Below are 57,671 nucleotides of genomic sequence, written 5' to 3'. Positions count from 1 at the left end.
AAACATCATCTACCTTTCCTTGAGAATTACCTCTAAGGCTCCATTTTTTATCAATTCCATCTGGATAAACAACAATAAATCCTTTTTGTTCTGCTAAATTATTAAAGCGCGTAACATCACTAATTGATCGACCAGTACCAGCATCTCCATGAAATACTAAAACTAATGGCATTGGTTGGGTTGGATGATAAGATTTTGGAATGTAAAGATAGTAAGTGCGTAATCGTCCTTGATTATTTATCTGTCCATAATTATCACCACTCAATATTTTTTGTTGAGATGGATTTTTTTCATAAGCTCGGATTGCATTACAGGCTGTTACTAAGCTAATTGTCAGTAAGCAAGTAATAATTTTCTTAAAGAGTTCAGCATTTTTATATATAGTCATGTTTAATTAAAAATTCAATAATATATAGGATTACTATTTGATTTTTGAACGAAATTAGGTATTGTAGCGTGTGTTAGAACGGAGTTCGTAACGCACTATTATCACAGGTTTGATGCGTTACGCTGTCGCTAACACATCCTACGGATATTTTCTCCAAATCAAACCGGATTCCTATACTTTATAATCTTATTAATATATTATCTGAATAAATGGGTTTAAGACCCCTACCCTACGGGTTCGCAGTTGCTTTATGCTGAGAAACCCGCCACTCATTAATTCTGACTCCTGTTAGCGTTAGCGGGGCGTTTAGCCCATTCTGGCGTATCTGTTTTCTTCTTATTTCAGACTTGTGTGTACACGGTAACTTAAAAAGGGGGCTAGGGGGAATCAATAAGTACCTAATATCACAGCCAACCACTTTTCAAACAACCTCTTAGAGGCTTTTATTTTTCGGCTCCAAGGTTACACTACATCTGGACATTAAGAGATAATTACTGCCTGATGTTGTTCAATCCAATCTGTTGCCCATTGGAACCGTACCCCAGCACTACGTCCAGCAGTTTTATCTTCGGGGCGATCGCCGACATAGATTGTATTTTCGGGAGTATGTTCGTGCCGAAGCATGGCTAACTGCAACATTCCTGGTTTGGGTTTACGATAGTACCCTGACCATTTAGTTTTACTGTGGTTATGGACATTGTGACGAGTAACGCGGAAACATTTCTTGCCTTCAAAGTCAGGACAAAAATAGATTTCTCTTAATTCTGGAAATAGCTCAAGGGTATACTGCTGTTCTTTAATACACTCTTGGATAGATTTGTATCCCGCCGCAACACCACCTTGATTGGTAATACCGACAATAGGCAGTTGAAGATTCTATCAGTGGGGTAAGGGCTACTGTTGCTGCTGGAATTGGGCGGATTATCGGTTTATAACTAAAGAAGTTGTGCGATGCGTATGCCACGCTTCGCTAAAATCTTGGTTTCATTCCTCGTTGGAGTAACGCTGGCACAACTGTTACATGGCTGTGGCATTATCAACTTAAGAAGCGATGTGTAGCTTAATAAAACTACAAATCTAATTTGGGATTTTTAACTTTTAAGTATTTGAGGACTAGCCTAATGCTGCTTGGCATTGATTTAGGAACAGGCTCTGCTAAGGCATTGCTCATGGCGACAGATGGAACCGCTATCGGCGAAGCATCAAGCTCCTATCCTGTTCATGCACCCCAACCTGGATGGGCTGAGTCGGAATCAGGGGATTGGTGGTCAGCCGTTGCCTTGGCTGTTAGGAAAGCAGTGGGAAATCATGCCGATCGGGTACAGGCGATCGCACTTTCAGGGCAAATGCATGGTGTTGTCCTAACTTCAGAGTCGGGAGAGCCACTGCGTCCTGCTATCCTCTGGGCAGATAGTCGCTCTAGTGCCACACTTAACGCTTATCATTCCCTTGATGCCGCTATTTTAGAGCGATTGGGCAACCCGATTACAGCTGGAATGGCTGGCTCAACTTTGCTGTGGCTACGAGAACACGAGCCTACTATCTACGCCCAAGCACGTTGGGCATTTCAGCCAAAAGATTGGCTACGGTTCCGGCTGACTGGAGAAGTTGCAACTGAACCATCTGATGCTAGTGGTACTTTGCTTTACGATGTTGTATCGGACAACTGGGCATGGGATGTAATCTCAGCCCTGAATCTGCGTTGTGATTGGCTACCGAAAATTATCCCCTCTAGCGCGATCGCAGGCTACCTAACCGCTAGTGCTTCAGAGCATCTTGGCTTACCTATTGGCTTACCCGTTATCGCTGGTGCTGCGGATACAGCCGCCGCCGCCCTTGGTAACGGACTACTAGAGGCTGGTTTGGTTCAACTAACCATCGGCACAGGCGCTCAAATCATTACACCTCGCTCCCAACCAATTATAGATCCTCATGGTCGCACACATCTCTATCGAGCCGCCGTACCTAACCAGTGGTACACCCTTGCGGCAATGCAAAATGCGGGGTTAGCGCTTGAGTGGGTGCGAGGTATCTTCGGCTTGAGTTGGGAGCAAGTCTATACTAAAGCGTTTTCTGTTCCCCCAGGATGTGAAGGGTTGACATTTTTGCCATATCTCACGGGTGAGCGAACTCCACACCTTGACCCCTATGTACGTGGGGCTTGGGTGGGGCTTGGGCTTCATCACACACAGGCACACATGATGCGGGCGGCTTTAGAGGGAGTTGCTTTTGCCTTGCGACAAGGTTTTGAAGCACTTGAAGCAACAGGTTTTAAAGCAACAGAACTACGTTTAGCAGGCGGTGGAACGGTAGAAATGCGTTGGAAGCAATTACTGGCTGATGTATTAAAAATACCCCTCTATGCAACTACCGTTGCTGCTGCTTCCGCCCGTGGTGCTGCTCTCCTAGCGGGTATCGGAATTGGCGTATACGCAGACACTAATGACATAAATAAACTTGCAGCTACACCAACACTTGCAGCAACTCCCCAATCAGTTGATTCCGCCTTAGAAGAGGCTTGGATACGATATCAATCTCTTTATCCACGACTTAGAAAAATTTGATAAATGAATTATTGGAATTGCGATCGCTAGAATCCATAGATATTTTTTCTTAGAGTATCTACAAGTTAATTGCAAGGTTAATTAACAAGTTTGTTTTTGAGATTTTATCTCACTATCTTCTTATAAATTAAGCTCTTAAGTTGGTAATTAGTTTTGTCTATAGATATTATTTTTTGTAAAAATGGTCTGTATTCTAAAATACGACATACAATTTATTTCAGGTAACTGGGAAATTTTTTAAAGAAGTTTCTGACAATGATGGACGCAAACATAAATATACTAATGGCCCAAACAACGGTACAAGAGCGACAGCCCAAAAAATACGTTTATCTTTGATTCCTCGACGTGCCATATCATCATCAAATAATGAAGTAATTGGGAATATTAAGCACATCAGGCAAAAATCTAGACTGATGAGGTGAACAAATGGTCTATGTAAGAACTGCTGAATATAATCTTCCCAATTTCCAGCGATTACTGCATAACTCAATAAAGCAACAGTAGCAACTAGCAAACTAACTCCTGTGTTCCGTTTATCAAGACTTGAAAGCAACTTATCTTTCATGCCATAAAATTCTTGATTAGGCTTCCGAAAAATTAAATAAGGTAAAAGACAAATTACACCTGTGAAATTTGAGCCGAGAAAATAAGGCCAAGCACGAAAGTTTTGCATTCTGCCATCAGCAAACATTAAGCAAGCGTAGATCATCGGCCAAATACCCATTAAGCAAAATATTGTTGGGATAATGGCGTTCAGTTTTTCCCATTGGAGTGTTAAAAGCTTCGATCCTAAAGACCATGTATCTGGTTGATCGACTGGGGCTAGTAATATAGTGTAGGCAACAAAGCCCAGCCATATAATCCAGAGAACAGTTTTTCTTATCATAAAACTTATAAAAAGGCTCGATTTTTTATCGTACTTAATGCAATACGGTTCAGTTAAGGACTAATGGTAAAAATTTTGGTTTTTTGAGACGCGATAAATCGCCGTCTCTACAAGTGTTTTGGTCTTATCTGAATTGTATTGGTACTTAATATAGTAGGAAAATAAAACAGAATTCAATCTTAAAAGAATTATTCAAAATTACCAAATGAGCGATAATTATATTCTTTATAAATAAAAAATCTATTCAGCACTTGATGGATGCAGCAAGACCTGCCGAACCTGCGCCAATAATTAAAATATCGTAATCGTAACTCATAAATGCTGCTCTCATTGTTTCAAAATGCAAAATATTATTAATTCCTAATATTGGTAGAGATGAAGTAAGTTGACTTTTGCAATAGCAAAAGCCAACCTAGATGATAGTTATGCCTAAGTACCGTGGTGCATTTTTATCAAGCTTTATAAGAATGTGGCGATCGCTATTAATAAGGCCACCGCCAATCACGAATTTCTGGCATATCATCACCATAAGTAGTGATGTATTCTTTGTGTTCAATCAACTTGTCGTGGACAAATTGTTTAGTGTACGCTGCCGTGTATCCTAGTTTGGGAACGCGATCGATTACATCATTGACAAGATGGAAGCGATCAATGTCATTCAGCACCGCCATATCGAATGGTGTTGTGATGGTTCCTTTTTCCTTATAGCCCCGGACGTGCATATTTTCGTGATTCGTGCGGCGGTAAGTGAGGCGATGAATTAACCAAGGATAACCGTGGAAAGCGAAGATAATTGGTTTATTGGTGGTAAAGACAGAATCGAAGTCTTTGTCAGATAACCCATGTGGATGCTCAGTTTGAGGCTGGAGTACCATCAAATCTACAACATTGACGACTCGTACTTTCAAATCAGGGAAATGTTGACGCAGTAAATCAACTGCTGCCAATGTTTCTAAAGTCGGAATGTCTCCCGCACAAGCCATTACCACATCTGGTTCACTACCGCGATCGCTACTTGCCCATTCCCAAATACCAAGACCTGTGGTGCAATGTTTAATCGCCGCATCCATGTTGAGATACTGCAAAGCAGGCTGTTTCCCTGAAATAATTACGTTGACGTAATGGCGACTGCGGAGGCAATGATCTGTCACCGATAACAAGGTGTTGGCATCTGGCGGCAAGTAAACCCGAACCACTGACGCTTTTTTATTGAGAACCACATCAATAAAACCTGGGTCTTGATGTGTAAACCCGTTGTGATCTTGCCGCCACACGTGGGAAGTGAGTAGGTAGTTGAGGGAAGCAATCGGTCTGCGCCAAGGGATATTACGTGTCATATCGAGCCATTTGGCGTGTTGATTAAACATTGAATCCACAATGTGGATAAATGCTTCATAGCAGGAGAATAACCCATGTCGCCCAGTTAAAAGATACCCTTCTAACCAACCTTGGCAACTGTTCTCACTCAACATTTCCATAACGTGCCCATCGGGAGACAAATGTTCGTCCTCTGGATAACGTTCAATTGCCCAGACGCGATCGCTTACTTCCAACACCGGATCGAGGCGATTGGATACAGTTTCGTCTGGCCCCACTAACCGGAAGTTGCGGCTGTCTAAGTTGAGTTTCATTACATCCCGGACAAAATACCCCATGACGCGGGTTGCTTCGGCAAAGGTGGTTCCCGGTTTAACAATGTCTACTGCGTACTCTCGAAAATCAGGCATTTTTAAGTCGAGGAGTAACAAACCGCCGTTGGCATGGGGGTTGGCTCCCATACGGCGATCGCCTTTGGGGGCTAATTCTGCAAGTTCCGGCTTTAGTTTGCCTTTTTCATCAAAGAGTTCTTCTGGCTTGTAACTCCTCATCCACGATTCCAGTAACTCAAGATGTTCCGGTTTGCTGATATTGGCGATGGGGACTTGGTGCGATCGCCAAAAGCCCTCTACTTTTTTGCCATCTACTTCTTTTGGCCCTGTCCAACCTTTTGGCGATCGTAAAATAATCATGGGATATTCAGGTGTGTGAGTAAACCCGTTAGTTCGAGCCTCTTCCTGGATATCTTTGATTTCACGAATCACTGTATCAAGAGTAGCTGCCATCAACTGGTGCATGGTTTCAGGATCATCCCCCTCTACAAAGTAGGGCTTGTAACCGTAACCAACAAACAAGCTCTCTAGTTTGTGACGAGGTATGCGTGCCAATATGGTAGGATTAGCAATTTTATAGCCATTCAAGTGCAAAATTGGCAAAACTGCACCATCATGCACTGGATTGAAAAACTTGTTAGAGTGCCAAGCTGTTGCTGCGGGGCCAGTTTCCGCTTCGCCGTCACCTACCACGCAGGCAGCAATCAAATCGGGGTTATCCAATGCTGCCCCATAAGCATGAAGAAGGGAATAACCAAGTTCACCTCCTTCATGAATTGAACCGGGAGTATCAGGTGTGCAATGACTACCAATTCCCCCAGGGAAAGAAAACTGTCGGAACAGTTTTTTCATCCCCTCTTCATCCTGGGAAACACTGGAGTAAATCTCACTATAACTGCCTTCTAAATAAGTATTAGCAACCAACGCCGGGCCTCCGTGTCCTGGGCCTAAAACATTGATCATATTCAAGTTTTGTGCCTTGATGACTCGGTTGAGATGGACGTAGATAAAGTTTAGCCCTGGCGAAGTTCCCCAATGTCCTAACAGCCGGGGTTTAATATGTTCTAGCTTTAATGGTTCACGCAGCAAGGGATTATCTAATAGATAGATTTGCCCAACGGCAAGGTAATTTGCTGCACGCCAGTAAGCGTCTATTTTCCGCAGTTCTTCCGGTGAAAGAGTTGTTGGGGTGAGAGTTGCTTCTACCATACAAAATAGATTGTAAATTACTTAGGTGAAATTCTTAGCCAGACGTAACGCTCTTAACAGTACACATCTTTTTTCGGCGCTTTTGGAAAGTACTTACACCAAAAATTGCAGGTTTTGTCTTTCAGTATGCGTGAAACAAAAAAGACTTATCCACAAAGTTTAATCACTTGGATATCACCTGGCTATGTTTCACTTAAACCCTAACTATTTCTATTTAATTCGCTCTCTATCTAAAGCAACGGATTCATATTAAGTGTGTATGTCATTAGCCGTACAGAACCGTACTATGGGTTAGGATGAAACGCTCTAAGCTTTAACTCACTTTTTATTGTTTGGAAATCACTAGGCTCTGTTGCCTTTATGATAATTTCATGATTGTCATGCCTTGGGGGAGCGTCTTTGGCTCCTTAATTCTGAATTTTAGATTTTTCCTCAACTCGTATCAAGAATTACATCATTTATTTACTAAGACTAATTCTGATATCTGCCATCAACTATTCCCTAGTTAGAGGCAAATATTTAGCAAGATTAAGTAAACTTAAAAAAGTTTATTTAAAAGCTCCTCGCCTCTAATTACCTCAGACATTAGGGGCTTTCTCTCTGTTTCAGAAAAGACGATAGACTTAATAACTTTACTATTTGGATGGAATCAGATCAAAACAGAGATTTGGCTAATTTTTTACTTAAAACAAGTGTAAAAATTATATAATTTTTTCCTTTTTCTTGCCTTTACGTTTTTTCTACGAGACTCTGCACTTTCACTTAGTGTCTCGCAGAGAAGGCGGTTTGTTTCCTTATCTATATTTTTCACTATTCATTTAGGATTGCTATAGTATTGTTTGCAAATAATTAACATTCAAGGACTTGTTCTATGAAACACCTACATTAAATTGGCTTCAAAATCAGATTCCAGCAGAAATACTTAATGAGTTTGCTCGTCGTTGGCGCAATCAGTAAACCTAAAGTGTTTAACCGCGTAAATGCTCTGACTGCTTTTGCAGATATCGCCCCCAGCATCATGGCTTGGTGCTGGATGTTGAGATGTGTTTTCACTGAGTACCAAAACGCATACGGACAAATGACTTTTTAGTTAAAACTGGGTGTAGGAAAAAAACAGAAGAATTTAAATTAAATTCCGGATCGGACGAGTGTATGCAAGTCTATTGTCTAAAAATAGAGCCGTAAAGTATTATGATTAACCAGATTAAACTTTTGCAATCCTGCTGGCATATTTCTCCTCCGTGGGGTCAAGCCATGCCTCCTTTAGCAGTTGAGATGCTAGAAAAAGTTTTCCTGTCAAACTCCGATTTACCAGGCTACTGCTGCGGTGTTCATTGGGAAGGGCAAGAGTGGATTTATGCAATTTTTTGCCTGGGTGAAATGCTTTACTTGCCTTCTAAAGAATTTCATCGAACAAATACATTCAAAAATACTACTGTTCGAGCTTCAGTTTTTCAATTAGGGGACATAGTTGAAGTTGATTTTAGCGAAGAACCGACACGTCGTATTATTCAAGGGATTTTTAGCCTCAAAAGCAATTGGCTTTACGCTGTGGAGTGGTGTCCCCCAATGCTGGGAGAAACGGCATTGAATCAAAGCCGACTCATCTGGCTTGCTGATGTTGATTTAGTAAAAGCGCGGGTATGAGCATTGTCATGGGAGCATAACAATAGCAAAGTTAATTGCTCCCAAGCGATCGCTAGCTCAAACCTACTTATTGTCTAATTTTATACCAATTAAATAAAAAGTTTTTTATTTACATCAACTCAACTATTGATACTCGTTTGTAACTATAGGAATCATATTTGATTTCTAAAAAATCTAAGTATTTGTAGGGTGTGTTAGGCGTAAGCCGTAACGCACCAAAGCCTTAAGAATAGTGCGTTACGCTGTCGCTAACGCAACGCCAGCGACGCTCCTGCGTCGCTACCGCTACGAAGTAGCTCAAGTCGGGAAACCCGCCCATACGACTGGCTCCTCTACGTATCTTTTCAAAAATCAAATAGTAGTCCTATATAAATTCCAGCTTCACGTTTATCACAAAATGAACACTTTCTATTTAAATTATCACCAAAGTTGTCCACTAATAACTGCTGCGATGACTTCTTGCTGTCCTGGATGCAAGCGTTCATAACCGAAATATAAAGCTGTTCATGAGCGATCGCCCACTATGGATGAAAGAAACCATTCTGTTTTCTTAGGAGAGGGATATACAATTAAAACTAACACCCTTGCAAGAGTGTTAGTTTTAATAGTGCTGAATAAGCTATAAAGTTAAACTCTAACGTAGTGAGCAGGAACCCAACGGCGGCCATATCTTGTTCTTTCCCAATGTCCGGGAATTAGCCTTCTGTGAACAACACGACGGGCAAACACGTTATGTCTTTGAACACCAGGTCTAACAATGATCTCTGCTGCTGATGCCTGTGATGGCAAGGAACCAATTATAAGTGGTAAAGCAAGTAAAGTGCCAACCAAGATACGCTTCATGATTTAATCTCCTATGGATTACTTTTGGTTTACTTGACTACATACAACATTCCTAAATAATTCAGATTCTTCCCTTTCCCTACACAGATAATATTTTGAAATATCTTTGTTATAGGATTTTCCCCATTAAGGAAATTGACTCTAAAATTAGAGGAAGTCTTTTTTGTCTCACGACTTAATTAAGATTGATGTATAACATTGAGTTTAAAACACTAAATAGAAACACAGATGGTAAGAAAGTCCTAATTTAGGTGTGACTAAAGTCATACTTACGTGATGGGGAATTTCTGAAAAAAGTATGTAAAAAATCAATACCTGAGCATTTATAGCAAGGGACTGGGTGAAAAGTCTTTTTGTGTCTAAATGTTTTAACCACCAAGGCTTATGCTATAGCTTATTTTTCCAGATTCCAGCCCAACGCTAGTGCTACGTCAGCAGCTAATTCTAAAGGATTAAATGGTTTAGCGATCGCACTAATCATTCCCATCTGGTTATAGCGATGGCGATCGGAAGCCTGGATTTTGGCAGTTAAGAAAATTACCGGAATGGCTTTAGTTACCGGATTGGCTTGTAATCTTTCAAAGGTAGCGATACCATCCATCTCTGGCATCATGACATCCAGTAAAATTGCATCTGGTTGATAAGTCTCAGCTTTAGTTATGCCCTCTCGGCCAGAACTCGCTGTCTCAACTTTCCAGCCTGCGACTGTTTCCAAACAAATCTTGGCAACTTCTTGAATATACTGCTCGTTATCAACCACTAGAATTCGCTTTGTTGTCATCACCGCTATCCTCTGCTTGGTTGTAAGTAACTCGCTGAAGTAACTCTATCACCCGTTGTTCAAATTCCTGATTAGTAACACGTCCTTTAGCTAAAAACTCTGTATCTTGACTTAATTGGCTATTTATAATTGGCCCGTAATTACTATGAATCATGGGAATATTTGAAGAATCTTCTAAATCAGGATGTGGAGAAATATTAAACAACGGCAGAGTAACGTAAAAAGTGCTACCTTCGCCCAATGTACTTTCAACCCAAATGCGTCCGCCGTGTTGCTGCATAATGCTCTTACAAATTGCCAAACCTAAACCAGTACCATCATGGTTGCGTGAATCTGAAGAGTCAACTTGTTGAAAGCGCTCAAAGATACTCTCAAGTTTGTCAGTTGGAATGCCACGTCCGGTATCTTTGACTGTCAACAAAACTTCATCACCTTGTTGTTGCACCCCCAACCAAACTGTAGATCCGGCAGACGAAAATTTAATGGCGTTACTTAATAGATTAGTCAAGGTTTGAACAATGCGATCGCAATCTGCCAAAATTTGACCCGACAGGGCAGAAATCGATAGGGTTACTCCAGCTTTGTCAGCTAGAGGCTGCATGACATTGACTGCTTGAGTAATTAGATCAACGATATTGCAGATTTCTGATTCCATCTTCCCCTTACCCGACTCGATCCGCTCAATGTCTAAAATGTCGTTAATTAAGCGTACCAAGCGTTCGCTGCTATCGGTGGCAATTTGTAGCAGACGTTTTCCCTGATCTGAGTCTGGCTGTAGCAAGCCACTGGCTAGCATTCCTAGAGAACCGTAAATCGAAGTTAAAGGTGTGCGGAGTTCATGGCTAACAACAGAGACAAACTCATCTTTCATCCGTTCAATTTGCTTTCGTTCAGTGATATCTCGTAAAATAACCGTATAGAATGTTTCGTCTCCTAGATCAATTTTAGAAATGGAAGCCTCTGCTGGAAACTCAGTACCATCCTTACGGCGACCATAGATTTCCCGGCGTTCTCCCATCCGGCGGGCAACGTTGGGAGATTGTCCAAAATCAACTACATGTTGACGATGCCTGTGGAAAAAGCGCTGCGGTAAAAGTAAATCAAGACTCTGACCAATCACTTCCTGGGCAGAGTAGCCGAAAATTTTCTCTGCTCCTTGATTAAACAAAGTGATACTTTGGAATCCGTTAATGGAAATAATTGCATCATCAGCAATATCTAAAATCCGGGCAAATCGGGCTTGAGAAAATCGTAGTTCTTCTTGTGTGCGCTGACGTTCATCGAGTTGTGACTGCAATTGTTTATTTACGCTAACTAATTCGGCGGTGCGCTCTGCTACTCTCATTTCTAGTTCGTTAATGGCTTGGTAAGAGGAGGATGAGGGTAAATCTCCTCCTGCTTCTCTGTTCCCCTGTGTCACACGCTGCCGCAATTTAATTCGTTCTAAGCGATTGACGATTCGAGTTACTAGTTCTGGCCCAACAATCGGCTTGCTTACAAAGTCATCAGCACCAACGCTAAACACCTGATTTACCATCTCAGCATCGCTATGGACGGTGAGGAATAAGATGGGTAAATCACTCCAGCGCGAACTATCGCGTACTCCCTGGCAAAGTTCTATCCCATTGGTATAAGGTAATTCCACATCTAAAATCAGCACATCTGGGGTAACCGCTTCTAAAGTCTCCCAGAACTGCCGGGGATCTTGAAGAGCGATCGCTTTGAGTCCCCAAGGGCTAAGTAAAGTTTGTAACAATGGCTGAATTTGCGGATCGTCATCCACAATTAATATTTTAGTTTCTGCATGGAGGTGATTTTGCAGAGTTTTTGTCACTGTTTCTACTGACGGGGTTGGTGATGCAGATATTGCCTTTGTGTTGTTTCCCTCTATTTCCCGACGCAATAACTGTACCCAATTTTGGAGGTTGTGGATTTCAGATTTACTCAAGGTTTTACCAGAACTTAGCAGCAGTTCGATATTACGGGCCAATTTTGAGCCAAGAGGTAAGCCAAAAGTCCCTAAAGATCCTGCCAATGTATGGGACTCTTTGGCTGCAAGGGAGAGCAATTGAGGATTTAAACTATTTTGATTTAAAGTTGCGATCGCTTGCTCTAAAAACCTCATCTGTTCCTGTACCCGTCCTTGAAATCGCTGCCAAATTTCTGCAACTGCGACTAGTGATTGCTGCTGTGATTTGAGATTTGGGACTGGAGATTTTGCCCGTTCTAATTCTCCCTGCTCCTCTTCTAATGGTTTCAGACGATAGCCGATACCATAAACTGTTTCGACCAAATCACTGGGCGCTCCTACAGCTTTAAGTTTGTGTCGTAACCCTTTGATATGAGTGCGAACAGCTTCTTCTTGTGGAGTATCTTCATAAGACCAAAGATGTTCTAAAATCATGCCACAGCTAAACACGCGGCGACTATTTCGCAAGAATAGTTCTAACAGAGCAAACTCTTTTGGGGTAAGAGGGAGCGAATTTCCTGCATAAATCGCTTCACAGCTACTAGGATCTAGCCGCAACTTTCCACTTTCCAACACAGGTTGCGAGGTTACGCCTGGGCGACGCAACAGCGCTCTCACACGAGCAACCAACTCTTCTTGATCAAAGGGTTTAACTAAATAATCATCTGCGCCTGCATCTAATCCGATCGCTTTTTCATGACTACTATCGCGTCCAGTCAATAACAATATCGGCATTTGCAAACCACTAGACCGGATTTTACGGCAAAGACTAATGCCATCCAGCTTGGGCAAAACTATATCCAGGAGAATTAAATCATAATCGTAAGCTTGAATCAAATTCCAGGCAGCATCGCCATCAGTAGCAACTTCAACCGCATAGTTTTGGTTAGTCAAAACGGCAGTGAGTGTGTATGCATTTAACTCGTCATCTTCTACAACTAAAATTTTCATGTTAAAAGTTTTCCAAGTTAAAATGGATACAACAGATAACAAACAATAAAACAGGAGTCAGAATACAGAATTCAGAATTCAGAATACTCTACCCATAAAGGGATAGAGTTTTAAGATGAGAATATTTTAATTCTTTTCGCTTGACTTCAGGCGAAAGCGCAGCCCGGTTTTAACCAATATTCGTTACCCACTCGTACAGAATTCATAACTGTTAGCGATTAGGTAAGGTTTAGCCCATTCTGACTCCTGAGTTCTGAATTATTCTTATAAATTTAAATTACAAGGCTTTTCAAGTAATTAAACCATACCATTCTCTAACTATTTCGAGTCATAAAACTTTCAATACGCTACAACAGAAAAAACCCTCTGCGAAACCTGTGAAAAAACGAGTAACACTCACCTTTCCGAGACGCGCTGTGCAAATGCCAGTCACTTACGTACTGGCCAAAGAGTTCAACGTCGCGGCAAATATTATCCGCGCCCAAGTTGCCCCAAATCAAATTGGCAAGCTGGTAGTAGAACTAGCGGGAGATATCGATCAATTAGATGCCGCTATAGAATGGATGCGATCGCGCCATGTTAATGTTTCTTATACTTTAGGCGAAATTGCGATCGATGAAGATGTGTGTGTCCATTGTGGCTTGTGTACTGGGGTGTGCCCTACCGAAGCCCTGACTCTCAACCCAGATACGTATAAGCTGACATTCACGCGATCGCGCTGCATTGTCTGCGAACAGTGTATCCCCACTTGTCCTGTACAAGCAATCTCCACCAACCTTTAACCATCCAAATTTAATCTCTATCTCAGTTTAAACACATCTGCTATGACAGTACTATCACCCACCAGCCTAGTTTGGGCTGGAGAGTCATAAACTACCAACAGCGAAGGTATACCAGCTACATCCTGAAATAGCGTCATTCCTTCAGCGTGTTCTTCCCGATTTCCATAAGGAATATCTTGCACAAAATCTGGATTACTAAAGACATTCTCTCGCAAGTTAACGCCATTTATCCAACGGTACACTTGCACAGGCCCATCTAAATCCATTGTTGGGCCAGCTAAAATCAACAAATCTTTTCCATCTGTATACAAATCCCGAATTCCTAAACCATTCAACCAGACAAAATGCTTTTTATATAACTCCTTTGCTTCCCCAATTTGCCGTAGTTTCAAAATTCCAGGGCTAGAATCTTCTAACTCAATTTCCAGCACTATAGCCCAACCCCGCAATACAGGGCCACGCAAACCTAAAAAAATCCGGTTTTGATAAACACCTATTCCTTCAATATCAAAGCCATTATCTTTTCCCGGAATTGATGCCTTGATAAACAAACCTAAATGAGGATCGTTTGCCAAAGCTGTCATCAGCAAATTACCCTGTTCCGTTACCTCTAATTTAGCGGCATTCAACTGCACATCTAGTTTTTGAGGATTTGGGCAAGATGAGTATAAATTACCATCGATTAAAGGAATCCGTCCTAAAATGTAACGATTAGGTTCTGATTCAATTTTTGTCAGCCTTTTAAAATTTTGGGCATCAGTTTTATCAGGTTTAGGTTTTTTGCGTTTGTAGCTATGAGAACCAACAAACCATAAATAATTATCAGTGTAAGCAAGTCCTTCTATATCAATTTCTTGGTCTTCTGATACAGGCAAACTGGTAAATTCTGCTACCCGAAATTGTTGATGTTCTGCAAATTTATCACTATCAACTAAAGACAGACGCTCAATAGTTGAAGTTTCATCTGACCCCAACCATAAATACTTCTGATGTGTTAGCAGTACTGCTGATAAGTCTTTTCTATGTTCTTTAAAATTCTCTACAAAAGTTAAGTAAACTTGATTAAATAAATCTGATGCTGGCATTTTAAATCATCTTGATAATTGTAATAATATTAATTATGTAGGGCTACTATTTGATTTTTGAAAAGATAAGTAGGGGAGCCAGTCGCGTGGGCGGGTTTCCCGACTTGAGCGGTAGTGACGCAGGAGCGTCGCTGGCGTTGCGTTAGCGACAGCGTAACGCGCCAAAGCCTTAAGAGTAGCGTGTTACGCCTACTTAGATTTTTTAGAAATCAAATATGATTTCTATACTATCCTAAATGGCTAAGTAAAGATATTTTTCAATTATCTAAGTACATATATTTGATTCAAGTATATGATAGATGCAATATCTATCAATAGTTATAAAAAAAAATTTACAACTTCCATAAGGTAAAAATATAACAATTTGATGAGATGCAAACTTTTAACTAATGTTACTATGCAATAACTTTATAAGGTATGTCATTAAGATTGATTATGAAATTAGCTACACAACCCACAGTAAAAACTTTAGGGGACTACGCCTACCAAGCGATTCAAAAACACGTTAAGAAAACTTGGAAGTGGGAAAAATCAGTCAAGAAAGATGAAGATCCAGAAGCGCTACATCAAATGCGAGTGGGAATGCGTCGCTTACGGACGGCTGTAACTAGGTTTGAACTAGCATTAGATGTGCCGAAACCAATCAGCGATAAAAATATTGGTAAAATAGCTCGTCGTCTTGGTAATCTGCGAGATTTAGATGTACTCAAAGAAAGTTTGGAAAACAATTATCAACCAAAGTTACCCTGCAAAGAACAGGAATCTCTCAGAACAGCTTTCACAGCTTTAGCTAAACAACGTGAAGATGTACTATCGAGTGTGCAGAAAACGTTGAAAGATGAATCTTACAAGTCTCTTAAAGATTCATTGGATAAGTGGTTAGATAAACCAATTTATAAGCCTTTGGCATCTATTACTATTCAGAGAGTTCTCCCAGATTTACTATTACCAGAAGTAAGTAATTTTTTGCTACATCCAGGTTGGCTAATTGGCACTCAAGTTGTGGAATCAGAAATAAAAGTTAAGCATAACTGGGAACCAAAAAAAATTGAACAGCAATTGACAAAAGAAGGGGAAATTCTTCATAGTTTGCGAAAAGAAGCTAAACGTATCCGTTACCAAATGGAATTATTTACTGACTTATATGGTGAGTCTTACGCATCTTATATGACAGAAGTGAAAAATATCCAAGAAATTTTGGGTACGATGCAAGATAGTGCGGTATTAACCGATTGGCTGACAAATGTATTCAAATCAGAAATTAAGACTGAGTTACCTACTCTTGCTACTTTATTAACAGAAAATCGTTACCAGTCGTGGCAGCAGTGGCAACCTTTGCAAGAACGGTATCTGAAATCGGAAACTAGACATAGCTTTCATTTAACAATGTTGCATCCGCTTTCAGGAGTTATAAATTAAAGCTTCTTGTTGATTGGACATACTTTTCGGACATCCTCTGAGACTTACGCAAAAAATAACTAAAATCAAAACCATTATTCTCAGGTAGGGGCAATTCATGAATTGCCCTTACACTCTTTAATTACGAATTAAAAAGTGCTTTAATTTGCAACTGGCTGCTGACTGGGTATTGTTTCTACACCGACTTCTGGTAGAGGTGGACGCACACACAAATAAATCAATGGCCCAAATAGCGGTATCAACGCGATTAGCCAGAATATCTGTGGATTTTTCCAACCGCGACGCGCCATATCATCCCCTAGCAAAGCTGGAAATAAAAGGCCAAGTAGAGAAAAATCTAAACTCATTACATTGATAAAGCGGTTTGTTTGCCACTGTTGCACAAAACTGCCCCAATTTCCTCCTTTTAAGCCGTAGGCAACTAAAATAACTGTGGTTACAGTCAACGCAATCCCAGTCACACGAGAATCTAGCAGCTTGAGTAAGATATTCTTTTTACCGACAACCTGATTATTTGGTTCTCTAAGGGCTAGGTAGGGTAACAAGGCAAACATTCCGACTCCAAAAGAGGCTGTAGCAAATAGCCAAGCAGGTATTTTTTGTCCTCTGCCATCAATAAACACCACTGCACTGTAGATGAGAGGCCAGACACCCATGAGGTTAAATAGTGCTATGACTAACGGGTTAATACCTTGCCACTGTCCAGTAGAAAGGTTTTTAATTAACTCGAATGTACCGGGTTGCTCAGGAGGAGCGAGGAAAAAAGCATAGATAGTGAATCCTAACCACAGGAAGCCAAAGGCGATTTTTCTAACCATGAAAGATTTAAGTAGGATTAATTATTGATTTTGCCACTACAAATTGCCTATCTGCCTGCGATCGCATTATTCACTCATTTAGACTTGTAGCAGCTTATCTCTAAACCTTACCTTAAGGATTGAAATAACTGAAGGCTTCTGAGAGGTAATCAGCAGCAGATGCCACAACTGCGATCGCGCTTTCATAATCTAGGCGCGTTGGGCCCAAAACTCCCACACTTCCTACTGGTATTGAACCTCGGCGATAGTTGGAAGAAATTAAAGTACAGGTGCGGATCGGTTCTAATGGATTTTCTGCGCCAATGCGAACGGTTACTTTTGACTTACCCACATCCTCAAGCTCTGGTTCTTCAAATATTAATCGCCATAGTTGGTCTTGTTCTTCTTCCAACAGGTGGATAATCGTTTGTACCTGCTGTAACTGAGAAAATTCCGGCTGGCGCAAAACTTCTGACACACCCCGAACCATAATTTGGGTTGCTGTCGGTGCATGAGTGCGACGAGTCAATTCGGCAACTGAATTTTTCAGAAATTCCCCGTAGCGTTGGAACTCCTGATCTAGTTCGCTCCAGTTGAGGTTGGCTAATTCCAGCAGACTTCGCCCCCGCAAGTGGGTATTCAAAAAGTTAGAAACAATTTGCAACTCGCGATCGATTACCTCCGAATCCCGTTGTGTTTCCTCTGGTATTGGTGACAAATCCATCAACTTGGAATGTGTCTCGTAACCATCGGTAACAACAATTAACATGATCCGCCCAGCTTCAATTTGCACTAATTGCAGATGTCGCAATAGCGCTGTTGTCGTTTGCGGCATCGTAATCAAGCTAATACAACCACTCAAGGTTGCTAAAATTTGTGCGGCTCCTTGCAGTAGCGTTTCCAAACTCCAATCTTCCCACTGGAGACGCTTTTGCAATGCCATCTCTACTTCTCGTCCTATTTCCGTACCACTTTGGGGAAGCAAGCTACGAGCGTCTGTCTGCGACACGCTGCGCGAACGCAGAGAAGGTGTAATTAGCTGGTCAACATAAATGCGATAACCTGAATCTGAAGGCACTCGTCCGGCAGAGGCGTGCGGTTGGTAAAGTAATCCAGACTTTTCTAAAACGCCCATTACATTGCGAATTGTGGCTGAACTTACGCCTAGATCGTACTCCTCGACCAAAGCCTTTGAACCAACAGGCTCTGCCGTAGCAATGTAGTGACGTACTGTTGCCCAAAGTATATGCTGTTGTCGATTTGTTAACTGGACTTCCATAGGACATCTTTTGCTAGAGGCAAATTTTAATCAAATTCTGGAAAATTTGTAGATTTGATTGAAAACGAAGAGTATTAATAATTTATTAAGATAATAAATTATACAATTATATTGCGATCGCTAATTTTAAGGTTCATGTACACCATTTTTTAAAAGTGCGCTCTAAATAGAATCTAGGCTTTGCAGCGCAAGCTGATAGTTTGATACAACATCTTTTTCCGCCTTATTTTTGCATGATTCTACACTTATAAAAGTATTGTTGTATACGTATTTTTGCGGCTATCTTAGCTAAGATTTAGGTCGGAAAGTTCAGTAAGTTATGTAACTACTGTAGAAAGTTACAAGCTTTTCTGGCAAGTTTCTAAGTTAATTTAGTACTATTCTCACAATATCAAAAGCCAGATGGAATTAAGTTCCATCTGAGTAATGCACCTAAACGCAAGCTAATACTGGGGAATTGAATGGTCTACTAAGACAGAGTAAGCATCAATACCACCCGAAATATTTTGCACATTTGTAAAACCTTGAGCAATTAACCACTGGCACATTTGGGCAGAGCGGATACCGTGATGGCATAACACAAGGGTTTCAGCTTCAGGGTTGAAGAGGGTAGGTATTTCATGTCCCCATTCGGCAAATTGACTCAAGGGTAGGTTGACAAAGCCCTCAATGTTAGCGATCGCCAATTCTTCTGGTTCTCGCACATCGACTAGCTGTATACTTCCATCACCAGAGGAAAGACGTTGTGCGAGTTCTTGTACACTAATCTGGTTCATGGGTTGACTAAAAAAATTCCCGATAAACAGTCCTAATCTTATTTTATGGTGACAGAAAATCTCTGCCTTTGCATGAGTATCCATTCTCAACAAGGCTGATAAATTCTGCTAGGCTTTCTGCTTAAATGGCTGTAAACCGTCTTTTTTAAAGGTTTAATGTGAATAGTCAACGCTCATTTATCGGTTTTATCGTCGCAGGTGCGATCGCCTTGCTAATTGCGATCGCAGGCTTATACTGGTTTTTCGCCAAAAGTCCGGCTAACCTGATTGCTTCTACCTCCCAGCCTGGTGCAGCCATATTCGTATCAAAACTCTCCCCTGTAATGGTTTCATTGCTAGCGAATCCCGAACGGTTGCAGGCGTTGGATCGTGAAGAGGAATTATCTAAACTCAAAACCAGTTTGTTCGCCAAGAGTGGCATAGATTATAAACAAGACGTTCAACCCTGGTTAGGGAATGAAATTACATTAGCTATCAGCACCTTAGATATCGATCGAGACTCAGAAAACGGACAGCAGCCAGGGTATCTCTTAGCATTAGCAACCAAGCAACCAGAGAAAAGCCGCGAGTTTGTCGAATTGTTGTTTTCTAAACGGGCGTTATCTGGAGCAACTTTAGCTGTTGAAGAATATAAGGGCCTAAAACTGATTTCTGACAATTCTCAACCAGAGAAGGATTTACTTTCAGGTGCGGTTGTTGGTGAAGGCTTTGTGTTGTTTGCCAACAATCCGAAAGTGTTGAAAGACGCGATCAATAACGTCCAAGCGCCGGATCTGAATTTGACTAGCTCCCCCGAATACCAAAAAGCTACTAAAGAACTGCCCAAAGGGGGTTTAGCTGTAGCGTTTTTGAACCTTCCCGTTGTGGCAAAATGGCAAGGCTTAGAATTGTCAGAACAACTTTATAACAGTGAAATTATTTCTCTGGCATTGAATCCCAAAGGATTGCTAGCAGAAACCACATTTTTGACTTCATCAGAAATTCTCACTCCATCTGCACCACTATCTAAACCTGTGGGAGCATTGCAGTATGTTCCAGCATCCGCAGGTTTGGCAATTTCCGGCTCAAATTTGAGCAATTTGGCTGACAGCGATTTAGCCAAACTCTGGAGACAAGCAACAGCTACTATATATGGTTCTGGGGAAGATGTGGTTTCTCGGTTAGCCAAACCTTTGGTAGATGCTCAGAAAAACTGGGGGATAAACTTACCAGAGGATATTTTTAGCTGGGTACAGGGAGAATACGCCATAGCATTGTTACCTGAGAAAGAGCAAACAACCCCTCATTGGATTTTTGTGGTGGAAAAATCTGAGAGTGTAGAATCAGGTGTTGCTCGATTAGATGCGATCGCATCATCCAATGGACTCAGCATTAATCCCCTAACTATAGATAAGCAAAAAATCTCCGCTTGGACAGAGTTAACTACAGCTACTAAAAAAAGTGATGCTAAAGAGGGAGCATCCTTCAGCATTGAAACAAAAGTGCGAGGATTGCATACAACTTTAGGAAATTACGAAATTTTCACCTCTGACTTAGAAACGATGGATGAAATTCTCACAATCAAAGATAATTCCATAATTGATCATCCCAATTTCAAAGATAGTATTGCTACGATTCCCTTACCAAACCAAGGCTATATATATCTTGACTGGACAAAGAGCCAGAATTTGTTAGAGCGTCAAGTACCAATTCTCAAACTAGCGGAAGTTTTAGGGAAACCGTTTTTTGATAATTTGCGATCGCTCACAGTCAGCAGTTATGGAACTGACACGCGATCGCTCAAAGGTGGCGTTTTCTTCCAACTCAATAATTCCTGAAACTTTCACAAAAGCTCAAGTGCAGAAGGTAAAACTATTTTACCTTCTGCCTTTTTATATCTTGTAATATTTGCTATTTAAATCGTCCATCAAGAGTTTTCTCTCCTAAAGAAAACCCTGCGTCCAATAGAGGTAATCACATCCAAATTATAAGTTTGGGAATTGTAGCTGCTGTTTATATCAAGAAACAACCTAGCAATTAGCTGTTTGCGTTAAAAACCCTTTATTGTGGCACATTTTAATGTGGCACAACCAACTGAAAATTCACTGGAATTTTTTCATTAGAATATGTATATATCATTACTAATTTAACAGCCTGTTGGAGGGCTACCATGAAATACTGTCGCCCCCGACTTCAGTTTAGCGGCGGCTGGTTGTTGGCTATATTTACCGCCATCACAGCTACCCCTGTAATAGCAGAAACAGCGAATTTTGCTACTTTAAACTTATCAGCAAACTTTAATGCAGCACAAGGAACAGTGCAGGGGTTTACAGGTGGTTCTTATTCATTGTCTGCCATAAGTAACCGCGATCGCGATCAAAAAGCCTGTATTGGTTTTGCCGATCCTAATCCAGATCATATTATGGTTTTGGAAAAGGACTTTTCCCAGCTAACAATCCAGGTTGATAGCAACAATACCGACACAACTTTGCTCATTCAAGGCCCAGATCAAAATACAATTCGTTGCGGCGATGATACTGGCAAAAGAAAAGATGCTAGCGTTAGCGATCAGAAATGGAAAAGTGGCACTTATCGGATTTGGGTAGGTACATTCAATCCTGGAGTCAAGCGTGATTATACTTTGACAGTAGAGCAGGAGTAGAGGCAGGGGAGCAGGGGGCAGGGGGACAAGGAGAAAAATACCAATTCCCAATTCCCAATTCCCCATTCCCCATTCCCCATTCCCAATTCCCAATTTTTACGTGCAACACCTGAGAGGATAATATGGGAGAGTAGCTTGTTGTGCTTTCCGAGGGTGCTATCTCGTGCTATCTATACTGCGTGCTGACTTTCGTATCATATTTGAACGTGACCCAGCTGCCCGTAACTGGTTGGAAGTTTTATTTTGTTACCCTGGTTTGCAAGCCCTGCTATTCCATAGGCTGGCTCACTGGCTGTATACTGTTGGTCTTCCCTTTATTCCTCGCCTGATTTCTCACTTGGCTCGGTTTTTGACTGGAATCGAAATTCACCCTGGTGCAACAATTGGGCATGGTGTATTTATTGACCACGGGATGGGTGTAGTAATTGGTGAAACTGCGATCGTGGGAGATTATGCCTTAATTTATCAAGGTGTCACCCTTGGAGGTACTGGTAAAGAATGTGGCAAGCGGCATCCAACTGTGGGGGAAAATGTCGTAGTTGGGGCGGGAGCTAAGGTGCTGGGCAATATCCAAGTTGGCAATAATGTTCGTATTGGCGCTGGATCTGTTGTTCTCAGGGATGTCCCTTCTGACTGCACTGTAGTGGGTGTACCTGGGCGGATTATATATCGTTCTGGAGTCCGGGTTGCACCTCTGGAACACAATAATTTACCAGATTCCGAAGCCGAAGTGATTCGTGCTTTAGTAGACCGGATTGAGGCGCTGGAAGAACAAATACAAAATCTTCAACGCACTAACTCTTCTGAAAAAACTCCTGTATTGGTAAGTTGTGTAGCTTCTAACCAAGCTGATTTTTCACAAAAAGCTCCTGTGTGTAGCCTTAAAGATAAGACAATACAGCAGTTTCTCGATGGTGCAGGTATTTAAATCAAGTTAGGAGAGACGCGATTAATCACGTCTGTACAAGAGAGGCGATTAATCGCCTCTGTGAGGAGTGAAGAATAAAAATTATCTTTGCACGTTCAAGCTCATAACTCCTAACGGACAAAATTAAGGATTAATTTCTTCACAAGACCATTCTTGATTTTCATCGCGGCGATAAAATTTTCTATTTTGTGGTTCGCCGCGCAATTCTAAGTGGTCTACCTCCACTGGGTTGAGTAGCAGTAGGGAAAAATTAGGTAATGGCTGCACTGAGTCGGGTGCTGGTGGTGCAAAAGCTTCTGGGGTTTCAACTCTGGGTTTACCAGGATGGGGCCAAGCAAACTGTAAACGTGCAGCATCACTAAGTTCTTGCCACATTGCAATGCGCGCTGGTTGTAAATCCTGGTGAGAATCATCACTCCTGACTAGGGTCAAATCGCCATTGATGCGGAATTGTTCTCGTGTATTGGGGAAGTACCAGCAAATTTCTGCCCAAGGTTGTTGCTGTATCTGGTCGGCTTTAGCGCTACGAGTATCTGTGATGAATTTTAGCTGGTTTGTATCTTCCAGAAAGCCGCGAAAGACTAAGGTACGATTAGCGGGGCGACCATTGGGCTGCACTGTTGCTAGTTGCAAATAACGGGCATAAACAAGGCTACGGTTGCGATGGAGTGCATGAGCGATCGCACCTCGCCAAGGAGCAAGAGACATTATACAATTCTGTTGGTAATCTAAGGCCAGGTATTCCTGAACATACTACCACTTCAATACTCCTGGTTGAGTGTCGGTGATTCCAAAAAGTTCTCTAAGGCTAAGAAGCTTTAAGATTCCACTGCTGTAATATATATGTAAATTCTTAATATAAATAACATCTAATGAGTTCCTTCCCTCCTAATCGTGCTAATACCCTCAAAGCTGCTTTTCGTGTTTGTGATGTAGCTCCTCTGGTAACTATTAAAGATATTGAACGTTATTATGTTAATTTATCAAAAGTTCGCAAGACAGAGGCAATTAAAAAAATTAAAACTCGCTTAGATTTTCTTGAACCCGCAGAATTTTGCAGCCTTCTTTTTACTGGACATCGCGGATGTGGTAAAAGTACTGAATTAAGGAAGATTCAGCAAGAATGGGAATCTCAATATAAAGTTATTTATATTGAAGCAGACGCTGAACTAGATATATTAGACGCAGAATACACAGATTTATATTTGGTAATTATTAAAAAAGTTGCTGATGTTCTATACACATCAGAATTAAATTTTGATACAAAACTTTTAAATAATTTTGAGTCTTGGTTTAAAGAAATTACTCAAGAAACTGAACAAACAGTTGAAAGGTCGGTAAGTCTCGGTACTCAGGCAGAAGCAGGAATAAAGATTCCTTTTATTTCAAAGCTGTTGGGTAAAGTACAAGCTCAAATAAAAGGTGGTGACAAACAAAGAAAGACTGTTCGGCAGAATTTACAAAAAGATATTGGTCGGTTACAAGCTGATATAAATTTGTTGTTGGGTGATGCTTTTGTCAAGCTTAAATCAAAATACCCGGAATATGAAAAAGGATTTCTAATTATTTTTGATAACTTAGATAGGGTTCCTCCCAATGTAGCTAAACATTTATTTTGTGATTACTCATTTCAATTACAAAGTCTACATTGTACGATTATCTATACAGCGCCAATTTCTATAGTCTATTCTGAAAATAATTTGAGTAATTCCTTCGACACGCCCAATATTGTGCCGATGGTCAATATATATGAGTTTGAACAAGACAAAAACGAGCTAAATTATAATGATGAGGGTATAACAGCAATTACTAGTTTAATTGAACAAAGAGTTGAAATAGATGCAGTGTTTGAATCGCGTCAACTGTTAGTAGATTTAGCCAAAGCAAGCGGCGGTCACATCCGTCAATTGATGCAAATAGCATCACAAGCATTTCTGACAGCAGCAACTCGCGATCGCGATCAAGTTACTGCTGATGATATCACTTATGCGATTAAGCAAGAACAGTTTAATTTTGAGCGGAGTATCCCAACAGAATACTATTCTGCTTTGGCTGCGGTATATATTAAGAAGGATGTTTCTAAAGATGAAATCGGCCGGTTAATGCTGTTCAGTCTTTGGGTTTTTGAATACAACGGCAAAAATCGCTGGAATTATGTTAATCCAGTTGTGAGGCAAATCCATGCTTTCCAAGAAGCAGTCAAATCAGCCACAAGTAACCCCTGAGTTGAATTTAAAGAAAGAAACTTTTGTACAAATAAATCAGCAGTCATTAGCAGAACTGTTAACCTTTATTGACTTTGCTGATACTCAGTTAACGATTGGGTTTGTCGCTGTTAACTTTGCTGAAGATAGAAATACTTTAATTGAAATCCTCAAAAATCATCCTCAATGTGATGATATTCAGTTTGAAATTCTCAATTTTGCCGATCCTAATTTGCGTTTTTTAAGGGATGAGATTGTTCGGGATTTAAAAGAAGTTGATTTAGAACCAGATAAAAAATTAGTTTTAATTGCCATCGGTTTAGAAAAGTCTATTGGTCTATCTGGGGAATATCCTCCTGTACTGCAAGACTTGAACTTTGTGCGAGACGCTTTTAGTGATAGCGTTCCTCACCCTGTACTGATATTTTTACCAGATCATGCCCTAATGCGTTTGGTAAAATATGCCCCAGATTTTTGGGCATGGAGAAAAGGAGTATTTTATTTTCAAACAGTCCAGTCTACTCAAGAGTTGGCTATTGAAAAAACAATTCAGTCTGAGAGGATATTAGGAAGTTTAGATTTACTAGAAAGACAAGAGCGGATTGATTTACTTGAACGCTTGCTAATGGAACAATCAACAGATGTACGTACCCGGATTAATATTTTGAAGGAGTTAGGGGTAGCTTATAGCAGTATTGGTGAGGTACAAAAAGCAGAAGATTTTTTGCTAACAGCTTTGAAGTTGACTGAAGAAGATGAAAATTTAGTAGGAATTAAAGCTAGCGTTCTCCACTCTCTGGGAATACTTTACGCCGACAAAGGGGAAGTGGATGAAGCGATCGCACTCTACAATCAGTCTTTGGAAATAAAAAAACGCATTGGAGATGTCCAAGGCAAAGCGGCGACATTGCATTGCTTGGGAATACTTTACGCCGACAAAGGGGAAGTGGATGAAGCGATCGCACTCTACAATCAGTCTTTGGAAATAAAAGAACGCATTGGTAATGTCCAAGGCAAAGCGGCGACGTTGCACTGTCTGGGAATACTTTACGCCGACAAAGGGGAAGTGGATGAAGCGATCGCACTCTACAATCAGTCTTTAGAAATAGAAGAACGCATTGGTAATGTCCAAGGCAAAGCGGCGACATTGCACTGTCTGGGAATACTTTACGCCGACAAAGGGGAAGTGGATGAAGCGATCGCACTCTACAATCAGTCTTTGTCAATAAATGAACGCATTGGTAATGTCCAAACCAAAGCGGCGACGTTGCACCAACTGGCAGGTATCTACGCCAACAAAGGGGAAGTGGATGAAGCGATCGCACTCTACAATCAGTCTTTGGAAATAGAAGAACGCATTGGTAATGTCCAAGGGAAAGCAATTACTCTGTGGTGGTTAGGACATTTGGCAGAACAGCAGGGTGAATACACTAAAGCAATATCTTATTTGCAACCAGCTTTAGAGATTTTGCAGCGATTGAAGTCACCGGATGCTGAAAGTGTGAGTGCAAGTCTTGATAGGATAATTCGTAATTCGTAATTACTGAAAGATTTTTGTCTCACGCAGAGGCGCACAGAAGAATGCAAAAGTGTAATTTAAGTAAATGAAAACTGCTGTAATGAGTCTTTGATACTCGCCGACGAGTATTTAAACTTCATTCATGAACCTCAGAGCTTTGTTAATGAACCTCAGAGCTTCGTTAATGAACCTCAGAGCTTCGTTAATGAACCTCAGAGCTTCGTTCGTGAACCTTAGAGCTTTGTTAATGAACCTTTGAGCTTCGTTAATGAACCTTTGAACTTCGTTCGTGAACCTCAGAGCTTTGTTAATGAACCTCAAAGCTTCGTTAATGAACCTTGGAGCTTTGTTGATGAACTTTGACAGCTATTTAGGTGAGAGAATCAGGATCTACACCGAGCGATCGCAACTGTTCTAATAATAATTGGGTGCGTCGCTGTGCTTGTTGAGCTTCTTGTTTTGCTTCTTTTACCTGTTCTTCTGGTGTTAAAAGCTTTTCCCCTTGCTGGTTATACCAATACAACCACTCACGGGGAATGCCTATATAAGTTCCCCGTTCGATGCCAATTCCTAAACCGATTTCTGGCAACCAAGCAGGATGAGTATTTTCTAATATTACATAGCCACCATTGATTAATTTATATACTTCTAACCGTGGCTTGCGGCGGCGAAGTGGGTTGTAAACTACATAATATAAAATCCCTAGTTTTGCATACTCTGCTTTTTTCGTTGAGTATTCACCACGATAATTGTGCGAAACTACCTCTAACACTAATATTGGTAATTTATTCTCTTCCCAAAGCACATAACTAGGACGGAGATTTTCATCATAAAAGCGCTCTACGCCCAGACTCAAAAACCCATCTGGGACTATCGCTGGCAAACCTGGATCGTAATAAATACCCATGCGAATACCAAAAAACCAATTCATGCGTTCTGCCCAAGCCATTGCTAATACGCTTCTGAGTAAATCGGGAATTGATTTTTGTAATTGATTATCTACTGGGGTATCGTCAGAGTCAGGTAGTTCTTTTGAAGAGGGCAAACGAGTTGATGGATCGTAATTTACCATGATGGATTTACCGTTCTTCAGTTATTAGTGCATCTTTATTTTATTAATGAATCTCGATCGCAATTTCAATGAGAGAATCTGGATCTACAGCAAGCGATAGACTCTTTACTAATTTGTAATTCATATATGAAAACCTATGACTGGATTGTAGTTGGCGGTGGAATTGCGGGTGCTGCACTCGCTTATGAATTAGTCAAAACAGGTTTTGCTGTACTTTTATTGGAGCAATACCAAACACCACAGAATGCAACTCGCTATAGTTATGGTGGGCTTGCTTATTGGTCGGGGAATACGCCACTAACTCGGCAATTGTGCGAAGATGCGATCGCGCGTTACCATATCCTATCTCAAGAGTTAGACGCTGATATCCAGTTTCGGGAATTAGATTTATTACTTACTATTTCAGCCGCTAATGACCCAGAGGCAACGGCTGCATCATATAATGATTCTGCCATTCCACCCCGTTTACTCAGTGTGCAAGAAGCTTGTGAGTTGGAACCGCAGCTAAATCCAGAAGCAATATCTGGGGCTTTAACTGTTAAACACGGTCATATTCACCCAGAAAAAACAGCACTTGCTTATATCCAAGCTTTTCTGCGGGCTGGTGGTGAAATGCAGATTACCCAAGTATTGCAAGTACTCCAAGATGGTGTAAAAACCACTACTGCAACTTTCCGCAGTGCGAACGTTGTCATCTGTGCGGGTGGACTCAGCCGCCAACTACTAAAATCTGCTGGTATTCCCGTCAAGCTGTATTTTACCCACGCAGAAATTATTGAAACCCCGCCTATGGATGTGCAGTTACGCACCTTAGTTATGCCAGCGAATCAGCAACGTTTTCAACTAGAAGCTGAATCTTCTCAAGTTGATGAATTGTGGGATGAACTAGGTAATGAGTTAGTACCACCGATTTTAGATGCGGGTGCAATTCAGTTTCAAGATGGTAGTATCCGCATTGGTCAAATTAGCCGTGCGATCGCAGATCCTCACGCTAAGGTAAACTCGGAAGATAGTGAAAAGTGGTTGCGAAAAAGTGTTGGTCAAGTTTTACCAGCTTTGGGAAATTTACCAGGAACTTGGCATCATTGCTTGGTGGCATTTAGTAGCGATAAACTTCCCTTAATTGGTGGTATCGTAGCATTTGAGGGTGTTCATATTTTCTCTGGGTTTAGCAATCCCCTAGTACTTATACCACCTTTAGCAAAGCGCTATGCTAATTTTGTAACTGGCGAGAAAGATGAAATTATTACACAAATGCTAATCTAAAAACCCCGCAGTCAAAAACACAAATATTACTAGTACTGACACATTAGGCGCAGTCATACTTTACAGGTATAAAAAGGTGATATGGCCTGCACTGATTTTAGTTCAATTTTATACTTGGTTAATTGACAATAGTGCATCTTGTCTGTCTAAATAAATAATTAGAGTTCGCTTAATTTTCAGTAAAGGAACAGCAGCAATGTCTTCCATTGAGGAGAATAAAATAATTGCTCAACAGTGGTTTAAATTTATTAGCGAGCATAGAATCGAAGATATTTGCGAGATAACCGCCCCGACTTGGAAAATTCACGGTGCTTTACCAGGGCTTCCCCTTGGCCCTGAAGGGGTACGTAAACTCTTCGGTTCATTTGGGCCTATCCAGCAGAAATGGACAATTGAAGACGTAATTGCTGAAGGTGACAAAGTTGTTGTGCGCGCGACCAATACCTGCATTCAGGATAGTTTTCTTGGCATACCTGGCCGCGATCGTCAGCAGACGTTCACAGCTACTTTCATTCATTATATTGCCGACGGAAAAATAATTGAAACCTGGCGAAACGCTGACGATCTTGGACGGGTTCTTCAGCTTGGGGCACGGATTGAACCAGGAATATCCGAGTAACACTAGTGTTGTAAATATTTTAACCTGACTTAATAATTAGAACTATTTCTGTGTTAATCAGCTATCTGTTTAGCATCGACAATAGTTTTAAAAAAGCCGTTTTTAACTGTCTAGAATCTCAGACATTCATGGAAGAGAAAGGGTTTATTCCTTCATAAGGTATTGCATAGATATAAGAATATTTATAAAGTTAACAAAGCTTAATATTAAAATATTTGTTTTTTATTACAAAAATCAAACATTTTGTATAATGCGTCACTTTTTACTAGTAAACTATCGCACTATCATCACATTTTAAAGTTTAATATTGTCAACTTTCTATTAAGTTAGTTGATTGATCAAGAGGAAAATTCATAAAAAGATGAAAAGACAATTTAACAGACGCAAGTTTTTAATCTACGGTTCTGCGACTTTTGGAAGCAGCTTTTTTATCAAAGCTTGTGCGAATAATTCTCCAACTGCTACAGAGAGTCCAGCAGCGCTTTCTACTGCAACTCCGGCTGCTGCTACTGCTAGTGACACCATCAAAGTAGGTATTTTGCACTCTCTGAGTGGTACGATGTCTATTAGTGAAAAAAGTGTTGTCGATGCTGAAAAATTAGCAATTAAAGAAATTAACGCTGCTGGTGGTGTCTTAGGTAAACAAATTGAAGCAATTACTGAAGATGGCGCTTCTAACTGGGATACTTTCAGAGAAAAGGCAACTAAGCTAATCGATCAAGATAAAGTCGCTGTAGTTTTTGGTTGTTGGACTTCTGCTAGCCGCAAGAATGTTAAGCCAGTATTCGAGAGCAAAAATCACATGCTCTGGTATCCTGTGCAATATGAAGGTCAAGAGTGTTCTAAAAATATTTTCTACACCGGTGCTGCACCAAATCAACAAATCGAACCATCTGTTGATTGGTTGTTGAAAAATAAAGGTAAAGAATTCTTCTTAGTTGGCTCTGACTACGTTTTTCCTCGCACTGCTAATACAATTATTAAAGCCCAATTAGAAGCATTGGGCGGAAAAACAGTTGGTGAAGATTATTTACCTCTTGGCAATACAGAAGTTACACCTATCATTACGAAAATAAAACAGAATTTGCCCAATGGCGGCGTGATTTATAACACTCTAAACGGTGATAGTAATGTTGCTTTCTTCAAACAATTAAAAGGGGCTGGATTAACACCAGATAAATATCCCTCTATGTCTGTAAGTATTGCTGAAGAGGAAGTCAAAGCAATTGGTGTAGAGTATCTCAAAGGTCACTACGCTGCTTGGAACTATTTCCAAACAGTAGACACACCTGCTAATAAAAAGTTTGTTGCTGCTTTCAAAAAAGAGTACGGTGAAAATCGGGTAACAAATGACCCAATGGAAGCAGCATATATTGCAGTTTATTTATGGAAGCAAGCAGTACAAAAAGCTGGCACTACTGACATAGCTAAGGTAAGTGCTGCGGCTTATGGTCAAACTATAGATGCACCTGAAGGTAAAGTGACAATGGATGCCAATCATCACATATCAAAAATTGTGCGGATTGGTGAAGTTAGACAAGATGGATTGTTTGATATTGTCTATGCTACTCCTGCACCAGTTGAGCCACTTCCTTGGAATCAATTTGTAAAAGAGACTAAAGGGTTTGCTTGTGATTGGACTGACCCAGCGAAGGGTGGTAAGTACAAGAAAGTTTAAATAATTCGTAATTCGTATTAATTGCGGATTACGAACTCTCAGAAATAGTAGGGTGTGTTATGGCTTTAGCCTAACGCACCATCTTAGATAACGGTGCGTTAGGTGTTTATGTCATGTTTTTCATTACAAATAATATAGAAATGTGCGCCTAACATATCCTACGTTAATTATAAAAATAAGAAGCTGATAGATAGGGAAAAAAAGTGTTCGCAGGTTTTTTAGAAGCTGTATTTAATGGTATTAGTATTGGCGCTGTTTTATTAATTGCTGCGCTGGGACTAGCTATTATATTTGGATTAATGGGTGTCATTAATATGGCACATGGTGAATTGATGATGTTCGGCGCTTATACCACATTTGTTGTGCAAAATGTATGTAAGCAATTAGGTGGAGTATGGTTTGAAGTCTATATATTTTTAGCTTTGGTTATCGCTTTTATTTTCACGGGTGCTGTGGGATTAATTCTAGAAAGAGGTGTGATTCGTTATCTCTATGGACGACCATTAGAAACTCTCTTGGCAACTTGGGGAGTAAGTTTGATTTTTCAGCAGTTTGTTCGCAGTGTGAATTGGGTATTGATAATTGGCATAGCTATATTTTCTTTGTTATTTTTTGGAGGTTTATGGATTTTAAATTCCCGCACAGATTTGGGAAGAGTTCGTAACTGGATTGTGGCGGTGATATTTTTATTATCGTTGGGTGTAACAATAGCAACGGGCAATTTATTGAGTCAAACTTATCAGCTAGCAGTGACTCAACCTTGGTTTGGCGCTCAAAATGTGGATGTAACAGCGCCTACTTGGTTACAAGCGGGGATATCTTTAGGTGGTGTGCAATTGCCTTTTGCTAGGTTATTTATTATTGCTTTAACAATAATCTGTGTGGCGGGAATTTATTTATTTTTACAACGTTCTAGTTGGGGTTTAAGAATTCGCGCTGTGACGCAAAACCGGAGTATGAGTGCTTGTTTGGGTATCCCAACTCAAAAGGTTGATGCAATTACTTTTGCACTGGGTTCTGGTTTAGCTGGTGTGGCTGGATGTGCGATTAGTTTACTCGGTTCTGTAGGGCCAAATACCGGACAAAACTATATTATCGATACTTTTATGGTTGTTGTCGTAGGGGGTGTGGGTAATTTAGCTGGGACGATTGTGGCTGCTTTGGGTATTGGTACGGCTAATTTTTTAATCGGTTCTGGAACTTTGGCTTTGTTGTTGAGTCCTGTTAAACCTTTGGCTGATTTGTTTACTTTTTTTGCAACGACGAGTATGGCGAAGGTGATGGTATTTGCGCTGATTATTGTGTTTTTACAGTGGAAGCCTGGGGGGATTTTTCCGCAGAAGGGACGTACTGTTGATGTTTAAACGAACCGCAGAGACGCGGAGGGCGCAGAGATGAGAAAGAAGGAAGGAAGGTTAATTTTAATTGAGGTGGGGGTGGTAGTTGCGATCGCACTTTTCCTCATTGTTATTATGCCACTGTTGCTGACAGAGTTTCGTCTAAATTTGTTGGGGCGATTTTTGTCGCTGGCGATTGTGGCTTTGGGTATTGATTTGATTTGGGGGTATACTGGTTTATTGAGTCTGGGACATGGTATTTTCTTTGGTTTGGGTGGATATGCGATCGCAATGTACCTAAAACTACAAGTCCCGACTGGAGAATTACCTGATTTCATGGGGCTTTATGGGGTAACGGAACTTCCCGCTTTTTGGAAACCTTTTTATTCGTTTCCTTTGACAATAGCTAGTGTGGTATTAATTCCAGGGTTATTGGCGGGATTGTTGGGATATTTAGTTTTCCGTAATCGCCTCAAGGGAGTTTATTTTTCTATCTTGACTCAAGCCGGAACTATTGTATTTTTCAATTTCTTTAACGGTCAACAACAGTTTTTCAACGGTACGAACGGACTGATAGATTTTACAACTTTGTTTGGGGCAACGGTCAGCGATGCCAAAACGCAGTTTGTTTTCTACACGCTGACGGTAGTGTTTCTCGCAGCCACCTACGGAATTTGTCGCTGGTTGACAACTGGACGCTTTGGCAGATTGTTGATAGCGATTCGTGATGATGAGAGTCGGGTACGATTTTCTGGCTATGACCCTACAGATTTTAAGGTGTTGGTGTTTGCAGTTTCAGGTGCGATCGCAGGCATAGCAGGAGCATTTTACACCATTCAAAGCGGTTCTGTCTCACCCAGAGCAATGGATATTGCCTTTTCGATTGAAATGGTGATTTGGGTAGCTGTAGGCGGACGCGCTACTTTAATTGGCGCGATTGTGGGAACTTTGTTAGTAAATTATGCCCGCACTTTTTTAAGCGAACAATTTGCAGAAATCTGGCTATTTTTCCAAGGCGCACTATTTTTGATAGTCGTCACAGTCCTTCCTGACGGCATCGTGGGATGGTTGCGTAGTCAGAATATTTCTCTTTTCAACCGCCGTCAACAAATTGCTACATATCCCACCTTGGAAGAAGACCCTGAAGTGCAACATGAACGCGAAAATATTGGAAACTGAAAATGTAACTGTTAGTTTTGACGGTTTTAAAGCGCTAAATCAGCTTAATTTTAGTATGGATGTGGGTGAATTACGAGTAGTAATTGGCCCCAATGGTGCGGGAAAGACAACGTTTCTGGATGTGATTACCGGGAAAGTACAACCAACGATTGGGCGAGTTATGTTCAAAGGAAGAAACCTACGTTCTTTACCTGAATATAAAATTGCCCGATTGGGAATTGGGCGCAAGTTCCAAACACCTCGAATTTACTTAAACTTAACGCCCCGTGAAAATTTAGAGATTACCATTAACAAGAATAAAAATGTTTTTTCTACTCTGTTTGAACGTTATAATACTATTGAAAAGAATAATATTAAAGGATTATTAGAAACTATCGGTTTAACTCCTAAAGCAGACATCAGAGCAGCTTTACTTTCCCACGGAGAAAAGCAACGTTTAGAAATTGGGATGTTAGTAGCACAGTCTCCAGATTTATTACTTGTTGATGAACCCGTTGCGGGTTTAACAGATGAAGAAACCTATAATATCGGCGAACTGCTTTTAGCACTGGCACAAAGTCATTCCATTTTAGTAATTGAACATGATATGGAATTTGTGCGTCAAATTGCCAAGAAAGTAACAGTATTACATGAAGGTTCGGTGCTGTGCGAAGGAAATTTTGAAGAAGTGCAAAATGACTCTCGTGTGATTGAGGTTTATTTGGGAAAACAGGAAGAATGAAAAACGCAAATACTATTCGGTTAAAGCAGGAGACGCGATGAATCGCCGTCTCTACAAAAGACTAATTATTGTAGAGACGGCGATTTATCGCGTCTTTGTGATTTATAATTTTCATCAAAAAACCTTAACCGAACGGTATTGAAAACGCGATAACTTCATTAAGTTGCGCTAACCTACTTTCTATTTGCCTGCTGATTCTGGTCGCTTTGCGCTATTAAATACCTGCTCTACTGTTAGCACCCACTCAGGAATTAGCACTGATTCCATGCAAGTAGCACCTGTAAATACTTTATCCTCATACTGTCCCTCCACCCACTGGCAAATCGTAATTTGTTGCATTTGTGGGTCAACAATCCAATACTCTAATATTTCCCTAGCGGCATACTCAGTCCGCTTGTAGCGATAATCACGAACACTATTTGCTGTTCCTGGAGAAACAATTTCAATCACTAGCGCAGGTGGGGGCATATCACGAGTCAAGGTAGCACGAGTAGTACCGATAAGGGCAGCATAGGATTCTTCTGTGTGAACCATTAAGTCAGGTAAACGACATCTCGCACGTCGCCCCGCCACCTCAATTTCTGTATCCTTGTAAGCAACTAAATAAAATGGGAAATGTTTTAGTAGTTCAACGAATAAAAATCTTCCCAGATTGCTATTTTCCTGACTTTCTGGTGGCATCTCGACTAGTTCTCCATCCACCAACTCATAGTGTGTGTCTGTACCATCGTCATAGGTAAGATACTCCTCAAAGGTCAACAGTTTTTGGGTTTTCGTCGTTTGGGTCATTTGCTTTGCTAGCATCTGTATATTATGAAGTATGAGCTATATATTCCAGTTAGCCAAACAAGCAGTAATTACATAATAAAAGATATTTAGTATAATTGTATACTAAATAATTATTTTATTAAGTGTAACAATGCAATATATTCTCTTCGATACATGTATTTGGTTAAATTTAGCTCAAAAACCAGAATCACGTCCTCTTGTGAAAAGATAATGTCTATTACCATATAGAGACCTAAAAAGCATTAGAGAAAATAGAAATTGAAGATATTCCTCCAGATGAATTTGATCTTTTTGAAAGCCGTTTACGAGTGATGCGATATGCTTCATCGCTTTGCACTAGTGCAGAAGGACATATTTTCAATGACAACGAAGGGCGATGGTTTCATTCTCAGTTTGGTGGCAGTTTCTCTTGGCATTTAGTTTGTAAAAAATGTGGCGCATTGCTAGACACAGGGGAATTCTTTGATTAATTGAAATGCTTTTAACATTGCCTTGATGCTGTAAGCTTTGTGTTAATGCGTGAGGAAGGAATTATGGAGGCATTAACAACTGATAAACACTTTGAGTAAGAAGGTTTTACCCGCTTGTTAGAGTCAGCAAACTAACACTGCACTGAGCCTCTGCATGAAATTTTAATATCTAGGTAATTTATAATGCTAAAAATCTCGAACCTCAACGTTTACTACGGCGAAAGCCACATTCTTCGCAACGTAGATTTAAGTGTACCATCTGGGCAAATGGTCTGCCTAATTGGACGAAATGGTGTAGGTAAAACAACCTTACTCAAAACAATTATGGGATTACTCAAACCCCGTAGCGGTACTATTAACTTAGCTGAAGAATTAATCAACTCAAAATCTCCCGACCAAAGGGCAAAGTTAGGAATTGGTTATGTTCCCCAAGGACGAGAAATTATCCCCCGCTTGACAGTCAAAGAAAATCTGCTGCTGGGGTTGGAAGCTAGACGCAAACCAGTCAAAAAAGCAGAAATTCCAGAGGAAGTTTTTAGCTTATTCCCGGTGTTAAAAACTATGCTGGCGCGGATGGGTGGTGATTTGAGTGGGGGACAGCAGCAACAATTAGCGATCGCACGTGCTTTAATGGGAGAACCTCAATTACTCGTCTTAGATGAACCCACTGAAGGTATTCAACCCTCTATCATCTTAGAAATTGAAGCCGCAGTTCGTCGCATCGTCGAAACCACAGGTATTTCGGTTTTATTGGTAGAGCAACATTTACATTTTGTCCGTCAGGCTGATTATTACTACGCTATGCAAAAAGGTGGTATTGTCGCCTCCGGTTCCACATCTGAACTCAGCCAAGATGTGATTCAACGCTTCTTAGCTGTTTAATAAAATAGAATTCAGGAGTCAGGAGTCAGAATTCAGAATTCAATTAGAGTGTAGCTTGCTTCTCTTTAAGAGTAGAAACGTGCTTAATTTCCCCACTTTCTTGTTCTGAGTTCTGAATTCTGAATTTTGTATTGTCTATATTAATAGAATCGGAAGCAATCAAGTCTGCTGCTTCTTGTAAAAGCTCGTGCTGTTCTTTTTGAATGGTTTCCAAACGACTAGAAATTTCTGTTAATCGCTGTTGTTTATTTGGTTGAAGATTTTCAGGTGGCAAAGCTGGGAGGTTCTCAGTTGTTTTAGTAGCCGTAATTTGCCCAATAGTAAAACTGCCAACTTTAGTTAAGGATAAAAAACTAACTTTAATCAAAGCTTGAAGCAATTTTAACGGAACTTGGAGTATTGACCAACTAGCTGTTTCAATCAAGCGGACAATTGCTTTGATGATGCTCCAAATGATAGCGATCGCAAACAACAAAATCACTATACTAATAATTGGGTGATTAGTCGCCCAACCGAGTATTTGAACTAACCGAAAAAATATCGGGTGCTGTATCAGCCAATCATTTACAGAAGATGCCATCGCATCTTTAACTGCTCCCGATGTTGTACTTTTAAATTTCTCAGCAGTTTGCCAAGTTTGCTCTAAGCTTGTTGTAACTGTATCACTTGTTGTAGTTGCTGTTGTCTTTAGAGACTCTCCAACTTGCTGTGCTGAGTTACTTAGAGAGTTAACGCTTCCGCCTACAAAATCTTTCACATTTTGCAAGCGTTGTAAAACTCCATTAGGCAAATGTATGTCTATTTGGGATTCCATAAAATATTTTACCGAGGTTGAAATCGAACCCGTAACCCATCTTTAGGGTGATTTGTAGGCAACTGCACTGAATCTAAACTTTGGTTAGGCAAGATTTCCCAATGATAGTTGCGTAAAAGATGGGAAGCTACTATTTTCATTTCCATTTTGGCAAAAGCTAAACCAATACAGATGCGTGGGCCACCGCCAAAACCAACTAAACTAAAAGGATATTTTTTATTTTCTTGATGTTGAGGACTAAAACGCTCTGGCTTAAAAAGGTCTGGCTCAGAATAAATTTCTTCAATTTGGTGAGTAGTTCTAATTGAATAGAATAGCTGCCAACCAGCAGGAACGTGATAACCATTAAACTCAAAGTCTTTAATCACGCCACGAAACCCGCCTCCCACAGGTTGATACAATCTTTCAACTTCCCACAAAATCTGCTCTAAATAGGGCATTTTACCCAATTGTTCTAAATCCAAATCACCTTTACTTGCAAGTTGCAATTGTTCAACTCTTGCTTTTGCGAGTACTTCTGGATGACGGGCTAACTCTAGACACAACCAAGTCAGCATTGAAGTAGTAGTTTCATGTCCTGCAAAGAGTAACAGTACTGCTTGGGCAATGATTTCTTGTTCACTCAGGCTGTTACCATCTTCATCTTTAGCTTTTATCAACAAGCTGATGGTATCTTGAGTTGGGTTTTGCTGACGTTCTCTAACAACTTGAGTTAGATGCTCTAAAATTTGATTCCGCGCAGCTATAGCTTTACCAAATGTAGTAAATGGTAATGCCAACGGATTAATAGCAAACAGCCCATTTGTCAAATTTGTAAATAACTGACTGAGACGCACACATTCAGGCCCAGGATGTGTACCCAACAACAATTGACTCGCAATATCAAATGTCAGTTGTTTAAACTCTTGAAACCAAGTAAACTCCTGTTTTTTCTCCCACTTTTGGAGATAACCGCGTGTAATATCTTCCATTGTGGAGGCATAACTCGCCAATGCAGAGCCATGCAACGCCGGCATCATCAAGCGGCGATTTTTGCGGTGTTCTTCTCCGTCTTGGAGAAAAAGTGATTCACCGAGTAATGTCTTGAAATTATTAGGCCATCCCTCGCGCCAAGAAAAATTCTCGATATGGCTTGACAAAACAAACTCTAATGCCTCCGGCCCAATCATTACCACTGTTGGTCTGCCGAGAAGATGGGTTTTGAAGATAGACCCATATTGGTGATAGCGCTTTTTGGCAAAATCAGAGTCGAAAACAAAGGAGAGTGTTTCACCTAATACAGGTATACCAAAGCTTCCAGGAGGAATTTGATTACTTTTCATATCTCTCTAACTCGAAGCACTAGTATAAAATCGTAACGCAAACCGCCAAAACCAAGTAGAAGCGAAAAACAACGCTATTGCTAATATTACCGCACCTATCAACCAGCTAATTTCACTCCTACCTAACAGCGCTTGGGCTGGTACTGTAGTTAAAAAAGTTACTGGCATCACAAAGGTGAAGAAAAAGCGGTAAGCAGTGGGATATGCTGCAATGGGATATCTTCCAGCTTCCAATAAACCACGCAACACTTCAGTAACGTTGTATATTTTGACGAACCAAATACTCATCGAACCCAGCATAAACCACAGGCTGTATAAAATCACAAAGCTGAACAACAACGGCAGCACACCAAGTAGATAGCCGTTTATTCCTACGCCAAGGCGTTTACCTGCATAGCCAATAATAATACAACCAAAAATTAGATCCGGTAGTCCCCAAGGTGAAAGAGTATGAGTCGAAAGCCAAAACTGGCTGCGGATAGGTTTTAATAATATAAAGTCCAAAGTGCCTTCTTGAACATGACGGACAATGCGGTTCAAGTTAGACGCGAGAAAAGTCTCAGAAAATCCTTGTAGTAAGGTAAAAATTCCTAAAACTACTAAAGCTGATTCCCATGACCAGCCACTAAAAGTATAGCCAGTGCGGTAAAACAAGAATAGTCCAAAGAGACTACCCGCAAGATTTCCCAAGCTGGTGAGGGTAGCGACGAAAAAATTAATCCGATACTCTAACTCAGATGCGATCGCAGCACTCCAAAATAGTCTTAGTACTTTCAAATATCTTTGCATCTTGCACCCTTAAACCAAAATGTACTATTTGTCACTATATTTCTAAAGATTACACAATAGCTTTATGTAAATTTAATATTACTTTTTATTCAGGAAAATTGCTAAACGTTAAGATGTGGTGGATCTATAGCTGAAAGGTAAAAAATTCTATGCATCTGGATTTGCCACAACTGATTAAATCACTTGGCTACTTTGGGGTATGGGCGATTGTCTTTGCGGAATCTGGCTTGCTAATTGGTTTTTTTCTGCCGGGTGATAGTTTGCTATTTACTGCTGGATTTCTTGCATCTGTTCCAGAACCAGTGTTTAACATTTGGGTTTTGATTTTTGGTGCTTTTGTTTGTGCAGTCCTTGGTGATAACGTTGGCTACACTACAGGATACAGATTCGGCAGAAAATTATTTCAGAAAGAAGATTCATGGTTGTTTCATAAAAAACACCTGGTAAAAACCCAGAATTTTTATGAAAAGCATGGCAAAAAAACGCTAGTTTTGGCGAGGTTTACACCAATTATTCGCACTTTTGCGCCGATTGTGGCTGGAATTGGTGCGATGCATTATCGGACATTTCTATCTTACAACTTAATTGGTGGCTTCCTTTGGACATTCGGAATCACGTTGTTAGGGTTTTTCTTAGGAAAATCTCTACCACCTGAACAGGTAGATAAGTATTTATTACCGATTATTGGATTAATTATAGTTATTTCTTTAGCGCCATCGATTCTTCATGTAATCCAAGAAAATAGAGCCAAAAAAAGTTAAAGTATTTTTCGGATTTTGTATAGATATTAGGTATATTTATTTACTTAATATTGCTAAATATTGGTGATGCTATTAACCTGGGTGGTTTGGCAATGTGTGTGATGGAGGCAGTTTTGACTACTCCATACTATTAGCGTTGATTTGGGGAGGTTCTAGTCTTCTCGACATTATCAAGACTTGGCTAGGTCGTTAAATTGCAAAAATATGGCTATCAATCTGTATCTATTCCTAGAAAATCTCCTCTTTTTCCTCATTGCCACACTTTTTATTGTAGTTGTGAACTGGGGATGGAAACACACAAAGCCTTATACGCTACCTTTGCCATTTCCCGATTGGTATAAAATCTGGTTCGGCTCAGTACAACTGCTAGGAGGATTACTGCCCTTAGTAGTGATGCTATTATGGGGTGTATGGTGGGGCGATCGCACTGTATTAACTGTACTTGGTTGGTATTTTATCGTATTAGGTTTGCAAATCATCTCTGAGATAGTAACACTCAGGCAGTTGCAAAATGTAGTGTGGGTAATGGTTCCTTATATATACTTGCCTTACCGCTTCTGGCAGTTATATGAGGGTTTGACACTTTTAGAATCTAAAAGTGAGTTGGTATGGGTGCGATATTTATTAATTTTTGAATTGGTACTATGGATTGTTAACTACGTTGTAGATGTGTCTCAATTACCACGGCTGTTTCGCTGGGAAGTAGAATCAAATGATGTAAGCTAGGGATTAATTGCAGAATTAGCCATTTTTACCAAAGAAGTGCGATCGCCACCTTTCAACCCAACAACATATTGCACACCCTGTTGTCTCCAAGTCAAGGTAGCATCTGAGCAACCAGCACCACAAGTAAAATCTACAAAATAGGCAGTGATTCCCTTAGCTAAGGATATGCGTTTCCCAGTCAAACGGGGTGTTTTGCGGGTTACGACTTCAGCAGAAACCGCACCCAAACGACAGGCAGAAGCACCATAACAATCGGGACTAAAAGCCAGTGAAATCTCGTAGCTTTTTGGCGTAGCAGTTTCTATATTTGCATAAATTGGATTTCCCCCATCTGATTCAGGAATAAACTTCGGTAAGAGAATCCGAATCTGAGTTTTTTGCTTTAATTTTGGCAAAATAGATTTAAAAACTGGATGTGGCTGGATTTTACTCTGCTGTGCTATCAGTTGAGACTGATTGTTTATATTGGCTATGGCTGAATTATGAAAGCTGCTAATGCTGACTAATAAAAATACGCCACACACAGCACTGATATTTCTGAAGCTTAAAATCATCTTTGAAAACCTATTTCAACTAAAGTCCTTATTTGTAATACCCATTTTGAGTAGCAAATTACGTATCAAAGAGCGCTTTGAGTCAGCTAGACTAAAGAAGAAATTACTTAATAAGTTTTAATAATTCTGTTATGAGTACTGATTCACCTGTTAATTCCCCAGATAAACCGGAATCTCCATTTGGGAAGCGTTTGAGAAACTTTTTAGTTGTAATGGTAGCGATCGCTCTTACCGTTGCCCTAGTCTTAGGATTGAGAACTGAAACAACCTCAGCAACCCTAGCCAAATTAAGCGAATCATCCACTCCGCTAGAAGTCGCCCTCAGCAACGGCAAACCATCTTTAGTAGAATTTTATGCTGATTGGTGTACTGTCTGTCAGAAAATGGCACCCGATATCACTCAACTGGAAACAGAGTATGCTGACAAGATGAATTTTGTCATGTTGAATGTAGATAATACCAAGTGGCTACCAGAGATGTTGAAATATCGGGTAGATGGGATTCCCCATTTTGTATTTTTGAGTCAGCAAGGAGAAACCATAGCCCAAGCGATCGGCGATCAACCCCGCACAATTATGGCTAGTAACTTAGAAGCTTTGGTTACTGGTTCGTCACTCCCTTATGCCCAAGCTAGCGGGAAAGTTTCTAAATTTTCAGCCCCAGTAGCACCAACCGCTAATCAAGACGATCCCCGCAGTCATGGCAGCCAGGTGGTGAACCAATAAATTTCATCCTTAATTGCTACAATACCAATTCCCAATTCCCAATTCCCAATTCCCACCATCAAACAACAGATTCTCGCTTGAGACGCTTATTCGCATACATTAATTCGTCAGAACTAGCAATTAGTTGTTCTAGTGACATATTACTTCCTGGTAAGTAACGCTCTATTCCCATACTCATCGAAAGTTCATAGCTACGGTTTTGCTGTTGATTAAAGTTGGCAATATTTACTTGCAGACACGCTTCGATGCTATCAGCATCTTTAAAGTAACCGGAGATGAAAACAATAAATTCATCTCCACCCAAGCGAGCAACAACATCCGATTTCCGAAAACTTTGCTTAAGTAATCGACCAGCATCAACAATCAATGCATCTCCCATATCATGACCAAGGTTGTCGTTAATCTGTTTTAGCCCGTCTAAATCAATGAAGATAACCCAGCACAACAATCTCATCCGGTGAGCAATTTTCAACTGTTGTTCAGCCATCATGAAGAAGCCACGTCGGTTATGCAAACCTGTTAGTTCATCGGTTAGCGATAACTGCCTTCCTTCTATTTCTGCTTGTTTGCGGTTGCGAACTTCTTGAATGAGTTCTATCTGAGCGATCGCTTGCCGAGTTAAACGGCGTAGTGCATCTAACTGCTGGTAACTTAGCTGACGAGGAACGGTATCCATCACACATAACGTTCCGATGGGCAAACCATTGGGTGTAACTAGTGGCGCACCAGCATAAAAACGAATTTTATAATTACCTTTGACTAAAGGATTATTAGCAAAGCGATCGTCCTTGATGGCGTTGGGAACTACTAATATATTCTCTGCTTGCAAAATGGCATGGGAGCAAAAAGCCCACTCTCTAGGTGTTTCCCTAGCTTTTAGTCCAATCTTAGATTTAAACCATTGGCGATCGCTATCCACTAAGCTAATTAAAGCAATTGGAGTCTTACAAATATAGGCAGCTAGAGCAGTTAGGTCATCAAATGCTTGTTCGGGTAGAGTATCCAGAATATTGTAGTCCACCAATGCTTTGAGCCTTTCTGGTTCATTTTCAGGTAGAGGAGCAGCTGGTGTTTTCACGGGTGAGTGTCTGAGCCTTAGCCAGGGAAGTCTGATACGCTGGAAATTTTGCAACAACCGCAGGGTTAACTTTCCAGCATCAAGGCTGGGTGATATAAACATCTCTGCAACGGAAATCAACATTCGGTTGAGTATACAGAAATATTGTATTGCATGATGTTCTTCATGCCTCTGGTTTGCTCTGTTGTTCATGTCACCCTAGCTTTTACTGTGCAAATTCCCTGAGTATTCTTATGCTTACAAGGTCTTGTGCCCAAAGCCAGGTTGAAAATTCTCAATGTAAACTGAAATTTATCAAAACTTATTATACTGTCAAAACTGGATTTTTTTGATACTACTAATTTGTGTAGATGCGGAGAAATTCCGAGGGTTAAATTCCAACCCTCGGACTTGTCCTTTCAGTTTGTTTTCTGCTAGAGGCTGCACGAAGGGGCGCGGCAGACAACTAAACAGACTCAAAGCAAAAATGAAAATGTGCCGCTAATACCAGTTCCCTAAGTTGGAAAATCCATCTTTTCTTTAGCTAGACTTTGAGTAAAGGTACAGAACCGAATGGCACTAAGTTAAGCTGAAGGGTATGCAGTGTAAGGATTGCAGAGGAGCAGGGGGGCAGAGGGGAGTTTCTAAATATCCGAACGCAATGCTTAAAACTTCTTCTTTCTCCCCTGCCCCTCCGCTCCTCTGCACCCAAGAGCCTCAACGATTTTCCCTTTTCTTAGTGCCATTCGGTACACAACCGAACTCACTTTTTTAGCTACCTGCAACGATTTCGACGTTTCCTTTTGCAAGTGCTTCTAGTGCTTCACCTTGGGCATCTTCTTGCCTCTTCTCACCATCTGCTTGAGCTATGGCAGCATTAGTTAGTTTTGCAGCATTTTCTTCGCTTTCGAGAATACCGAATTCAATCAGCAAATCTTCTAGCTCATCCATTTCAATAGGTGTAGGGACGGCGAAAAATTGATTGTTGATAATCTTATCCGCTAATGTCCGATATTCATTAGCTTGTCCGCTATCAGGTGCATACTCGTTGACAGTCATCCGGCGCAATTCTGCGTGTTGCACGATGTTGTCGCGGGGGACGAAGTGAATCATCTGGGTACTTAGTCTGGCTGCTAGTGTGCTAATCAGTTCGTCTTCCCGGTCTGTTTTACGACTATTACAAATTAGACCAGCCAAGCGCACGCCGCCAGTGTGAGCATATTTGAGAACACCACGGGCAATGTTATTAGCAGCAAACATCGCCATCATTTCACCGGAGGTAACAATATAGATTTCTTGAGCTTTACCTTCACGGATCGGCATGGCGAAACCACCACATACAACGTCACCTAACACGTCGTAGGATATGAAATCTACATCTTGATAAGCACCGTTTTCTTCTAAAAAGTTGATGGCGGTGATAATTCCCCGACCGGCGCAACCAACACCAGGTTCTGGGCCACCAGATTCTACGCATCTGATATTTCGGAAGCCAGTGATCACCACTTCTTCAAGTTCAATATCTTCGACAGCACCCCGTTCGGCGGCGAGGTGCAATACGGTGGTTTGGGCTTTACAATGCAGAATCAAACGGGTAGAGTCAGCTTTGGGGTCGCATCCTACAATTAAAATCCGTTTACCCACTTCTGCCATCGCAGCTAGGGTATTTTGGGAGGTGGTAGATTTACCAATACCGCCTTTACCGTAGAAAGCAATCTGTCTAATTTTTTCGTCGGACATGATGATTTATCCTACAATTGTCTATTTAGTCTGTTGGTTGATGAGCGATCGCTAAATTGAATTTTGCAGCCCGCTCCAGTTCATCTCTGCACAGAAGCGCAGAGATGAACCGATATAGAAAAACTCAAAGTCTGGAAAATTCTCACCTAAGCATTGTCAGTTGTTGTCAGACAATCCCAAATGGTTGCTCAAGCCTCAAGAGTGATTACAGCAGGAATTTAAATTTATGCAGAGTTTTCCCCATAACCAAACCAACCAAATTGCAATCCACTCTAAATGGTTGCTACAACTTCCCCGATTTTGCTTGTGTCATAGCCGCCCAGAACTTCAAATTGCGAGTGAACTAGCCGATGTCCCAAAGTACTGAGTAACTGCTGTACCGGCGCTTCGTCTAGATATTCTTTGAGAATCACTAAGTCATATCGTGACTGATGCAGAGGAATAAACCCCAGCCCAAAGGTAGTAGCTACAGATGCCGTGCTGATACCTGCATCGGCAACCCCTAATGCTACTGCTTGGGCAACATCTTGGTGGCTTTGAACAATACAGTCAAAGCCTTGAACAGCATGGAATGGCACTTGCTCCTGTTGAAGTGTTTGTTCCAAAAGTAAACGACTACCGGAACCTGTTTCCCGATTGACAATAGTTCCTCTCGCTTGCACCAAGTCAGCAACTGTTCTGATTCCCATCGGATTACCAGACTGCACCATCAGCCCCTCCTCCCAGAATCCCAGCGTAATCACAACTGCTTCTTTTCCAGAAAGAACATCACGGACAAAGGGAATGTTATACTCCCCGGTTTCGGGGTGATATAGGTGCATACCAGCGATGTGAGCTTCACCTCGACATAAACTGTGTAATGCAGCCATGCTGTTAGCGAAGTTATATTGGACTCGTAACTGGGGATGCCAACGTTCGGTAGCTCTCGCCCACAGTGAAATCACAGGCGCACAGCCAGCAATCACAACTGTATTGTGAAGTGTGTCCATATTATCGTCGAGGAGTCGGACTCGGACTTTATCTGTACCAGTCCGGTTTTCACTCTCTCCATCAGCTGGAATCATGTCTTGGCGAAAAGCATCCTTGCCAATTAAGGGATAAGCTATCCATTGCCCCCCAACCCTAGCCAGACTGACTCGTAGTTGCCGATCGCAAGGAACAGATTTGACAAGAACTGCTTCAATTTCAGGTAAATCCTGCTCTAGCCAGAATAGATCCTCGACTTGACAACCAAGTGCCTTTGCTAGGCGGAGTGTAATCGCAACTGAGGGCGCATATTGTCCCGACTCTACACCGCTAATGGTTTGACGGGTAACACTAGCAATGTTCGCCAAGTCTTGCTGGCTCATGCCTAGACGGGTTCTAATTGACTTCAAGTTATTACGAAGATTACTATCCTGCTTCATTGGCTTTAATCTCTCACTTTCAAAAAGCCGTAGCGGATTTAACTAAATCTACCAAGGCAAAGCACAATCTTTGAATGTATACCATTTTTATTCAAAGACTTTTTGTGCGATGGCGTACCCGCCCTTTCCGGTGGCGATCGCACTCTTGATTCCCTCTAAAACAAGAATATCATAAATTTCGCAAATTTTCTTGCGTTATGCAAAAATTTTGGACTTTATTCATCTGTCACTTGCACAACAGTTATTGTGGCTCCTTAATTCTTTTTTTAGTAACAGCTTTTTACCAATTAATTTGGTAAAAAGCAGCGATTGATACAGTTTTATGAATCGGTTTCAGCTTTGATGCTTGATAGGAAACTAACATAAGCCGTAGAAAACTTAGCAAGCAATTCTGCCGCCTGGGTGAATTTTACCCAAACTAAAAATTGTTAATTTTACTCAGAGAAAAAATGCACACAGCATTAGCAATGCTGCGTCACCTTTTCTGTACAGAGATGAGATGAAATTACAATTTTTAGCACAATGATGGAGAGAGTAATGATTACCGAAGAAGACTTAGCCCAACAATTTACCCTTATTATTGAGCAAGCTCATCCAGAAGCGTGGGAAATATTACGCCGCTGCTATATAAAAGTGCTAAATTCTCGTTCAAAAGGAGCGTATATCGCTCATACCAAATATATAAGGATTTACTGTCCTGACAGACTGCTTTCTGCTGTAGTAGCAGAGAAAAATTTACTGATAGAAGTGGCAGAATATCTGGGTCTAGTTGAAGTTGTTTGCTTGAATGCTACAAATCTTTTGCATGATCCAAAATCGCAGATCGAGAAAGTTTATCCTCAATTGTGGTTAGATTTGATGTGGATTGTTACCCAAGATAAACAATTATGATAACTGGAATTTTCTGTAATATTAATCCTGCAAAACTTTCAGGTTGTTAATGCCTTAAAACGCACAAAAACTTATGAGCCAGCCCTACCTATCTCCAGATGATTTGCCTTCAAATATGACAATTCAGTTGAGTGAAATACTGTTCAGACAACTTGAAGAAGCAACGAAAAAAAACTTTTTCTTAGCAAGCGATCGCATCACCCGCATTTTGCTGTCAAGTTGCCATTGGTATTTCAAAATTAATAGTGGGATTATGATGTTAATCATGATTTGCCCTGATATAGAAAGTTATCATAACATCATGACAACTGTTCCCCAATTTACCGAAATGTTAAAAAGATTTACTAACAGAGGTAGAATTACTGTTAGCTCTCCAGCAGATAATGGTATTCCGTGGGTACTCAGTATAGATGAAATCTTGCCTGAAGAAGACTTACCCGCTACCTGATAAATATAACGGAAATTATCGAAATAGAATTCACAAGTCAGGAGTCAGAATGGGCTAAACGCCCCGCTACCGCTAACAGAATTAATTTTATACGACTTGCAGATGAATTCCGTTTTGATGATTTCCTTTCCTTGGAGTAATATTTCAGTAGCACATCGAGCTAAAATTAGTCTTTATACGATTCTAAAACACCACTACGAATCATTAGTTGTGGCCAAAACAATACAAAAAATCCCATCCATATAACTACAGGGATTGAGACGAGAACTGTTAGCCAGATAGTTTTAAATAGTAACCAGCTAGCACTGATTAGAGTTACACCTGTGAGAACTATAGACCAGGGCTGACACCACCAAGGTTTGTAGTTCCAAGGACTTATAGGCTTTTGTTCAGACATTAATTTTATTTAATAAAACTTCAAATTTCCCTTTAACCATTTTTAGGATAAACGATCAACTAGGATTCCAGGGTTAAACGCGATCGCTATCAATATTATCAATATTTTGGTAAAATTCCTCATAAATATATAGCGTTTTCCAGTCTGGTGAGATACAAGAACCCCACCCCCAACCCCCTCCCCGCAAGCAAGGAGGGGACTATGATACACCTCATTTGATCGGGAAAAGCTATAACAGTTTTCTCACAGTAAGAAAAATTAACAAGGGGATTTCGCCCCTTGTTATCAACTCGCGCAGTTGGGTAAAGCCTCATGTAGATTTACGAAAGCACTGGTTCTGCTTCCAACTTCTCGGCTCTGTTCTTTAAAATAGTTGGTAATTCGCTGCTGAACGCCTCACCTTCAACAACTTGCGATCGGAAACCATCAGGCCCAACTGGAATGTCACCTGTGATGGTGGTGCGATAGAGAACGCGCTCGACTTCCAAATGATCGAGATCCTGTGGGGCTAAATGCGAGGTGGCGCGGTTGTCCCAGAAGGCAATGTCACCGTTATTCCAACGGAAGCGAGTGGTGTAGGCAGGCTTGGTGATTTGGTTGAAGAACAACTCAAGCAGCAGGTCGCTTTCTTGTCGTGATACGTCCAGAATGTGCGAGGTGAAACCAGGATTCACGTACAATGCTCGTTCGCCTGTTTCAGGATGAACTCTGACGACTGGGTGGATTGAAACTAATGGATTGGCTGCAATGCGCTGGGCGATCTTGCTATTGCTGGGCAGATTCAAACGCGCATTAAAGCGATGTTCAGCTTTCAATCCGTCTGCTAGTGCCCGCAAGGGTGCTGATAGACCCTCGTAGGCTGCTACCAAATTAGTCCACTGTGTGTCACCACCGAAACTAGGAACGTTAACCGCACGCAAAATTGATGCCGCAGGCGGGTTGACAACAGCCGTTACATCGGTATGCCAGCGACTCTCATAGCTGGAACGCCGTAGACCATTACGCCGTTCGTAGCGGCTGCGGTCAATTGGCAGGATTTCGGAGAAGCCTTCTATCGGCTCATCTTCGTGGGGATGTGCATAAGTCACTTCGCCGAAACGAGATGTAAATGCAACCTGTGCAGCATGATCGATGTTTTGACCGCGAAAGAATATGACTTTCCACTTCAATAGTGCTTGACGAATTTCTTTGACTGCATCATCGTGCAAAGGACGTGAAAGGTCTACGCCACTAATTTCAGCACCAATGAAACCAGCTACCTGTTTGACTTCAATGTGTTTGTTGCTCATGTAAATTCTCCATTGTTTGATTCGCTTTCTTTGGTATGTAGCCATAAAGTGCAAACAACATACCAAAGGAAGCGATGCCTACGGCGGGCTACGCCTACGCATTTGAAAAATATCATACTATAAATCTACCGATTTACAGTAGTATAAAATTAAGATATTTTAAATTACCCATTCTTACGCACCTTGCGGGCTTGCTACACATAACTCTAAGGAATTTAGTTTTGCTCTAATTCCCTCCTTTTTATAGAAATTCCCCCTGCTCCCTGCTCCCTGCCCCCTGCCCCTATTCGTTAAGCATTTCCAACAACTGCGCCTCGCTTAATTGTGTAATTCCTAAAGAGAGTGCTTTTTCTAATTTAGAACCGGCATCTTCTCCTACCACCAAGTAATCTGTTTTTTTACTCACAGAATCAGTCACTTTTCCACCGGCTTTTTGAATCAAAGCCTTTGCCTCATCTCGCTTTAAGGTTGGCAATGTCCCTGTAACGACAAAAGTCTTGCCTGCAAACTTTGGATTACCATCACCAACTGTTTTTGTTTCTTCTGGGGCAGTTAATTGCAATCCTTCTGCTTGCAAGCGTTCTATCAATCTTTGATTGGCATCAATCCGAAACCATTGGTATACAGACTGGGCGATTTCAGCACCAATACCGTAAATTCCTTCAATATCTGATTGCTTTGCTGTGGCTAACTGGTCTACGGTGAAATATTTCTGAGTCAACAATTGGGCATTTACACTGCCAACGTGACGGATACCTAAACCATACAATACCCTTGACCAAGGTTGATTTTTTGATTGAGCGATCGCATCCACTAATTTCTCTGCCGACTTTTTCCCCATCCTTTCTAATGCACATAATTTATCTGCTGTCAACTCATACAGATCGGCAACAGAATGCACTAAAACTTTATCAACGAGTTGATGCACTAGCTTTTCGCCCAAACCTTTAATATCCAAAGCATCACGACTTACCCAATGTTCAATGGAACCTTTGAGAATCGCTGCACAGGAAGCATTGACGCACCGAGTCACCGCTTCACCTGATTCGCGCACCACTGGTTGATTGCACACTGGGCAATGGGTGGGCATAACGAAGGGTTCGGTATCAGCCGGACGGAGTTCTTTTAAGACTCTTACCACTTCTGGAATGATTTCTCCAGCTTTGCGGACGATGACAGTATCACCAATGCGGATATCTAATTGAGCAATGCGATCGCTATTATGTAAAGTTGCGCGAGAAACTGTTGTCCCCGCCAGTTGCACAGGGCGCATTTCTGCTAACGGCGTTAAGGCCCCTGTTCGTCCCACATTGACAGCAATATTTTCTACACGAGTGGGTGCTTCTTCGGCTGGGTACTTTAATGCGATCGCCCAGCGAGGGAATTTCTGCGTAAACCCTAGCTGTTCTTGGAGTTTAAAAGAGTTCAGCTTTACTACTACCCCATCAGTCATGTAGGGTAAATTCAGGCGTTCCGTATCCCAATATTCATAATATTTTGCTACTTCTGCGATCGAGGCACAAAGTTTATGGTTTGGGTTCACTTGAAAACCCATCTTTTCTAACAACTCCAACGCTTCCCATTGGGTATTGGCAATACTGGTGTCATCTCTACCAGGAATGTGCAGGGTATAGCCGAAGAAAGCTAAACGCCGTTTAGCGACAATGCGCGAGTCTAACTGTCTGAGTGTACCCGCTGCGGCATTACGGGGATTAGCGAATAATTGCTCCCCAGCTTTTTGCCTTTCTTCGTTAATTTGTTTAAATACTTCCAAAGGCAAAAATGCCTCGCCTCGCACTTCCACCCTTTCGAGAATTTCTAACCCTTCAAAATTCAAACGCAAGGGAATTGAGCGAATTGTCCGCACATTTTGGGTGATATCTTCACCTGTTACTCCATCACCTCTAGTTGCACCCCTAACTAGAACCCCATTTTGGTAGGTAAGAGCCAAAGCAGAACCATCAATTTTAAGTTCAGTGACATATTCTACCGAGTCTATTTTTGGTACTTGTCGCCGCCAACGCTGATCCCATCCTTGCAACTCATCAATATTAAATGCATTCTCCAGACTGTACAGGGGGATATTATGCCGCACCGAGGTAAATTGCGTTGCTGGCCTCTCACCCACGCGCTGAGTCGGACTATCGGGTGTCGTCAATTCTGGATATTGAATTTCTAGTTGTTGCAATTCTCGATATAACTGGTCATAGACTGCATCCTCCATAATTGGAGTATCTAGAACGTAATAAGCGAAGCTTGCTTGTTGTAATAACTGGCGCAATTCTTCTGTGCGCTTTACTTCCGGCTTAATCTGTGTCATTAGAATGATTACAAAATATCTAGCGAATAGAATTTAGAGATAATGAAGCCTTTTGTTTGGATAGCCGTAACTAACCCATGAAATCAAGGCTTTTATAAATCAATCTTTATTACTATATTCTACCCAAATTGTATGTCTTGGTAAGCGATCGCCACAACAAGGACAAGGAAGTACAGGATATCTTTCAGCAGCTTTCATCAGAGTAAAGCAATCTTGATTTATCCCATCTCCACAATATAGACCCGTATTCATAGGATTAGCTGTTTTTCCTCGCCAATTGCAAAAACTACAGCTTAAAGTTTCTAACTGGACTCTTTGAAAGTTTGATTCTATTTCTAGAAAAATATATGGCATCCATTTCTTAAAATTTGATATCTTTCCAAGCCCTAAGTGAATTTCAGGGTATTTTTGAGTAAATTCAAGCGCTGGCCAAAGTAAATCTAAAACAGCTAGTGGTTTACCATCAATAAAGGGGTTTAATTGCAAAGTTTCCCATTCTTCTTTGCTAGGAAATAATATATTTTGACCGTCAATATAAATGTGTTTTGTACTAGGTTCGTTTGAGTTCATGGTCTTATATTGCGACTTTCATTAGCTATTATGGTCAGAAATAAGCTAAAAATACATAGTAAAATTATGCTAAAGAGATACAAATAAAAAACCAGTATTTTGAATTCAGGAATCACCTGTAAATCTGGGGTATTCATAATTATCAGCATTGCTACCTGAGTATTGCATAAAAAATAAACGCAAACCTATGTAGTCAGGGCTGCCCAAATTTACTGTTTTATTTTACTAATATGTTCATCCGCTCTTTAACATTTACCGCCTCTAGTGCAGTGTTACTTTCAACTTTAATCAGTTCCGCTTTTGCCGCTCCTATTAACTTTACTAATAGTGTCAGCAATCCCAAGACAAACACAAAAGTAATTGCTCAAGATGTTGTCCAGTTACAGAGAATTCCTCATGATACAAGACAAGCAATAGCTAACGGACAAAACCGATATGCTGCTATTTGGGTGAAGTCTGGTGGTTCAGCTTGGGAAGCGCGACATGGATTGACCTCAGACCAGTATCAAGCTACTTTTGACAAACTGGTTGGCGAAGGATATCGATTGGTTGATGTCAGTGGTTATGATGTCAACGGACAAGGCCGATACGCTGCTATTTGGGTGAAGTCTGGCGGCCCAGCTTGGCAAGCGCGACATGGATTGACTTCATCTCAGTATCAGGCGACTTTTGACAAACTGGTTGGCGAAGGATATCGATTAGTTCACGTTAGTGGTTACAGCGTGAATGGACAAGGGCGATACGCGGCTATTTGGGTGAAGTCTGACGGCCCAGCTTGGCAAGCACGACATGGATTGACTTCATCTCAGTATCAGGCGACTTTTGACAAATTGGTTGGTGAAGGATATCGATTAGTTCGCGTTAGTGGTTATGATGTCAACGGACAAAACCGTTACGCTGCTATTTGGGAAAAGTCTGGTGGTTCAGCTTGGCAAGCGCGACATGGATTGACTTCATCTCAGTATCAAGCTACTTTTGACAAACTGGTTGGTGAAGGATATCGATTAGTTGATGTCAGTGGCTATTAGTACAAGATTTCCAATTATCATTGCACACCGAGGCGCTAGCGGCTATCGTCCAGAACATACTTTAGCTGCTTATGAATTAGCCATTGCCTTGGGTGCTGATTATATTGAACCTGATTTAGTTTCTACCAAAGACGGTATTTTAATTGCTCGTCACGAAAATGAGATTTCGGAAACTACCGACGTTGCTAACCATACAGAATTTGTTCACCGACGAACCACTAAAATAATTGATGGCGAATCAAAAACTGGTTGGTTTACTGAAGATTTTACCTTGGCAGAACTGAAAACACTACGAGCCAAAGAGCGAATTCCTAAATTGCGATCGCAAAATACCCCTTATGATGGACTCTTAGAAATTCCTACGCTGCAAGAAATCATTGATTTAGTCAAGCTTAAAAGTGCAGAAATTAATCGGGCGATCGGTATTTACCCAGAAACTAAGTACCCAACTTACTTTAAATCTATTGGGTTAGCTCTAGAAGAACCCCTACTGGCAACTCTGACAGCCAACGGTTATCAGGGAGCTAATGCATCTGTTTTCATTCAATCTTTTGAAGTGAGTAATTTACAAGATTTATCTACAAAGACTGATTTACCTCTGGTGCAATTGGTGAATAACAGTGGTAAACCTTATGATTTTGTAATTAGTGGCGATGAACGCACTTATGCAGATTTAGTCACTGCATCAGGTTTAGAAGAGATTGCTAAATATGCACGGGCGGTTGGAATTCATAAAAATTTGTTGGTTCCTAGAGATAGTAGTGGTAAATTGCAATCGCCTACATCTTTAGTAATTGATACTCATGCGGCTGGTTTGCTGGTTCATGTCTGGACTTTCCGCAATGAAGACTACTTTTTGCCACTGGATTTTCAAGGAAATCCCCAAGGGGAATATGAACTATTTTTCAGCTTAGGTATTGATGGCGTATTTAGCGATTACCCAGATACGGCTTGTGCTGTGAAGGAAAATCTTCGATTTTAATATTAAAAATTAGATTCTTGACTTATTTAATAAGTCAAGAATCTGAAACACTTTCTACTCACAAACTTGTCATTACCTGAGCTAATTGATTAGATAAATCAATTGCAGAGTCCTGGGATTTTGTAAATAAAACGCCAGCTAAAAAATAATAATCGCCAGAATAAAATGCCATTTTGTTTTTTCGGAGTTCTTCTATGTGTTTTTTGACTTTAGGTTCAGAGCTATAGTAGCCGAACTCCAAAGGTAACACCATGAAATTTTGAACATAATAACCATTTTGTTTTGCTATGTTCAAGGTATTTATTGGATTAGAAAAGCTAGATACTAAAACCAAGACATTTTTATAATCTAACGATAAAAGATCGTTGGTAAGTGTAGCTCCATCTATGCCCCCAAATAAGAGCGGCATATAAATATCGTTATCTGGTGCGGGTATATAGGGTGGATTGGCTACAAGATAATCGGCATCGGGTTGAGAAGAATTAAACAAACATGAATTATGGATTATATATTTATTCGTGAGATTGTATTCATCAATGGTTGAATTGGCAGCTTTCCATGCAGAAGTGTTTAATTCAAATCCCTGGATTACGCCATTAAACTTATTTCTCAATAAGGAATTAATTACAGGGCTGCCATCTCCTGAGCCAAACTCCACAATAGATTCGGAATTTTTACAGTTTCTAAACACAAAGTTTTCTAAACAATTGGAGTAGAAATTAGATTCTTCAGGGCAAAAAAAGATATTTTTCATTTGACTGTACTTCAAGGTATAAGGTATAATCAATCTGATAGGAGGTTATTTATTACCTTCTATTCAGGCAATAAAAAGTGTTCCTTTAGCAAAGGATTGCTAAAGAAATGCGCTTGCAGGCAAATTGCCAATAAAATGACGTAAAAATGTCAAATTAAAACGCTAAGAAGAACCTGCTATTTGTAATTTTTGGGATTGATTCAGACAATTAAAGCGGCTGATTCTGTTTCGCGTATCGATCGCACAACAGCATTACCAGCGCGATCGCTCATAAATTTCTGCTGATCGTAGCCAAGCAGTAATTCCCATGCATCATTAGGATATTTTTCTGCTAGAGACAAAGCTACATCATCTAACATCCAACGCCCGTGGCGTTCATCTTCCCTGATATGCAGTTCCCAATAACCCACTGCTACTTCAGAAAGTTCCAATCGTTGCGCTGCCAACATATAATTTTTGTAAACCGCAGGCCCAGCCACTTCAAAATAGGTTAAACCGCCGCTATAACGCAGGAAGTAGCGTTTGCGCTCAGTCAGGAGAAAGTTATGATTGGTAGAAGCCAACACTTCCCAAGGTACTAAATCGAAATATGCCTCTGGTTGAGTGTTCATTCCGAATTCAGCAAGCATTTGGGCAAAAAATGTAGAGTGCTTGCGAGATAAACGACCATTGCCGTATTCTTCGATTAACACGCGGATCAGCGTACACTGCACTTCATTAGCAGCACCACCCAAAACTCGGGAAATATGACTAGCTTCAACCAAGCCATCCAACGAGCCGATCGCTAACAGGTGACGATAACCAGCTTCAGTCATATCCTCACGAATATAGCGGGTACTCTCCGACAAAGGCGGATTTAAATCGGCAGATGCACGCTCAATTAAAGCGTGTTTGACATCCAATTCTTGCAGCGCTGCTACATCAATATGCGACAGTTCCCACCTTTGCCAAGCAGCTTCAATTTTGTCACGACATAAGCATAAATAAAGCGATCGCTCATTGGTATAGTGCCGCAAATCGTCGTACCAAAACAGCTTCAGCCGATTAATTCGATAAAGTATCCGTTGCAGAAAACGATGAGCCTGTTCATCAGAGCGATCGTTTTTATAGGTAGCACGAATTGCTGTTGAGAGTGCCTGTTCAAAGTCACTAGCTATTGCAGGTTTTACATCCAGTTGATGATCCAAATCCTCCATTGCTAGCAGTTCTATAAATTGCTCCTCAGCGCGATCGTAATTGCTAATTGTTCTCTCTTGTGTTTGCGTGTGATTATTCGCAGCCCCACCATTAGGAAATATAACTAAATTGCTTTGCATGAAATCTTCGGTAGCTTTAGAAAAGTGAGAAGTTAGTTTCACCTCTAATAACTAGGTTTCCATACCAGTAGCCGTCTGTACCTCTTTCCCTGGTTATAAACAAAGATTAGGTTTCAAAGGGATTGGGAATTGGGAATTGGGAATTGGGCATTGGGAATTGGGAATTGGGAATTGGGGATTGGGAATTGGCATTGAGTATAGTTATTCCCCTTGTCCCCCTACTCCCCTGCCCCCTGCTCCCCTGCCCCCTGCCCCCTGCCTCCTCCCTACGGCGCTTTTGGCTGTTGCTCAACTGCTTTACTAGGTGGAATTTCCTCAAGAGGAATCAGTGCTTCGATCACCGATTTTACAATTGGTGCGGCGACGGTAGAACCATAAGCACTTTCTCCTTTTGGCTCATCCACCAGTGCGAACACTACATAGCGAGGAGATTCCACTGGTAAAATAGCCACGAAGCTGGTCATTCTAGCACCCTTGATATAACCACCATTAGGACTAGCTTTTTGGGCTGTACCAGTTTTACCAGCAATGCGATATCCAGGAATTTGTGCCGCCTTCCCACTGCCTTCATTAACAACAGTTTCCATCATTTCCACAACCTTTTGGGCGGTTGCGGCTGAGAAAATTTGGCGTGAGATAGTACGAGAGGGTGAATCATGCATCTGCCCTTTGGTATCAATCAGCCCCCGAACTACATGGGGTGTAACCAATTTACCGCCATTGGCTAAAGCACCATGCATTTGCACTAGCTGTATCGGTGTCATCGAAAAACCTTGTCCAAAGGAAGTAGTAGCTGGTTCAATTGGCGAAGCGATAAATTCTTCTTGACTTTTAAGCCGCCCACCGACTTCAAAAGGTAAATCTGTATCAACTTTTTGTCCTAAACCCAAGCGTTCTAACCAGTTGTAGTAGATTGAAGGCTTTAAGCGTTGAATAATTTGCACCATGCCAATGTTGCTGGAATATTGCAAAATTTGAGCGATGCTGATTCGCCCATTACCATTATTCATCGCATTTTTAATGGTGTAATTAGCTACTCGAATAGAACCGGAGTCATTAAACATATCATCTGGTTTGATGATGCCATTTTCGAGAGCGATCGCCACATTCAATGGCTTAAAAGTCGATCCCGGTTCATAAAGATCCGCTACCGTCCAATTTTTAAATAGGGAAATATTAGCTTTCGCGTATTCATTAGGGTTATAGGTAGGCTGAGAAACGAGGGCGAGTAAGGAACCATCCAAGGCATCCATCACAATTACCGCCCCACGTTTAGCGTCAAACTTTTCCATTTGTTGTTTGAGCGCAACACGGGCAATTCGTTGCAGACGGCTATCAATAGTGAGTTGCAATCGCAAATCATCAAAATGCAAAAAGCCTTCCGGGGCATGATTAGGCATCAGAACCCCATTACCATCACGACTCAGCCGTACTGTTTGCACAGGACGTTCT

At 41.0% G+C, this 57,671-nt stretch carries 52 protein-coding genes (2 of these 52 running past the window's edge); 24 read left to right on the top strand and 28 right to left on the bottom strand.

The window, feature by feature from the left end; genetic code table 11:
* A protein-coding gene (locus RMZ41_RS09895) for an alpha/beta hydrolase family esterase (RefSeq protein WP_322640140.1) crosses the window boundary here: on the bottom strand, positions 1 to 388 show its beginning. 575 nt of this gene lie to the left of the window's left edge; 388 of the gene's 963 nt are visible here — the first part of the coding sequence; it begins with the start codon at positions 386 to 388; its stop codon lies off the left edge, out of view.
* 480 nt (positions 389 to 868) lie between these two features.
* On the bottom strand, positions 869 to 1,240 hold the full coding sequence (locus RMZ41_RS09890) for an HAD hydrolase-like protein (protein WP_322640198.1): 372 nt from the start codon (positions 1,238 to 1,240) through the stop codon (positions 869 to 871).
* Positions 1,241 to 1,509: 269 nt separating this feature from the next.
* Here RMZ41_RS09890 and xylB point away from each other — a divergent pair, with 269 nt between their 5' ends.
* Entirely contained in the window at positions 1,510 to 2,952 is a 1,443-nt protein-coding gene (xylB, locus tag RMZ41_RS09885) for a xylulokinase (protein ID WP_322640139.1), read from the top strand.
* A 217-nt stretch (positions 2,953 to 3,169) separates the two neighbouring features.
* Here xylB and RMZ41_RS09880 read toward each other — a convergent pair whose 3' ends face one another.
* Both RMZ41_RS09880 and RMZ41_RS09875 read right to left on the bottom strand, forming a co-directional pair.
* Entirely contained in the window at positions 3,170 to 3,838 is a 669-nt protein-coding gene (locus RMZ41_RS09880; protein ID WP_322640138.1) for a DUF2834 domain-containing protein, read from the bottom strand.
* A gap of 482 nt (positions 3,839 to 4,320) precedes the next feature.
* Entirely contained in the window at positions 4,321 to 6,696 is a 2,376-nt protein-coding gene (locus tag RMZ41_RS09875) for a phosphoketolase family protein (protein ID WP_322640137.1), read from the bottom strand.
* Between the two features lie 925 nt (positions 6,697 to 7,621).
* Here RMZ41_RS09875 and RMZ41_RS09870 point away from each other — a divergent pair.
* Positions 7,622 to 7,786: a hypothetical protein gene (locus tag RMZ41_RS09870; RefSeq protein ID WP_322640136.1), complete on the top strand. Its 165-nt coding sequence runs from the start codon at positions 7,622 to 7,624 to the stop codon at positions 7,784 to 7,786.
* Positions 7,787 to 7,887: 101 nt separating this feature from the next.
* Positions 7,888 to 8,343, top strand: coding sequence for a DUF1392 domain-containing protein (locus RMZ41_RS09865; RefSeq protein ID WP_322640135.1), 456 nt, complete (start codon positions 7,888 to 7,890; stop codon positions 8,341 to 8,343).
* 627 nt (positions 8,344 to 8,970) lie between these two features.
* Here the strand turns inward: RMZ41_RS09865 and RMZ41_RS09860 are convergent.
* The 3 genes from RMZ41_RS09860 to RMZ41_RS09850 form a co-directional block, all read right to left on the bottom strand.
* Positions 8,971 to 9,186: a hypothetical protein gene (locus tag RMZ41_RS09860; protein WP_322640134.1), complete on the bottom strand. Its 216-nt coding sequence runs from the start codon at positions 9,184 to 9,186 to the stop codon at positions 8,971 to 8,973.
* A 394-nt stretch (positions 9,187 to 9,580) separates the two neighbouring features.
* Positions 9,581 to 9,967, bottom strand: coding sequence for a response regulator (locus RMZ41_RS09855; protein WP_322640133.1), 387 nt, complete (start codon positions 9,965 to 9,967; stop codon positions 9,581 to 9,583).
* Positions 9,939 to 12,887 carry a response regulator gene (locus RMZ41_RS09850; protein WP_322640132.1) on the bottom strand — a complete coding sequence of 983 codons (2,949 nt, stop codon included), beginning with the start codon at positions 12,885 to 12,887 and terminating at the stop codon, positions 9,939 to 9,941. The genes RMZ41_RS09855 and RMZ41_RS09850 overlap by 29 nt, the downstream gene beginning before the upstream one ends.
* Positions 12,888 to 13,264: 377 nt before the next feature.
* Here RMZ41_RS09850 and RMZ41_RS09845 point away from each other — a divergent pair, with 377 nt between their 5' ends.
* A complete protein-coding gene (locus RMZ41_RS09845) occupies positions 13,265 to 13,669 on the top strand; it encodes an NIL domain-containing protein (protein WP_322640131.1) in 405 nt (134 codons plus the stop codon).
* A 17-nt stretch (positions 13,670 to 13,686) separates the two neighbouring features.
* Here the strand turns inward: RMZ41_RS09845 and RMZ41_RS09840 are convergent, their stop codons facing one another.
* A complete protein-coding gene (locus RMZ41_RS09840; protein ID WP_322640130.1) occupies positions 13,687 to 14,754 on the bottom strand; it encodes a DUF3616 domain-containing protein in 1,068 nt (355 codons plus the stop codon).
* A 435-nt stretch (positions 14,755 to 15,189) separates the two neighbouring features.
* Here RMZ41_RS09840 and RMZ41_RS09835 point away from each other — a divergent pair, with 435 nt between their 5' ends.
* The gene (locus RMZ41_RS09835) at positions 15,190 to 16,173 is read left to right on the top strand and encodes a CHAD domain-containing protein (RefSeq protein ID WP_322640129.1); all 984 of its coding nucleotides are present in this window, start codon (positions 15,190 to 15,192) and stop codon (positions 16,171 to 16,173) included.
* Positions 16,174 to 16,313: 140 nt separating this feature from the next.
* Here RMZ41_RS09835 and RMZ41_RS09830 read toward each other — a convergent pair whose 3' ends face one another.
* The 3 genes from RMZ41_RS09830 to RMZ41_RS09820 all read right to left on the bottom strand — a co-directional run bounded on the left by RMZ41_RS09830 (position 16,314) and on the right by RMZ41_RS09820 (position 19,025).
* Entirely contained in the window at positions 16,314 to 16,991 is a 678-nt protein-coding gene (locus tag RMZ41_RS09830; RefSeq protein WP_322640128.1) for a DUF2834 domain-containing protein, read from the bottom strand.
* A 112-nt stretch (positions 16,992 to 17,103) separates the two neighbouring features.
* The gene (hrcA, locus tag RMZ41_RS09825) at positions 17,104 to 18,249 is read right to left on the bottom strand and encodes a heat-inducible transcriptional repressor HrcA (protein WP_322640127.1); all 1,146 of its coding nucleotides are present in this window, start codon (positions 18,247 to 18,249) and stop codon (positions 17,104 to 17,106) included.
* Between the two features lie 443 nt (positions 18,250 to 18,692).
* A complete protein-coding gene (locus RMZ41_RS09820; RefSeq protein ID WP_322640126.1) occupies positions 18,693 to 19,025 on the bottom strand; it encodes a rhodanese-like domain-containing protein in 333 nt (110 codons plus the stop codon).
* A 158-nt stretch (positions 19,026 to 19,183) separates the two neighbouring features.
* Between RMZ41_RS09820 and RMZ41_RS09815 the strand changes: the two genes are divergently transcribed.
* From RMZ41_RS09815 to cysE, 3 genes are all read left to right on the top strand, one after another.
* Positions 19,184 to 20,842, top strand: coding sequence for a DUF3352 domain-containing protein (locus tag RMZ41_RS09815; RefSeq protein WP_322640125.1), 1,659 nt, complete (start codon positions 19,184 to 19,186; stop codon positions 20,840 to 20,842).
* Positions 20,843 to 21,174: 332 nt separating this feature from the next.
* Positions 21,175 to 21,666 carry a hypothetical protein gene (locus RMZ41_RS09810; protein WP_322640124.1) on the top strand — a complete coding sequence of 164 codons (492 nt, stop codon included), beginning with the start codon at positions 21,175 to 21,177 and terminating at the stop codon, positions 21,664 to 21,666.
* A gap of 163 nt (positions 21,667 to 21,829) precedes the next feature.
* On the top strand, positions 21,830 to 22,594 hold the full coding sequence (cysE, locus tag RMZ41_RS09805) for a serine O-acetyltransferase (RefSeq protein ID WP_322640123.1): 765 nt from the start codon (positions 21,830 to 21,832) through the stop codon (positions 22,592 to 22,594).
* Positions 22,595 to 22,717: 123 nt separating this feature from the next.
* Here the strand turns inward: cysE and RMZ41_RS09800 are convergent, their stop codons facing one another.
* A complete protein-coding gene (locus RMZ41_RS09800) occupies positions 22,718 to 23,302 on the bottom strand; it encodes an Npun_F5749 family FMN-dependent PPOX-type flavoprotein (RefSeq protein WP_322640122.1) in 585 nt (194 codons plus the stop codon).
* A gap of 164 nt (positions 23,303 to 23,466) precedes the next feature.
* Between RMZ41_RS09800 and RMZ41_RS09795 the strand changes: the two genes are divergently transcribed.
* Both RMZ41_RS09795 and RMZ41_RS09790 read left to right on the top strand, forming a co-directional pair.
* The gene (locus tag RMZ41_RS09795; protein WP_322640121.1) at positions 23,467 to 24,819 is read left to right on the top strand and encodes an ATP-binding protein; all 1,353 of its coding nucleotides are present in this window, start codon (positions 23,467 to 23,469) and stop codon (positions 24,817 to 24,819) included.
* Complete coding sequence (locus RMZ41_RS09790; protein WP_322734361.1) at positions 24,776 to 26,338, top strand: tetratricopeptide repeat protein; 1,563 nt, start codon at positions 24,776 to 24,778, stop codon at positions 26,336 to 26,338. The genes RMZ41_RS09795 and RMZ41_RS09790 overlap by 44 nt, the downstream gene beginning before the upstream one ends.
* Positions 26,339 to 26,687: 349 nt before the next feature.
* Here the strand turns inward: RMZ41_RS09790 and RMZ41_RS09785 are convergent, their stop codons facing one another.
* Positions 26,688 to 27,389, bottom strand: a complete 702-nt coding sequence (locus tag RMZ41_RS09785) for a Uma2 family endonuclease (RefSeq protein ID WP_322640119.1) — start codon at positions 27,387 to 27,389, stop codon at positions 26,688 to 26,690.
* 126 nt (positions 27,390 to 27,515) lie between these two features.
* Between RMZ41_RS09785 and RMZ41_RS09780 the strand changes: the two genes are divergently transcribed.
* From RMZ41_RS09780 to urtD, 6 genes are all read left to right on the top strand, one after another.
* A complete protein-coding gene (locus tag RMZ41_RS09780; protein ID WP_322640118.1) occupies positions 27,516 to 28,655 on the top strand; it encodes an FAD-binding oxidoreductase in 1,140 nt (379 codons plus the stop codon).
* A gap of 196 nt (positions 28,656 to 28,851) precedes the next feature.
* Positions 28,852 to 29,274, top strand: a complete 423-nt coding sequence (locus RMZ41_RS09775) for an ester cyclase (protein WP_322640117.1) — start codon at positions 28,852 to 28,854, stop codon at positions 29,272 to 29,274.
* Between the two features lie 361 nt (positions 29,275 to 29,635).
* Positions 29,636 to 30,952, top strand: a complete 1,317-nt coding sequence (urtA, locus tag RMZ41_RS09770; RefSeq protein ID WP_322640116.1) for an urea ABC transporter substrate-binding protein — start codon at positions 29,636 to 29,638, stop codon at positions 30,950 to 30,952.
* Between the two features lie 203 nt (positions 30,953 to 31,155).
* Entirely contained in the window at positions 31,156 to 32,316 is a 1,161-nt protein-coding gene (urtB, locus tag RMZ41_RS09765; RefSeq protein ID WP_322640115.1) for an urea ABC transporter permease subunit UrtB, read from the top strand.
* A 30-nt stretch (positions 32,317 to 32,346) separates the two neighbouring features.
* Positions 32,347 to 33,468 (top strand): urea ABC transporter permease subunit UrtC, encoded by a 1,122-nt coding sequence (gene urtC / locus RMZ41_RS09760; RefSeq protein WP_322640114.1) that lies wholly within the window; start codon positions 32,347 to 32,349, stop codon positions 33,466 to 33,468.
* Positions 33,443 to 34,189, top strand: a complete 747-nt coding sequence (gene urtD, locus RMZ41_RS09755; RefSeq protein ID WP_322640113.1) for an urea ABC transporter ATP-binding protein UrtD — start codon at positions 33,443 to 33,445, stop codon at positions 34,187 to 34,189. The genes urtC and urtD overlap by 26 nt, the downstream gene beginning before the upstream one ends.
* A 180-nt stretch (positions 34,190 to 34,369) precedes the next feature.
* On the opposite strand, the gene RMZ41_RS09750 is transcribed toward urtD, so the two are convergent.
* On the bottom strand, positions 34,370 to 34,978 hold the full coding sequence (locus tag RMZ41_RS09750) for a Uma2 family endonuclease (RefSeq protein ID WP_322640112.1): 609 nt from the start codon (positions 34,976 to 34,978) through the stop codon (positions 34,370 to 34,372).
* Positions 34,979 to 35,631: 653 nt separating this feature from the next.
* Between RMZ41_RS09750 and urtE the strand changes: the two genes are divergently transcribed.
* On the top strand, positions 35,632 to 36,330 hold the full coding sequence (gene urtE, locus RMZ41_RS09745; protein ID WP_322640111.1) for an urea ABC transporter ATP-binding subunit UrtE: 699 nt from the start codon (positions 35,632 to 35,634) through the stop codon (positions 36,328 to 36,330).
* A gap of 43 nt (positions 36,331 to 36,373) precedes the next feature.
* Here urtE and RMZ41_RS09740 read toward each other — a convergent pair whose 3' ends face one another.
* Genes RMZ41_RS09740 through RMZ41_RS09730 form a run of 3 tightly spaced genes read right to left on the bottom strand, consistent with a single transcriptional unit; the run spans position 36,374 to position 39,255 of the window.
* Positions 36,374 to 37,144, bottom strand: a complete 771-nt coding sequence (locus tag RMZ41_RS09740) for a hypothetical protein (protein ID WP_322640110.1) — start codon at positions 37,142 to 37,144, stop codon at positions 36,374 to 36,376.
* An 8-nt stretch (positions 37,145 to 37,152) separates the two neighbouring features.
* The gene (locus tag RMZ41_RS09735) at positions 37,153 to 38,466 is read right to left on the bottom strand and encodes a cytochrome P450 (RefSeq protein ID WP_322640109.1); all 1,314 of its coding nucleotides are present in this window, start codon (positions 38,464 to 38,466) and stop codon (positions 37,153 to 37,155) included.
* A gap of 6 nt (positions 38,467 to 38,472) precedes the next feature.
* On the bottom strand, positions 38,473 to 39,255 hold the full coding sequence (locus RMZ41_RS09730) for an ABC transporter permease (protein WP_322640108.1): 783 nt from the start codon (positions 39,253 to 39,255) through the stop codon (positions 38,473 to 38,475).
* A 149-nt stretch (positions 39,256 to 39,404) separates the two neighbouring features.
* Between RMZ41_RS09730 and RMZ41_RS09725 the strand changes: the two genes are divergently transcribed.
* Positions 39,405 to 40,016, top strand: a complete 612-nt coding sequence (locus RMZ41_RS09725) for a DedA family protein (protein WP_322640107.1) — start codon at positions 39,405 to 39,407, stop codon at positions 40,014 to 40,016.
* 204 nt (positions 40,017 to 40,220) lie between these two features.
* Positions 40,221 to 40,742, top strand: a complete 522-nt coding sequence (locus RMZ41_RS09720; RefSeq protein ID WP_322640106.1) for a hypothetical protein — start codon at positions 40,221 to 40,223, stop codon at positions 40,740 to 40,742.
* Here RMZ41_RS09720 and RMZ41_RS09715 read toward each other — a convergent pair.
* Positions 40,739 to 41,296 (bottom strand): hypothetical protein, encoded by a 558-nt coding sequence (locus RMZ41_RS09715; protein WP_322640105.1) that lies wholly within the window; start codon positions 41,294 to 41,296, stop codon positions 40,739 to 40,741. The two genes, RMZ41_RS09720 and RMZ41_RS09715, sit on opposite strands and share 4 nt — an antisense overlap.
* A 131-nt stretch (positions 41,297 to 41,427) precedes the next feature.
* Between RMZ41_RS09715 and RMZ41_RS09710 the strand changes: the two genes are divergently transcribed.
* A complete protein-coding gene (locus RMZ41_RS09710; protein WP_322640104.1) occupies positions 41,428 to 42,021 on the top strand; it encodes a thioredoxin family protein in 594 nt (197 codons plus the stop codon).
* Between the two features lie 58 nt (positions 42,022 to 42,079).
* On the opposite strand, the gene RMZ41_RS09705 is transcribed toward RMZ41_RS09710, so the two are convergent.
* The 3 genes from RMZ41_RS09705 to RMZ41_RS09695 all read right to left on the bottom strand — a co-directional run bounded on the left by RMZ41_RS09705 (position 42,080) and on the right by RMZ41_RS09695 (position 46,224).
* A complete protein-coding gene (locus tag RMZ41_RS09705; RefSeq protein ID WP_322640103.1) occupies positions 42,080 to 43,291 on the bottom strand; it encodes a sensor domain-containing diguanylate cyclase in 1,212 nt (403 codons plus the stop codon).
* A 558-nt stretch (positions 43,292 to 43,849) separates the two neighbouring features.
* Positions 43,850 to 44,818: a nitrogenase iron protein gene (gene nifH / locus RMZ41_RS09700; RefSeq protein ID WP_322640102.1), complete on the bottom strand. Its 969-nt coding sequence runs from the start codon at positions 44,816 to 44,818 to the stop codon at positions 43,850 to 43,852.
* Between the two features lie 272 nt (positions 44,819 to 45,090).
* Positions 45,091 to 46,224, bottom strand: a complete 1,134-nt coding sequence (locus tag RMZ41_RS09695; protein ID WP_322640101.1) for a substrate-binding domain-containing protein — start codon at positions 46,222 to 46,224, stop codon at positions 45,091 to 45,093.
* Positions 46,225 to 46,761: 537 nt separating this feature from the next.
* On the opposite strand from RMZ41_RS09695, the gene RMZ41_RS09690 reads away from it, so the two are divergent.
* A complete protein-coding gene (locus RMZ41_RS09690) occupies positions 46,762 to 47,115 on the top strand; it encodes a hypothetical protein (protein WP_322640100.1) in 354 nt (117 codons plus the stop codon).
* A gap of 73 nt (positions 47,116 to 47,188) precedes the next feature.
* The gene (locus RMZ41_RS09685; RefSeq protein WP_322640099.1) at positions 47,189 to 47,563 is read left to right on the top strand and encodes a hypothetical protein; all 375 of its coding nucleotides are present in this window, start codon (positions 47,189 to 47,191) and stop codon (positions 47,561 to 47,563) included.
* A gap of 166 nt (positions 47,564 to 47,729) precedes the next feature.
* On the opposite strand, the gene RMZ41_RS09680 is transcribed toward RMZ41_RS09685, so the two are convergent.
* From RMZ41_RS09680 to RMZ41_RS09665, 4 genes are all read right to left on the bottom strand, one after another.
* Entirely contained in the window at positions 47,730 to 47,960 is a 231-nt protein-coding gene (locus RMZ41_RS09680) for a DUF6737 family protein (RefSeq protein ID WP_322640098.1), read from the bottom strand.
* Between the two features lie 320 nt (positions 47,961 to 48,280).
* Positions 48,281 to 49,249 carry a TauD/TfdA dioxygenase family protein gene (locus RMZ41_RS09675; protein WP_322640097.1) on the bottom strand — a complete coding sequence of 323 codons (969 nt, stop codon included), beginning with the start codon at positions 49,247 to 49,249 and terminating at the stop codon, positions 48,281 to 48,283.
* A gap of 283 nt (positions 49,250 to 49,532) precedes the next feature.
* A complete protein-coding gene (ligA, locus tag RMZ41_RS09670; RefSeq protein ID WP_322640096.1) occupies positions 49,533 to 51,569 on the bottom strand; it encodes an NAD-dependent DNA ligase LigA in 2,037 nt (678 codons plus the stop codon).
* Between the two features lie 99 nt (positions 51,570 to 51,668).
* A complete protein-coding gene (locus RMZ41_RS09665) occupies positions 51,669 to 52,139 on the bottom strand; it encodes a hypothetical protein (RefSeq protein ID WP_322640095.1) in 471 nt (156 codons plus the stop codon).
* A gap of 230 nt (positions 52,140 to 52,369) precedes the next feature.
* Here RMZ41_RS09665 and RMZ41_RS09660 point away from each other — a divergent pair, with 230 nt between their 5' ends.
* Together RMZ41_RS09660 and RMZ41_RS09655 are read left to right on the top strand one after the other, a co-directional pair.
* Entirely contained in the window at positions 52,370 to 53,167 is a 798-nt protein-coding gene (locus RMZ41_RS09660; protein WP_322734360.1) for a hypothetical protein, read from the top strand.
* Positions 53,151 to 54,149 (top strand): glycerophosphodiester phosphodiesterase, encoded by a 999-nt coding sequence (locus RMZ41_RS09655; protein ID WP_322640093.1) that lies wholly within the window; start codon positions 53,151 to 53,153, stop codon positions 54,147 to 54,149. Before RMZ41_RS09660 ends, RMZ41_RS09655 begins: the two co-directional genes overlap by 17 nt.
* Before the next feature lie 58 nt (positions 54,150 to 54,207).
* Here RMZ41_RS09655 and RMZ41_RS09650 read toward each other — a convergent pair whose 3' ends face one another.
* The 3 genes from RMZ41_RS09650 to RMZ41_RS09640 all read right to left on the bottom strand — a co-directional run.
* Complete coding sequence (locus RMZ41_RS09650) at positions 54,208 to 54,903, bottom strand: SAM-dependent methyltransferase (protein WP_322640092.1); 696 nt, start codon at positions 54,901 to 54,903, stop codon at positions 54,208 to 54,210.
* A gap of 200 nt (positions 54,904 to 55,103) precedes the next feature.
* Positions 55,104 to 56,219, bottom strand: coding sequence for an iron-containing redox enzyme family protein (locus RMZ41_RS09645; protein ID WP_322640197.1), 1,116 nt, complete (start codon positions 56,217 to 56,219; stop codon positions 55,104 to 55,106).
* Between the two features lie 266 nt (positions 56,220 to 56,485).
* Positions 56,486 to 57,671: the 3' portion of a penicillin-binding protein 2 gene (locus RMZ41_RS09640; protein ID WP_322640091.1), read on the bottom strand. The gene runs 653 nt beyond the window's last position; the window shows 1,186 of its 1,839 coding nt (coding positions 654-1,839); its start codon lies off the right edge, out of view; its stop codon occupies positions 56,486 to 56,488.

The organism is Nostoc sp. DedVER02, assembly GCF_034530675.2.
Lineage (GTDB): Bacteria > Cyanobacteriota > Cyanobacteriia > Cyanobacteriales > Nostocaceae > Nostoc.
Note: the sequence above shows the minus strand (reverse complement) of the source record. Positions and strands in the feature narration are given on the sequence as shown.

Coding starts and splice junctions, on each gene's coding strand:
- xylB (WP_322640139.1), top strand. CDS start 1,510: ATGCTGCTTGGCATTGATTTAGGAACAGGCTCTGCTAAGGCATTGCTC.
- RMZ41_RS09880 (WP_322640138.1), bottom strand. CDS start 3,838: ATGATAAGAAAAACTGTTCTCTGGATTATATGGCTGGGCTTTGTTGCC.
- RMZ41_RS09875 (WP_322640137.1), bottom strand. CDS start 6,696: ATGGTAGAAGCAACTCTCACCCCAACAACTCTTTCACCGGAAGAACTG.
- RMZ41_RS09870 (WP_322640136.1), top strand. CDS start 7,622: ATGAGTTTGCTCGTCGTTGGCGCAATCAGTAAACCTAAAGTGTTTAAC.
- RMZ41_RS09865 (WP_322640135.1), top strand. CDS start 7,888: ATGATTAACCAGATTAAACTTTTGCAATCCTGCTGGCATATTTCTCCT.
- RMZ41_RS09860 (WP_322640134.1), bottom strand. CDS start 9,186: ATGAAGCGTATCTTGGTTGGCACTTTACTTGCTTTACCACTTATAATT.
- RMZ41_RS09855 (WP_322640133.1), bottom strand. CDS start 9,967: ATGACAACAAAGCGAATTCTAGTGGTTGATAACGAGCAGTATATTCAA.
- RMZ41_RS09850 (WP_322640132.1), bottom strand. CDS start 12,887: ATGAAAATTTTAGTTGTAGAAGATGACGAGTTAAATGCATACACACTC.
- RMZ41_RS09840 (WP_322640130.1), bottom strand. CDS start 14,754: ATGCCAGCATCAGATTTATTTAATCAAGTTTACTTAACTTTTGTAGAG.
- RMZ41_RS09835 (WP_322640129.1), top strand. CDS start 15,190: ATGAAATTAGCTACACAACCCACAGTAAAAACTTTAGGGGACTACGCC.
- RMZ41_RS09830 (WP_322640128.1), bottom strand. CDS start 16,991: ATGGTTAGAAAAATCGCCTTTGGCTTCCTGTGGTTAGGATTCACTATC.
- hrcA (WP_322640127.1), bottom strand. CDS start 18,249: ATGGAAGTCCAGTTAACAAATCGACAACAGCATATACTTTGGGCAACA.
- RMZ41_RS09820 (WP_322640126.1), bottom strand. CDS start 19,025: ATGAACCAGATTAGTGTACAAGAACTCGCACAACGTCTTTCCTCTGGT.
- RMZ41_RS09810 (WP_322640124.1), top strand. CDS start 21,175: ATGAAATACTGTCGCCCCCGACTTCAGTTTAGCGGCGGCTGGTTGTTG.
- RMZ41_RS09800 (WP_322640122.1), bottom strand. CDS start 23,302: ATGTCTCTTGCTCCTTGGCGAGGTGCGATCGCTCATGCACTCCATCGC.
- RMZ41_RS09795 (WP_322640121.1), top strand. CDS start 23,467: ATGAGTTCCTTCCCTCCTAATCGTGCTAATACCCTCAAAGCTGCTTTT.
- RMZ41_RS09790 (WP_322734361.1), top strand. CDS start 24,776: ATGCTTTCCAAGAAGCAGTCAAATCAGCCACAAGTAACCCCTGAGTTG.
- RMZ41_RS09785 (WP_322640119.1), bottom strand. CDS start 27,389: ATGGTAAATTACGATCCATCAACTCGTTTGCCCTCTTCAAAAGAACTA.
- RMZ41_RS09780 (WP_322640118.1), top strand. CDS start 27,516: ATGAAAACCTATGACTGGATTGTAGTTGGCGGTGGAATTGCGGGTGCT.
- RMZ41_RS09775 (WP_322640117.1), top strand. CDS start 28,852: ATGTCTTCCATTGAGGAGAATAAAATAATTGCTCAACAGTGGTTTAAA.
- urtA (WP_322640116.1), top strand. CDS start 29,636: ATGAAAAGACAATTTAACAGACGCAAGTTTTTAATCTACGGTTCTGCG.
- urtC (WP_322640114.1), top strand. CDS start 32,347: ATGAGAAAGAAGGAAGGAAGGTTAATTTTAATTGAGGTGGGGGTGGTA.
- urtD (WP_322640113.1), top strand. CDS start 33,443: ATGAACGCGAAAATATTGGAAACTGAAAATGTAACTGTTAGTTTTGAC.
- RMZ41_RS09750 (WP_322640112.1), bottom strand. CDS start 34,978: ATGACCCAAACGACGAAAACCCAAAAACTGTTGACCTTTGAGGAGTAT.
- urtE (WP_322640111.1), top strand. CDS start 35,632: ATGCTAAAAATCTCGAACCTCAACGTTTACTACGGCGAAAGCCACATT.
- RMZ41_RS09740 (WP_322640110.1), bottom strand. CDS start 37,144: ATGGAATCCCAAATAGACATACATTTGCCTAATGGAGTTTTACAACGC.
- RMZ41_RS09735 (WP_322640109.1), bottom strand. CDS start 38,466: ATGAAAAGTAATCAAATTCCTCCTGGAAGCTTTGGTATACCTGTATTA.
- RMZ41_RS09730 (WP_322640108.1), bottom strand. CDS start 39,255: ATGCAAAGATATTTGAAAGTACTAAGACTATTTTGGAGTGCTGCGATC.
- RMZ41_RS09725 (WP_322640107.1), top strand. CDS start 39,405: ATGCATCTGGATTTGCCACAACTGATTAAATCACTTGGCTACTTTGGG.
- RMZ41_RS09720 (WP_322640106.1), top strand. CDS start 40,221: ATGGCTATCAATCTGTATCTATTCCTAGAAAATCTCCTCTTTTTCCTC.
- RMZ41_RS09715 (WP_322640105.1), bottom strand. CDS start 41,296: ATGATTTTAAGCTTCAGAAATATCAGTGCTGTGTGTGGCGTATTTTTA.
- RMZ41_RS09710 (WP_322640104.1), top strand. CDS start 41,428: ATGAGTACTGATTCACCTGTTAATTCCCCAGATAAACCGGAATCTCCA.
- RMZ41_RS09705 (WP_322640103.1), bottom strand. CDS start 43,291: ATGAACAACAGAGCAAACCAGAGGCATGAAGAACATCATGCAATACAA.
- nifH (WP_322640102.1), bottom strand. CDS start 44,818: ATGTCCGACGAAAAAATTAGACAGATTGCTTTCTACGGTAAAGGCGGT.
- RMZ41_RS09695 (WP_322640101.1), bottom strand. CDS start 46,224: ATGAAGCAGGATAGTAATCTTCGTAATAACTTGAAGTCAATTAGAACC.
- RMZ41_RS09690 (WP_322640100.1), top strand. CDS start 46,762: ATGATTACCGAAGAAGACTTAGCCCAACAATTTACCCTTATTATTGAG.
- RMZ41_RS09685 (WP_322640099.1), top strand. CDS start 47,189: ATGAGCCAGCCCTACCTATCTCCAGATGATTTGCCTTCAAATATGACA.
- RMZ41_RS09680 (WP_322640098.1), bottom strand. CDS start 47,960: ATGTCTGAACAAAAGCCTATAAGTCCTTGGAACTACAAACCTTGGTGG.
- RMZ41_RS09675 (WP_322640097.1), bottom strand. CDS start 49,249: ATGAGCAACAAACACATTGAAGTCAAACAGGTAGCTGGTTTCATTGGT.
- ligA (WP_322640096.1), bottom strand. CDS start 51,569: ATGACACAGATTAAGCCGGAAGTAAAGCGCACAGAAGAATTGCGCCAG.
- RMZ41_RS09665 (WP_322640095.1), bottom strand. CDS start 52,139: ATGAACTCAAACGAACCTAGTACAAAACACATTTATATTGACGGTCAA.
- RMZ41_RS09660 (WP_322734360.1), top strand. CDS start 52,370: ATGTTCATCCGCTCTTTAACATTTACCGCCTCTAGTGCAGTGTTACTT.
- RMZ41_RS09655 (WP_322640093.1), top strand. CDS start 53,151: ATGTCAGTGGCTATTAGTACAAGATTTCCAATTATCATTGCACACCGA.
- RMZ41_RS09650 (WP_322640092.1), bottom strand. CDS start 54,903: ATGAAAAATATCTTTTTTTGCCCTGAAGAATCTAATTTCTACTCCAAT.
- RMZ41_RS09645 (WP_322640197.1), bottom strand. CDS start 56,219: ATGCAAAGCAATTTAGTTATATTTCCTAATGGTGGGGCTGCGAATAAT.